At 60.8% G+C, this 57,457-nt stretch carries 50 protein-coding genes and 2 pseudogenes (2 of these 52 running past the window's edge); 19 read left to right on the top strand and 33 right to left on the bottom strand.

Going from position 1 to position 57,457, the window contains the following annotated elements:
• The 4 genes in view from CKW21_RS09385 to CKW21_RS09370 are tightly spaced (at most 54 nt apart) and all read right to left on the bottom strand, a layout consistent with a single transcriptional unit that may run on beyond the window.
• Positions 1-252, bottom strand: the beginning of a protein-coding gene (locus CKW21_RS09385) for a nitronate monooxygenase family protein (RefSeq protein ID WP_095193688.1). It extends 762 nt beyond the left edge of the window; 252 of the gene's 1,014 nt are visible here — the first part of the coding sequence; its start codon is at positions 250-252; the stop codon falls past the left edge of the window.
• A gap of 3 nt (positions 253-255) precedes the next feature.
• Complete coding sequence (locus tag CKW21_RS09380) at positions 256-810, bottom strand: cytochrome b (protein ID WP_095193687.1); 555 nt, start codon at positions 808-810, stop codon at positions 256-258.
• A gap of 54 nt (positions 811-864) precedes the next feature.
• Positions 865-2,538: a cation/acetate symporter ActP gene (actP, locus tag CKW21_RS09375; protein ID WP_095193686.1), complete on the bottom strand. Its 1,674-nt coding sequence runs from the start codon at positions 2,536-2,538 to the stop codon at positions 865-867.
• The gene (locus CKW21_RS09370) at positions 2,535-2,849 is read right to left on the bottom strand and encodes a DUF485 domain-containing protein (RefSeq protein ID WP_095193685.1); all 315 of its coding nucleotides are present in this window, start codon (positions 2,847-2,849) and stop codon (positions 2,535-2,537) included. Before CKW21_RS09370 ends, actP begins: the two co-directional genes overlap by 4 nt.
• Positions 2,850-3,099: 250 nt before the next feature.
• On the opposite strand from CKW21_RS09370, the gene CKW21_RS09365 reads away from it, so the two are divergent.
• Positions 3,100-3,999, top strand: a complete 900-nt coding sequence (locus tag CKW21_RS09365) for a LysR substrate-binding domain-containing protein (protein ID WP_095193684.1) — start codon at positions 3,100-3,102, stop codon at positions 3,997-3,999.
• On the opposite strand, the gene CKW21_RS09360 is transcribed toward CKW21_RS09365, so the two are convergent.
• Together CKW21_RS09360 and CKW21_RS09355 are read right to left on the bottom strand one after the other, a co-directional pair.
• Entirely contained in the window at positions 3,983-5,218 is a 1,236-nt protein-coding gene (locus CKW21_RS09360) for an MFS transporter (protein ID WP_095193683.1), read from the bottom strand. The genes CKW21_RS09365 and CKW21_RS09360 overlap by 17 nt on opposite strands.
• Positions 5,215-6,441: a YbfB/YjiJ family MFS transporter gene (locus CKW21_RS09355; protein WP_095193682.1), complete on the bottom strand. Its 1,227-nt coding sequence runs from the start codon at positions 6,439-6,441 to the stop codon at positions 5,215-5,217. Before CKW21_RS09355 ends, CKW21_RS09360 begins: the two co-directional genes overlap by 4 nt.
• A gap of 347 nt (positions 6,442-6,788) precedes the next feature.
• Here CKW21_RS09355 and CKW21_RS09350 point away from each other — a divergent pair, with 347 nt between their 5' ends.
• Positions 6,789-7,817 carry a D-cysteine desulfhydrase family protein gene (locus CKW21_RS09350; RefSeq protein WP_095193681.1) on the top strand — a complete coding sequence of 343 codons (1,029 nt, stop codon included), beginning with the start codon at positions 6,789-6,791 and terminating at the stop codon, positions 7,815-7,817.
• A gap of 68 nt (positions 7,818-7,885) precedes the next feature.
• Here CKW21_RS09350 and CKW21_RS09345 read toward each other — a convergent pair whose 3' ends face one another.
• Both CKW21_RS09345 and CKW21_RS09340 read right to left on the bottom strand, forming a co-directional pair.
• Positions 7,886-8,407: a hypothetical protein gene (locus tag CKW21_RS09345; RefSeq protein ID WP_095193680.1), complete on the bottom strand. Its 522-nt coding sequence runs from the start codon at positions 8,405-8,407 to the stop codon at positions 7,886-7,888.
• Positions 8,408-8,689: 282 nt separating this feature from the next.
• Complete coding sequence (locus CKW21_RS09340; RefSeq protein WP_095193679.1) at positions 8,690-9,781, bottom strand: DUF3616 domain-containing protein; 1,092 nt, start codon at positions 9,779-9,781, stop codon at positions 8,690-8,692.
• Between the two features lie 268 nt (positions 9,782-10,049).
• On the opposite strand from CKW21_RS09340, the gene CKW21_RS09335 reads away from it, so the two are divergent.
• Positions 10,050-10,535, top strand: a complete 486-nt coding sequence (locus tag CKW21_RS09335) for an adenosine-specific kinase (RefSeq protein ID WP_095193678.1) — start codon at positions 10,050-10,052, stop codon at positions 10,533-10,535.
• A gap of 19 nt (positions 10,536-10,554) precedes the next feature.
• Here the strand turns inward: CKW21_RS09335 and CKW21_RS09330 are convergent, their stop codons facing one another.
• Positions 10,555-11,250 carry a tRNA (adenine(22)-N(1))-methyltransferase TrmK gene (locus CKW21_RS09330; RefSeq protein ID WP_305885262.1) on the bottom strand — a complete coding sequence of 232 codons (696 nt, stop codon included), beginning with the start codon at positions 11,248-11,250 and terminating at the stop codon, positions 10,555-10,557.
• 261 nt (positions 11,251-11,511) lie between these two features.
• On the opposite strand from CKW21_RS09330, the gene CKW21_RS09325 reads away from it, so the two are divergent.
• Complete coding sequence (locus CKW21_RS09325) at positions 11,512-12,033, top strand: cupin (protein WP_095193676.1); 522 nt, start codon at positions 11,512-11,514, stop codon at positions 12,031-12,033.
• Between the two features lie 85 nt (positions 12,034-12,118).
• On the opposite strand, the gene CKW21_RS09320 is transcribed toward CKW21_RS09325, so the two are convergent.
• Positions 12,119-13,048, bottom strand: coding sequence for an MBL fold metallo-hydrolase (locus tag CKW21_RS09320; protein WP_218274035.1), 930 nt, complete (start codon positions 13,046-13,048; stop codon positions 12,119-12,121).
• 291 nt (positions 13,049-13,339) lie between these two features.
• On the opposite strand from CKW21_RS09320, the gene CKW21_RS09315 reads away from it, so the two are divergent.
• Complete coding sequence (locus tag CKW21_RS09315) at positions 13,340-13,498, top strand: DUF2986 domain-containing protein (protein WP_095193706.1); 159 nt, start codon at positions 13,340-13,342, stop codon at positions 13,496-13,498.
• Positions 13,499-13,503: 5 nt separating this feature from the next.
• Here CKW21_RS09315 and CKW21_RS09310 read toward each other — a convergent pair whose 3' ends face one another.
• Complete coding sequence (locus tag CKW21_RS09310; RefSeq protein WP_095193675.1) at positions 13,504-14,100, bottom strand: DUF4157 domain-containing protein; 597 nt, start codon at positions 14,098-14,100, stop codon at positions 13,504-13,506.
• 210 nt (positions 14,101-14,310) lie between these two features.
• On the opposite strand from CKW21_RS09310, the gene CKW21_RS09305 reads away from it, so the two are divergent.
• Together CKW21_RS09305 and CKW21_RS09300 are read left to right on the top strand one after the other, a co-directional pair.
• Complete coding sequence (locus tag CKW21_RS09305) at positions 14,311-14,919, top strand: trimeric intracellular cation channel family protein (RefSeq protein ID WP_095193674.1); 609 nt, start codon at positions 14,311-14,313, stop codon at positions 14,917-14,919.
• An 83-nt stretch (positions 14,920-15,002) separates the two neighbouring features.
• Positions 15,003-15,623: a LysE family translocator gene (locus tag CKW21_RS09300; protein ID WP_095193673.1), complete on the top strand. Its 621-nt coding sequence runs from the start codon at positions 15,003-15,005 to the stop codon at positions 15,621-15,623.
• A gap of 355 nt (positions 15,624-15,978) precedes the next feature.
• On the opposite strand, the gene CKW21_RS09290 is transcribed toward CKW21_RS09300, so the two are convergent.
• From CKW21_RS09290 to CKW21_RS09235, 12 genes are all read right to left on the bottom strand, one after another.
• The gene (locus CKW21_RS09290; protein WP_095193671.1) at positions 15,979-17,076 is read right to left on the bottom strand and encodes an alkene reductase; all 1,098 of its coding nucleotides are present in this window, start codon (positions 17,074-17,076) and stop codon (positions 15,979-15,981) included.
• A 179-nt stretch (positions 17,077-17,255) separates the two neighbouring features.
• Positions 17,256-18,173, bottom strand: coding sequence for an alpha/beta hydrolase (locus CKW21_RS09285; protein WP_095193670.1), 918 nt, complete (start codon positions 18,171-18,173; stop codon positions 17,256-17,258).
• A 160-nt stretch (positions 18,174-18,333) separates the two neighbouring features.
• The gene (locus tag CKW21_RS09280; RefSeq protein ID WP_095193669.1) at positions 18,334-19,053 is read right to left on the bottom strand and encodes an SDR family NAD(P)-dependent oxidoreductase; all 720 of its coding nucleotides are present in this window, start codon (positions 19,051-19,053) and stop codon (positions 18,334-18,336) included.
• Between the two features lie 152 nt (positions 19,054-19,205).
• On the bottom strand, positions 19,206-20,111 hold the full coding sequence (locus tag CKW21_RS09275; protein WP_095193668.1) for a LysR family transcriptional regulator: 906 nt from the start codon (positions 20,109-20,111) through the stop codon (positions 19,206-19,208).
• Between the two features lie 22 nt (positions 20,112-20,133).
• A complete protein-coding gene (locus tag CKW21_RS09270) occupies positions 20,134-20,670 on the bottom strand; it encodes a 2,4'-dihydroxyacetophenone dioxygenase family protein (protein WP_095193667.1) in 537 nt (178 codons plus the stop codon).
• Between the two features lie 353 nt (positions 20,671-21,023).
• Positions 21,024-21,860 (bottom strand): alpha/beta fold hydrolase, encoded by an 837-nt coding sequence (locus tag CKW21_RS09265; RefSeq protein ID WP_095193666.1) that lies wholly within the window; start codon positions 21,858-21,860, stop codon positions 21,024-21,026.
• Positions 21,861-21,942: 82 nt separating this feature from the next.
• Positions 21,943-23,331: a nitrate/nitrite transporter gene (locus CKW21_RS09260; RefSeq protein WP_095193665.1), complete on the bottom strand. Its 1,389-nt coding sequence runs from the start codon at positions 23,329-23,331 to the stop codon at positions 21,943-21,945.
• 263 nt (positions 23,332-23,594) lie between these two features.
• Entirely contained in the window at positions 23,595-26,291 is a 2,697-nt protein-coding gene (locus CKW21_RS09255; RefSeq protein WP_256590165.1) for a winged helix-turn-helix domain-containing protein, read from the bottom strand.
• Between the two features lie 1,359 nt (positions 26,292-27,650).
• On the bottom strand, positions 27,651-29,069 hold the full coding sequence (locus CKW21_RS09250; protein ID WP_095193664.1) for an efflux transporter outer membrane subunit: 1,419 nt from the start codon (positions 29,067-29,069) through the stop codon (positions 27,651-27,653).
• Positions 29,066-32,245, bottom strand: coding sequence for an efflux RND transporter permease subunit (locus CKW21_RS09245; protein ID WP_095193663.1), 3,180 nt, complete (start codon positions 32,243-32,245; stop codon positions 29,066-29,068). Before CKW21_RS09245 ends, CKW21_RS09250 begins: the two co-directional genes overlap by 4 nt.
• Before the next feature lie 12 nt (positions 32,246-32,257).
• On the bottom strand, positions 32,258-33,517 hold the full coding sequence (mexE, locus tag CKW21_RS09240; protein ID WP_095193662.1) for a multidrug efflux RND transporter periplasmic adaptor subunit MexE: 1,260 nt from the start codon (positions 33,515-33,517) through the stop codon (positions 32,258-32,260).
• A 141-nt stretch (positions 33,518-33,658) separates the two neighbouring features.
• Complete coding sequence (locus CKW21_RS09235) at positions 33,659-33,937, bottom strand: LysR family transcriptional regulator (RefSeq protein WP_095193661.1); 279 nt, start codon at positions 33,935-33,937, stop codon at positions 33,659-33,661.
• 109 nt (positions 33,938-34,046) lie between these two features.
• On the opposite strand from CKW21_RS09235, the gene CKW21_RS09230 reads away from it, so the two are divergent.
• Positions 34,047-34,598, top strand: a complete 552-nt coding sequence (locus CKW21_RS09230) for a TetR/AcrR family transcriptional regulator (RefSeq protein WP_095193660.1) — start codon at positions 34,047-34,049, stop codon at positions 34,596-34,598.
• A gap of 702 nt (positions 34,599-35,300) precedes the next feature.
• Here the strand turns inward: CKW21_RS09230 and CKW21_RS09225 are convergent.
• Genes CKW21_RS09225 through CKW21_RS09215 form a run of 3 tightly spaced genes read right to left on the bottom strand, consistent with a single transcriptional unit; the run spans position 35,301 to position 38,841 of the window.
• Positions 35,301-36,536, bottom strand: coding sequence for a nucleoside permease (locus CKW21_RS09225; RefSeq protein WP_095193659.1), 1,236 nt, complete (start codon positions 36,534-36,536; stop codon positions 35,301-35,303).
• 47 nt (positions 36,537-36,583) lie between these two features.
• Positions 36,584-37,678: a sugar phosphate isomerase/epimerase family protein gene (locus tag CKW21_RS09220; RefSeq protein ID WP_095193658.1), complete on the bottom strand. Its 1,095-nt coding sequence runs from the start codon at positions 37,676-37,678 to the stop codon at positions 36,584-36,586.
• A complete protein-coding gene (locus CKW21_RS09215) occupies positions 37,675-38,841 on the bottom strand; it encodes a Gfo/Idh/MocA family protein (protein ID WP_095193657.1) in 1,167 nt (388 codons plus the stop codon). The genes CKW21_RS09220 and CKW21_RS09215 overlap by 4 nt, the downstream gene beginning before the upstream one ends.
• 175 nt (positions 38,842-39,016) lie before the next feature.
• On the opposite strand from CKW21_RS09215, the gene CKW21_RS09210 reads away from it, so the two are divergent.
• Positions 39,017-40,024, top strand: coding sequence for a LacI family DNA-binding transcriptional regulator (locus CKW21_RS09210; protein WP_095193656.1), 1,008 nt, complete (start codon positions 39,017-39,019; stop codon positions 40,022-40,024).
• 189 nt (positions 40,025-40,213) lie between these two features.
• On the opposite strand, the pseudogene CKW21_RS32260 reads toward CKW21_RS09210, so the two are convergent.
• From CKW21_RS32260 to CKW21_RS09190, 4 genes and pseudogenes are all read right to left on the bottom strand, one after another.
• Positions 40,214-40,750, bottom strand: a pseudogene (locus tag CKW21_RS32260) (methyl-accepting chemotaxis protein); the annotation flags it as partial.
• 324 nt (positions 40,751-41,074) lie between these two features.
• A pseudogene (locus CKW21_RS32255) lies at positions 41,075-41,929 on the bottom strand (cache domain-containing protein); the annotation flags it as partial.
• 589 nt (positions 41,930-42,518) lie between these two features.
• The gene (locus tag CKW21_RS09200; protein WP_095193654.1) at positions 42,519-42,857 is read right to left on the bottom strand and encodes a hypothetical protein; all 339 of its coding nucleotides are present in this window, start codon (positions 42,855-42,857) and stop codon (positions 42,519-42,521) included.
• A 240-nt stretch (positions 42,858-43,097) separates the two neighbouring features.
• On the bottom strand, positions 43,098-43,637 hold the full coding sequence (locus CKW21_RS09190; RefSeq protein ID WP_095193652.1) for a helix-turn-helix domain-containing protein: 540 nt from the start codon (positions 43,635-43,637) through the stop codon (positions 43,098-43,100).
• 99 nt (positions 43,638-43,736) lie between these two features.
• On the opposite strand from CKW21_RS09190, the gene CKW21_RS09185 reads away from it, so the two are divergent.
• Complete coding sequence (locus CKW21_RS09185; RefSeq protein ID WP_095193651.1) at positions 43,737-44,360, top strand: isochorismatase family cysteine hydrolase; 624 nt, start codon at positions 43,737-43,739, stop codon at positions 44,358-44,360.
• A gap of 8 nt (positions 44,361-44,368) precedes the next feature.
• Positions 44,369-45,934, top strand: a complete 1,566-nt coding sequence (locus CKW21_RS09180) for an aldehyde dehydrogenase (NADP(+)) (protein WP_095193650.1) — start codon at positions 44,369-44,371, stop codon at positions 45,932-45,934.
• A gap of 111 nt (positions 45,935-46,045) precedes the next feature.
• On the opposite strand, the gene CKW21_RS09175 is transcribed toward CKW21_RS09180, so the two are convergent.
• The 3 genes from CKW21_RS09175 to CKW21_RS09165 all read right to left on the bottom strand — a co-directional run bounded on the left by CKW21_RS09175 (position 46,046) and on the right by CKW21_RS09165 (position 49,247).
• Entirely contained in the window at positions 46,046-47,116 is a 1,071-nt protein-coding gene (locus tag CKW21_RS09175; protein ID WP_256590164.1) for a GGDEF domain-containing protein, read from the bottom strand.
• A 225-nt stretch (positions 47,117-47,341) separates the two neighbouring features.
• A complete protein-coding gene (locus CKW21_RS09170) occupies positions 47,342-48,238 on the bottom strand; it encodes a hypothetical protein (RefSeq protein ID WP_095193648.1) in 897 nt (298 codons plus the stop codon).
• A gap of 85 nt (positions 48,239-48,323) precedes the next feature.
• Positions 48,324-49,247, bottom strand: coding sequence for a LysR family transcriptional regulator (locus tag CKW21_RS09165; RefSeq protein ID WP_095193647.1), 924 nt, complete (start codon positions 49,245-49,247; stop codon positions 48,324-48,326).
• Positions 49,248-49,421: 174 nt separating this feature from the next.
• On the opposite strand from CKW21_RS09165, the gene CKW21_RS09160 reads away from it, so the two are divergent.
• The 8 genes from CKW21_RS09160 to CKW21_RS09125 form a co-directional block, all read left to right on the top strand.
• Positions 49,422-50,561 (top strand): iron-containing alcohol dehydrogenase, encoded by a 1,140-nt coding sequence (locus tag CKW21_RS09160; protein ID WP_095193646.1) that lies wholly within the window; start codon positions 49,422-49,424, stop codon positions 50,559-50,561.
• A 107-nt stretch (positions 50,562-50,668) separates the two neighbouring features.
• Positions 50,669-51,448 carry an enoyl-CoA hydratase-related protein gene (locus CKW21_RS09155; protein WP_095193645.1) on the top strand — a complete coding sequence of 260 codons (780 nt, stop codon included), beginning with the start codon at positions 50,669-50,671 and terminating at the stop codon, positions 51,446-51,448.
• Position 51,449: 1 nt separating this feature from the next.
• Complete coding sequence (locus CKW21_RS09150; RefSeq protein ID WP_095193644.1) at positions 51,450-52,658, top strand: CaiB/BaiF CoA-transferase family protein; 1,209 nt, start codon at positions 51,450-51,452, stop codon at positions 52,656-52,658.
• 144 nt (positions 52,659-52,802) lie between these two features.
• Positions 52,803-53,849: a TRAP transporter substrate-binding protein gene (locus CKW21_RS09145; RefSeq protein WP_095193643.1), complete on the top strand. Its 1,047-nt coding sequence runs from the start codon at positions 52,803-52,805 to the stop codon at positions 53,847-53,849.
• Positions 53,850-53,882: 33 nt separating this feature from the next.
• Positions 53,883-55,760: a TRAP transporter large permease subunit gene (locus CKW21_RS09140; protein WP_256590163.1), complete on the top strand. Its 1,878-nt coding sequence runs from the start codon at positions 53,883-53,885 to the stop codon at positions 55,758-55,760.
• A 67-nt stretch (positions 55,761-55,827) separates the two neighbouring features.
• On the top strand, positions 55,828-56,286 hold the full coding sequence (locus tag CKW21_RS09135) for a thioesterase family protein (RefSeq protein ID WP_095193641.1): 459 nt from the start codon (positions 55,828-55,830) through the stop codon (positions 56,284-56,286).
• 10 nt (positions 56,287-56,296) lie between these two features.
• A complete protein-coding gene (locus tag CKW21_RS09130) occupies positions 56,297-57,256 on the top strand; it encodes an amidohydrolase family protein (RefSeq protein WP_095193640.1) in 960 nt (319 codons plus the stop codon).
• Positions 57,249-57,457, top strand: the beginning of a protein-coding gene (locus CKW21_RS09125; RefSeq protein WP_095193639.1) for an amidohydrolase. Its footprint extends 751 nt past the window's final position; the window shows 209 of its 960 coding nt (coding positions 1-209); the start codon lies at positions 57,249-57,251; its stop codon lies off the right edge, out of view. Before CKW21_RS09130 ends, CKW21_RS09125 begins: the two co-directional genes overlap by 8 nt.

The following is a 57,457-nucleotide window of genomic DNA, read 5'->3' as shown; positions in this document are numbered from 1 at the left end:
ATCCGGGCCGCCGAACTGCGGCACCAGGTTTACACCAAAGGGCTTGTCGGTGAGTGCGCGGGTTTCCTGGATCCAGCGGCGCAAGGCCAGGGGTGGCAGGCGCAGGCCACCGATGACCCCCATGCCCCCGGCATTGGCCACGGCCCCGACCAGTTGCGGGCCGGAAATGGCCGCCATGCCGCCGAGAAAAATCGGGTACTTCACACCGCAGAGCCGGGTAATGGCGTTACCGGCAAAATCGAATTCGCTCATGACTCACAGCTCCACATGTTTGCCAAGCATCCGCTTGAGCGTGTTGTTCTTCAGGAGAAAGTGATTCTTGACCGCGCCGAAGATGTGCAGCGCCAGACCGGCGAGGAACGCCGAGGCACCGATGTTGAACAGCACATCGACCACATGCTTCAACGCATCGTTGGCTGGCAGCACGCTCGGAATCCACAAGCCGCCGGGCAGTTCCAGCACCTCGCCCGCCGCCGAGCGTGAGGCCCACACCGCGATGGGCAGCAGCACCATCGCCAGGGCCAGCGACACCGCCACCGAGCGGCTGATGATCACTTCGATGGGGTTGGGTGTGCCCACCGGCAGCGGATGGTAAGAGGTGATCCGCGCCCAGAACCGATACGTCGAGACGAGAAACAGCATCAGCCCCAGCAGGTTTTGCACCCTGCCGAGTTCCTGTTGCAGTGCCGCGCTGGACGCATAGTCGATCAGCACTTGCAGGGCGAAAATCCCCAGCAGCGAAAACGCCACGACCCAGTGCAGTGCGACGGTGATCGGTGAAAATCTCAGGCCATTGTCTCTTAGTTGCATGGCTGTCTCCTTTGGCAGAATGCGCACATCAGGAAATGGAAGGACACGAAGGTCTCAGTGATTGACGGCCTGCGCGGCGCCGAGCCCGGTCTGGGCGCGGATCAACTGGTCGTCGAAACGCTCGCGCTCAAGCCCTGCCCCGTGGCTGCGATCAGTCACCGAGCCCAGCCAGGTGAAGAAGAACGCCACGTTCATCGAGATGATCGCCGGGTAGTCATAGGGGAAGATCGCCTCGGCATTGCCCAGCACCTTGACCCACACCGCCGGTGAGAGAATGACCAGGCCGACCGCGCTGATCAGGCCGGTGACACCGCCCATCAACGCGCCGCGGGTGGTCAGGCCCTTCCAGTACATCGAGAGCACGAGGATCGGGAAGTTGACCGACGCTGCGACACCAAAAGTGAGCGCCACCAGAAAGGCGATGTTCTGATCCTTGAACAGAATGCCCAGCACCACCGCGACGATGCCGATGCCCACCGACGCCATGCGCGAGACACGACGCTCATCTTTGGCATCGGCCTTGCCCTTCTTGACCACCATTACATACAGGTCATGGGAGATCGCCGAGGTGCCGGCCATGGTCAGCCCGGACACCACCGCCAGAATCGTCGCGAACGCCACGGCGGAGATGAAGCCGAGTAACAGATCGCCGCCCACGGCTTTGGCCAGGTGCATCACCGGCATGTTGCCGCCGCCGATCAGCTTGCCGGCCAGATTGCCGGACTCGTAGAAGGCAGCGTCTTGCCCGACGATGACGATGGCGGCCAGTCCCAGCACGGCGACGATCAGGTAGAAAAAGCCGATGAAGCCTGTGGCGATGAACACCGATTTGCGCGCCTGCCTGGCGTCCGGCACGGTGAAGAAACGCATGAGGATGTGCGGCAATCCCGCCGTGCCGAACACCAGCCCGAGTGACAACGAGATCAGCGACAGCGGATCGGCCACCAGTTTGCTCGGCAGCAGAATCCGCTCGCCGTCGTGGTGCGCGGCCACCGCCTGCTCGAACAACAGATCGAAGGAAAAGCCGAACTTGCTCAGCGCCAGAAACGCCAGCAAGGTCCCGCCCAACAGCAGCAACCCGGCCTTGATGATCTGCACCCAGGTGGTGGCGACCATGCCGCCAAAGGTCACGTAGACCGCCATCAACAGACCCACGGCGATCACCGCGTAGTTGTAAGGCAGGCCGAACAACAACTGGATCAACTGCCCGGCGCCGACCATCTGCACCACCAGATAAAAACACACCACCGTCAGCGAGCCGAAGGCGGTCATGGTGCGGATGCGGTTTTGATCGAGGCGGAAAGACGCAATGTCCGAGATGGTGATGCGCCCCAGGTTGCGGATGCGCTCGGCGAACAGGAACAACAGCAACGGCCAGGCGACGAAGAAGCTGATCGAGTACAGCACGCCATCGAAACCGTTGAAGAAGATCATGCTGGTGACCCCCAGCAACGCCGCCGCCGACATGTAGTCACCGGCCAGTGCCAGACCGTTCTGGAAGCCGGTGATACCGCCACCGGCATTGTAGAAATCGTCCATGGATTTGGTCTTGGAGGCGGCCCAGTACGTGATGCCCAGGGTCGTCACGACAAAGACCAGGAACATGCTGATCGCGGTGATGTTGATCGGTTGTTTTTCGACGTTCTGCAACACGTCGCCGGCCATGGCGCGCGCCGCGAATGTGCTCAGCAGGACAGGAAGGATGAGGTTTTGCAGAATGCGTTTCATACGATGGCCCCCGCACGGATTTGCGCGGTCAGGGCATCGAACTCGCCGTTGGCACGCAGGATGTAGAGCCCGGTGAACAACCAGGCGCCGACGATAAACACCAGGCCCAGCGGCCAGCCGATGTTGATGATGCTGGTGGCGCAAAGCTTCGTCGCTAGCAGGTGGGGGGCGAAAGCGGCGACGAGGATAAACGTGAAGTACGGGACAAGGGTGGCGGCGGTAAGGCCGGCGACAAATCGTCGCTGCCGCGAGACCAGTTCCTTGTAACGGGGATGATTGCGAATTCTGGCTGATTCGGTTGCATGGTTCACGTTGACTCCGTGTTGCAGTGGTTACGTTATTGTTGTTCCACAGCCTCAGACTCGAAGACTCGATCCGCCACTGGCTGCGGTATCTGTTGCCCCTTCAACCTATGCCCGGCATGCAATCATGTAAAATGATCATTTGTGATTCAGTTGATCGTTTTTGGTGAACCTGATACTCATCAAATTTCCCTTTCAGCAATCTCGAATAAGCCGTAGATTCTTCATCAGTTATTACTTTCTGAGATAGGTGAATTCGATGGATGTAGCGGATCTCAAGGTGGTGGATGCGGTCGCGCGCCACGGCAGCATGAACAAGGCCGCCAGTGAGCTGAACACCGTGCAGTCGAACGTTTCGGCGCGGATTCGCTCGCTGGAAGACGAGCTCGGCGTGGCGCTGTTTCAACGCAGCGCCAAGGGTGTGCAGGTGACGCCCGCGGGTCGGCGCATCCTGCCTTTCGCCGCGCGGCTTTCGAAGCTGCTGCTCGATGCTTCCAGCGCCGCCCGGGATGACGGCCATCCCAGAGGCGTGCTGGAAATCGGCACATTGGAAACCACCCTGGCCCTGCGTCTGCCTCACCTGATCGCGCAGTTCGCCAAGGCTTACCCCGAGGTTCGCCCAGTGGTACGCACCGGCACCACCTGCAGCCTGATTCAGGGCGTCATCGACTGTAAGCTCGAAGGCGCGTTCGTCGCGGGACCGGTCAATCACCCGGAACTGCACAGCGAAGAAGCCTTTCGCGAAGAGCTGGTGCTGGTGACCTCACCTGCCCTGCACAGCCTGGACGATGTCGCCAGCGTCGAGAACCTCAAGACCGTGGTGTTTCGCATCGGCTGCTCCTATCGCCAGCGTCTGGATACGCTGCTGACCAGCCTCGGTGTGCTGGCGCCCGAACCGCTGGAATTCGGTTCGATCGAAGCCATCATTGCCTGCGCTTCGGCGGGGGTCGGGGTCACGCTGTTGCCCCGGGGTGTCGTGGCCAATGCCGCCCGCGAGGGACTGGTGGCGGTGCATGATCTGCCGCCGGATCTGTCGGAAGTGCAGACCGTGTTCGTGCGGCGCATCGACGGTTACTTCTCCAGCGCGCTGGCCACTTTTCTGCACAGCGTGCGCATGGATGCCGTCCCTGCCCTGCCCCCCGCTACCGTGGCACTGTAGCGGCCGTCACCTGGTAAAATCGACTTTTCACCCAGCCGTTGATACCGGCACACAGCACCAGCAGCGCGCCGGTCACCAGGAACACAGGGTGCAAACCGAAATGCGCGCCGATCTGCCCACCGATCAGCGGCCCGATCACCTGCCCGGAAAACTGCGCCGATTGCAGATAGCCCAGAATTTTTCCGGTGCTGTGCTCTTCCACCGACTGGCGGATCAGCTTGGCAATCGCCGGCAGCAACCCGGCGATGGTCATGCCCATCAGGCCGCGCAACACCGCCAGTTGCCACCACTGCGTGACGAAGGCCTGGGGCACCATGACCAGACCGGTCAGCACCAGGCAACCGATGATCACGTTCCAGCTGCCGACACGATCAGCCAGCGCACCTAATTTGGCGGCGGTCAAAATACTGCCCAGCGCCGAACAGGCCATGACCACGCCGGCGATTCGCGCCTGATCGTCAAAAGCCACGCCCAAGTGACCGATGTAGACGGTGATGATCGGCTCGATCGACATGTTGGCCAGCAGCACCATCATCGCTGTCATCAGCAGCGCGGCGATGATCGGCCAGCGGGAACCGGCACCCTCGCCCTGATTGTTCTTGTCGTGCCGCGCGCCATCCGTCCCGCGCTCGAAATCCTCGCGGATCAGCACGATGGTGGTGATCGCCGCCACCGCGATTATTGCGCCACCGACAAAAAAGGTGCCGCGAATACCAACAAGTTGCGGCAGAAATCCACCCACCAGCGGCCCGATCAGATTGCCGGACAAGGCCCCGGTCGACAGCACGCCCAGCGCCCAACCCGCTTTCTCTCGCGGGACCTGGGAGCCGATCATCACAATGGACGCAGACGCGTATCCACCAATCAACCCGGCGACCAGGCGCAGCACCACCAGATCGGTGACGTCGCGCGCCAGCCCGATCAGCGACATCACAATCGCCATGCCGATAGCGGCGCGGACCAGCATCGGTTTGCGACCATACCGATCGGCCAGCCGCCCCCACAGCGGCGCAGTAATTGCCGTGCCGAAAAACGTCGCACCGAAAGCCACGGCCGACCACTGCACCACATCGGCCTGAGCGGTGACGCCCAGTTGTTGCACATACAGCGGCAGGAACGGCAACAGCATGCTCAGGCTCACCAGCGTGGTGAACGAACCGAACACACAGACGGCCAGGTTGCGACGCCAGTAAGAAAGGTTGCGATCGGCATAGTTCACGAGGACAAGTGCTCCGCTGGCTGGGCACCGCGCAGCGCCGCCACTGCATCAATGACAAAGGCAATCAGCATGGCTGCGGTTCCAATCAGGAACAGCAGGCTGTAATTGCCACCGCTGTACGAAAACAAGAACGACAGGCCATAGGCGGCGACTGCCTGGAACAAGGCGAACCCCACCGTGGCGGTCTGCCAGGCCGAGCTCTGTTGCGCCGGATGCCGGGGGAGAATTTCCTGTATCCGCCCCAGTACCAGCGGCACGGTGCCAGTGACAAAGGCGCCGACGATCACGCTGGACGCCATCAGCCACACGCTGCCGAGCCCGAAGGCCGGCACCGCGACACTGATGGCCTCGATGATGAACGACACCCGCAACGCACGACCGAAGCCGACCCGGTCTGCCAACACGCCCGCCAGCAGCGGCCCGACGGTGGCGCCAATGCCGAACAGCACCCAGTACTGCGCGCCGGTTTGCAGGCCCTGGCCCAGGCCCCGGGCGACGAAATCCACCAGGAAAATCATGTGCGGCACCCAGCCGGCGGCGTTGAGCGCGTACTCGACATACAGTGCCTTGAGGGTGCCATTGGGAGGTGGACGGCGGTGATGGGCGATGCTGGACGCCTGGGTGTTTTCGCTCGGCCATCCGCGCCACGCAATCGCGGTCAGCAACAGAGCAATCACGCCCAGCCCCAGCCAGGTTTGCGCCAGCCCCTGTTGCAGCAGCAACGGCACCAGGGTGCCGGACGCCGCAATCCCTACCCCGACTCCCATGAAAATCACCCCGCCCGCCAGCCCTCGGCGAGAGGCTGGTACATGGGCGAGCACCGTCGGCGCAGCCAATACCATCAGCGCCCCGCCGGCTACCCCCGAGAGAAATCGCCAGGCGAAGAACCAGGCGAAGGAGACGGGATATGCGCAGGCGAAAAACGCGATGCTGGCCAGCAGCATCATGGCCCTGAGGGTGAACCGCGTTGAGGTTTTGCCCGCCAGTGAACGCCCGAAAAGCGCCCCGGCCAGATACCCCGCCAGGTTGGCCGCGCCGAGGTAGGCCGCCCTGGAAGCGTCAAACCAATGAGCGCTGACAATCGCCGGTAACAGCGGTGTATAGGCAAATCGCGCCAGGCCGATGCCTACAAGGCTCGCGGAAAAACCGGCCACGGTGCCGCGCCATGGGTTGGCGGGTTGTAGCGCGGTGGCGGGGATTGCTGGCTTCACGCTGTTCATCATCGGCCCTTCCATTCTTCAGTCGGGCTGACTCTACGCGCGAAGGCGATATCTCAAGAAACGAATTAAATAGGCAAGCACTATCTGTAAAAAAGATATGCGTACCCCAATCCAATGGGGGAGCGAGCCTGCTCGCGAAGACGGCAGTCCAACCACAGAGACTGTGGAGGATGTACCGGCCTCTTCGCGAGCAGGCTCACTCCCACAAGGGTATTGGGTACACCACGCCATCTGCGTCATTTGATTACACGGTGTATCAACAGAAATTCCGGGCGAGCGGTATATCTTCGCGCCACAGCTTTTTACAGTGATCGATCCACTCCGTTCCCTCACGCCAAGAGTGATCCTTCATGCCCCACGACTTGACCCATCTTGATGCCGCACTGGCCGCCTACCCCCGGGCGACACTGCTCGAAGGCCCGACACCGATCCAGAAACTCTCCCGACTCAGCCAGCTGCCGGAAATGAACGGCTGCAACCTCTACGTCAAACGCGACGACCTGACCGGTCTCGGCGGCGGCGGCAACAAACTGCGCAAGCTGGAGTTCCTGCTGGGCGAAGCACTGGCCGAGGGCGCCGATACCCTGGTGACCTGGGGCGGTCTGCAATCGAACCACGCCCGCCTGACCGCCGCCGTCGCGGCTCGCCAGGGCCTGGCTTGCGAGCTGATCCTGACCCCATCCGCCGTACGCGGCGATGACGACTTTTGCTACAACGGCAACGTCATACTGGACGCGCTGTTCGGTGCGAATATCCATCGACTTGCCTTGGGCGCCGCGCCTGACGCATACGCCGCCGAGTTGGTGGAAAAGCTCAAGGCTCAAGGAAAAAAACCCTTCGTCATGCCATTGGGCGGCTCCAGCCCCCGGGGCAGTCTGGGCTATACCGCCTGCGCCGGCGAAATCCTGCGCCAGGCAGATGATCTCGGCATCCGGTTCGATCAGATCATCGTTCCCAACGGTAGCGCCGGTACCCACTCAGGCCTGCTGGCCGGTATCACGCTGGCCCAGGCCTCCACGAAAATCGTCGGCTATTCGGTGCTGGCCACCGAAGAACAGGCATCGGCGGTAACCCTGGAAAAAACCCGGCAGGTGTTGCAACTCCTCGCCCCCTCCACCTCGCTGGCCGACAGCGCGATCAACGTCGATGGCAGCCAACGCGGCGAAGCCTACGGCGCGCCCACCGAAGCGATGCTTGAAGCGGTGCGCCTGCTGGCTTCCCATGAGGGTCTGCTTACCGACCCAGTCTACGGCGGCAAGGCGTTCGCCGGTCTACTGGCCGCCGTGCGCCGGGGCGACTACCCGGCGGGCAGCCATGTGTTGTTTGTGATGACGGGTGGGTTGCCTGGGCTTTTTGCCTATCGCAGTGCTTTCGACTGACCGTTTTTTCAGGCATAAAAAAACCTCCCCGGTTACAAACCTGGGGAGGTTGGATTGACGCAAGACAATCAGTTCTTGGCTTTGGCCATGTTGGTGAACAGTTCGGTCGGTACTTTCTTGCCGTTGGAGGTGAACTGGTTGGTGCGGAATTTGTAGACCTCGCCTTCGGAGAGGAAACCGTCTTTGTTGGTGTCCATCGCCTTGAACTCTTCACCGCCCTTCGGCGCCACGGTCAGCAGTTCTTTCAGGGAAACGCGGCCGTCGTGGTCGGTATCGGTACGGGCGAAGGAAGCATCGCCGCATTTGCCTTCACCGCACTTGCCTTCACCGGCCTTGGTCACTTTGGCGCCGGCTTCATCGGCCCCGCATTTGCCTTCGCCACACTTGCCTTCACCGGCCTTGGTCGCCTTGGCTTCATCGGCGCCGCACTTGCCTTCGCCACACTTGCCTTCGCTGGTCTTTTCCGCAGCGGCGAGTTGGTAGCCTTGTGGCAGTGCGTCAGCGGCGAAGGCGGTCGAAGCGAGGTTCATGCTGCCGGCCAGTGCAACTGCGATCAGGCCAATGCGGGATTTATTCGACATACGAGACATGGTTGTTACTCCGGATACAGTGTGCGGCCAGGCCGCTAAGGGTCATGCCACAAGGGCAATAAGCCGTGGTGCGAGGGCGTTTGCTTTCTCGCTGAGGCAGGGCTATTTGACTGCACACGTGTATCCCGGATGTATCCGGATCGAGGGGCATTTGTAAGCCAGTCTCCGAACACGGGGTTGGGATACACAGCGATACATATGCCCTGCTTTTTAATCCTGGCGAGCTGATTGCGAACGTTGCGCAGCTTGAAATGCAGTACCCTATGTCGTCGAGGCAGGGGGCTATTTCAGGATGAACAGATCCCCTTCCACGTCCGTATCGCCATGTTTACGACTCTGCGCCGCGGCGTCGTAGAGGATCAGGAGAACCTCCCCACGCTGTTTCCCCGACTCGAACAGACACATGCCCTCGGCATGATCGTTGCCTTGTCCAAAAGGCACCTCCAGCACTGTTTCCAATTGATCGGCAAAGACCACGCTTTCCTCATCGGGCACGAAACCACCGTGCCAGCGAAAGACCGTCACCGGACCGTCCAGCTCCATGGTGGGACCCGCCATGATCAACAGATCGTCGCCGCTCATGCATAGGTCACGCACCCCCAGGCCGTTTAGCGCAAAGAAGTGCTTACGGTAGCGGCGCCCACCTGGGCCAATCTTCTTGAGGACTAGCGTGTCAGTCGAGCCATCATCCAGTTCGGGCTCGATCTCCAATAGCACAGCCCAGCCGCGAAGGACCGGCCCTCGCAGCCCCAGCAAAAGGCGCGAGCCGATCACCACCAATCCTTCGATATCGAAACCGTTGTCTTTACCCGGAATACTCAGGAAATGGCGTAGCTGATCATCTTCAGCAATTTCCGCGGTCAGGTCGTTACCGACCTTATCGCCATGTAGCTGCGCCGCCGAACGCCCGTCGGCGTCCACCTTCCCGGCGAGCGTACAACCATCGTTCTGCTGTACCACCGGGATGCGGGCCAGTAAAAAGCGGTTGCCGTCCGCCTCTACCGTCGATAGCCGCTGGATATTCTTCTGCGCCGGCCTGTCGGCCTCAGCCTTCTTTCGTTTCAGGCTATGGGAACCCACCACCCAGAGGTAACCACTGGCATGGTCATACGCCAATCCCTCGATATCGATTTCAGCGTCTTGCTTCGGTATGGGCAGGTCGAGGTAATCCATGAGCGGGAATGATTGGTGCTCATTGCACGTCACCCCTTCGCCGGGTGCAGCGTCCTGGATTTTCAGACGTTCCAGGTTTGTGGTTTCGTCGTTGGCCACCCACAGTGTGTCGCCAATCTGCTGAGCGACCGAAAGGCCATCGCGCAACGGCCCGGACGCAGGATCAAATTTCAGCAACGCAGCATTGCTTCGCTCGCTCATGAACGCTCTCCTGTCATCATGGCGTAGTGCGCCGATTATTCAGAGCCGGATTTCCCGCAACTTATTCGTCCATTGCTTGCGATCGAGGCTAGTGGCTGGCCGACGATAATCAACGCCTTTCGCTAGTCTGTTTTCTCACAGTTGATAGAGCGCAGGGGAATAACCTGGGCGTGCCGGGTGGTTGCTGCTCTGTTGTGCGGGGCATGACTGGCTATGCTTGATCTGTTGCCAGACGCTGGCAGCCACATCGTGAACGGAGGTGTTTGAAATGCAACTCATCACGTTGAAAATCGATAAGCCGCAAGTGACGAACTTCATTTTGGGTCAGACGCATTTCATCAAGTCCGTCGAGGACATCCATGAAGCGCTGGTCAATGCGGTGCCAGGTATCCAGTTCGGCGTGGCGTTCTGTGAAGCTTCCGGTAAATGCCTGGTGCGATGGTCCGGCACCGACACCTCAATGATCGAACTGGCACAGAAGAATGCGCAAGCCATCGCCGCCGGCCATAGTTTCATCATTTTCCTGGGCGACGGCTTTTACCCGCTGAACGTGCTGAACACCATCAAAGCGGTTCCAGAGGTATGCCGTATTTTTTGTGCCACCGCCAATCCCACTGAAGTGATTCTGGCGGAGACGGAGCAAGGGCGAGCCATCCTGGGCGTCGTGGATGGCTTCTGTGCCAAAGACATTGAAGGCGACGAAGACATCCTCTGGCGCAAGAACCTGCTGCGGCAGATCGGCTACAAGTTGTGAATGGCAGAACGGACCGGGTTCACGCCAGCAGCTCGGTAATCCACCGGGCCTGGCGGGCAACGTCCTGTACCTTCTCTTCGGGAACGGCCTGCCGTGCCTTGGCGAAGCTGGTCAGGGTCTTCTGTTTCTGACGCAACCTGCGCTGCCATTTGAGCAGGAACGCCGGGCTGCGGGCCTGCATCTGCAACGGGCCGAAGTACAGTTCCTCGTCGGTGTAGATCACCGGCCCGTCGCGCTCGGCGACGATGATTTCGTAGTCGAAGCGGTCTTCGCGCAGCACGTCCTCGCAGAGGATACGGTAGTCATTTTCCATCAGCCATTGGCGCAGTGGCTGCTCGCCGCCGTTGGGCTGCAGAATCAGGCGCTCGTGGCCGCTCAGGCGTGCCTTGCCGCTGTCGAGGATGTCGCGGATCGTCTCGCCGCCCATGCCGCAGATACTGATCGCCGTGATCCCGTCTCCCGGCTCGATGGCCGCCAGGCCATTGGCCAGGCGCACGGTGATCCGCTGGTCCAGACCGTTCTCGCACACAGTGCGTTCAGCCGCGTGAAACGGAGTTAATGCCACCTCGCCGGCCACCGCCGCCTCAATGACGCCACGACGCATCAACGCCACCGGCAGGTAGCCGTGATCCGAGCCGATATCGGCCAGGCGCGACCCTGATGGCACATGTGCCGCCACACGCTCCAGGCGCATGGACAATGTCTGTTGGTTCAACTGTTGCCCCTTTTCACCACGAACGTCCGGCACCTTTGGTCGGATAGGGGCGTGATTCTGTCGAGCATCGCCGGGCATTTCAAATTTATGCGACCAGAGCCACAGGGCCTCCCGTGCTCGCAGAGCATTTAGCCACTATTGGCCACCCAAAAACTTCCCGACATTCTCATGAACAACCGAGGAATATCGAATGTCCCACTCGTTAGTGGCGCTTTCAAAAAGCTGATGTCAAGGCTATGCCCAATAGGGGGAGGACTTCTGATGGTTAGGTCGCAGGCTGTGGATGCTCCCGTACAAACCTTGTTGCTCGAGCGCAATGACTGGGTGCCCAACAACCCTCGCTTACCGGTGCTCATTTACATCAAGGCCATTGCCGTTCAACAAAGTGATCCGGCGGCTTTGTTCGAAAATATCTTCAGCGCCAATGGCTGGCCACCGCAATGGCGGTATGGCGTTCACGACTACCACCACTATCACACCCAGGGCCATGAAGTGCTGGGCATCGCCAGCGGCTTCGCGCGCCTGATGCTGGGGGGCCCGCAGGGTCGGGTGCTGGAAGTCAGCGCCGGCGATGTCTTGCTGTTACCTGCGGGCACCGCTCACTGCAATACCGAATCCAGCGATGACTTTCTGGTGGTGGGTGCTTACCCGCCGGGCCAGCACGCTGACATCTGTCGCGATGCGCCGACGCAGGAACAACTGGCGAGTATTCTCGAACTGCCGTTTCCCGAGCGGGATCCGGTTCAGGGTGTGCACGGGGCGGTCAGTCGACATTGGCTTTGAGTGTTGCGCGCAGGTGCGCTCTGTCCAGCCTCTTCTTCCCACATAAGCGGGCGGGTCAGGACAGAGACGCAAAACCATCAAGCGGTCAGTAGTCCCAGAAGGCCGCGACCCAGCGAAAGGCCTCACCATCGACCTTCACCCGGCCGACCGAAGGAAACGGCAGGTGCGTGGCGACAAACAGCTCACCGCTCGCCGCCGCTTCTTGCATAAGGCGGACCCGAACGCGAACCGATTCCTCAGGGTCATGTTCAAAGCCGTTGTGCCAGTCGGGGTGTTCGAAAGCAACCGGGAACAGCGCATCGCCGGCGAACGTCAGTCGTTCGCCGCCGGAGGTCACATAGACCACGCTGTGCCCCGGGGTATGGCCGCCGGTGAGCTTGACGACCACACCCGGCGCCACCTCGTATTCATCATCGAATGTGCGCACCTGGCTGCGATAGTCGGTCATGAACTGATTGGCGGTCGCGCGCAGGACGTCCGGTACTGGCGACGGCATGTCGGTGAGCGCGAAATCGGGCGACTCCCAGAACGCGACTTCGGTGGCCGACACGTGGATCCGCACATCCGGTCGAAGCCGGTTCTTCACTTCATCGACGAGCAACCCGCCAATGTGGTCCATGTGCATATGGGTGATCACCACGTCGGTCACCGACTCGAGATCGATACCGGCACCCGCCAGCCGCTTGGGAAACTGCCCGGCCCGTGGAAAGCCGGGGAACTGCCCTCCCAGTCCGGCGTCGACGAGGATGGTCTGGTCGCCGCTGCGCACCACCAGCACGTTCAGTGCCCAATCGAATGCGTCCGGCCCCAGGAACATGTCCTTGAACCAGGCCGCGCGGGCGGCGGGGTCGGCATTGGTGGACATGGTCGCGGTCGGCAGCGGCAGCACCCCGTCGCTGACCACCAGCACGTCAATTTCGCCGACACGCAGCGCATAGCGCGAAGGCACCAGCTCCTCGAAACCCGCCCCTTCGGGGTGTGAGGTGTTGCGCAAGCTCATGTTTTGCAGGGTCATGGTCGCTCTCCGATTGCCTGGGTCAAAAACCTGATGCGAAGCCGCTCCCTCTGCGCGAGAGCGACGAATCGCGTTGGGAACCAGTCTGCATCGCGATGCACAACGGCCGATACCATACGGGGGTATAGCGAGCTTGCGCTTTAGGGTGATCACTCCCAGCAAAAGGTATGAGCGTTCGGTGAGGCGAATAACCGGTGTTATCCAGCGCGTGAAAGCCCAAAGAAGCGGAAGGGGATCTGGTTTATGATGCAATCCGAAACATTCAAGCATGTACTAGCCGGGCAGGAAATCATGAATCGTCAAAAGAAAATCAAGCAGTTACTAAAAGCGAACGCCAAAAAGGCCAGTGCCAAACTGGCACCGAAGAAGCCTAAATACATCAGCAAAGCCGACCGATTGAAATTGGCGGCTGAAGCCGGTCCCGACTCGACCGTTCCCTCTGAGAGCTGATCCTTTCAATAAATCCTGTCCCGCAGCGCCCGTCTGACCTCAGCCTGTATGGCATAGGCCGGCGCCTCCACGGCATCGAAATCCTGTGTATAGCGCTGGGCAAATCCTTCTACTCCCCACTCCTGAAACTGCTGCACATGCTTGAGTTCGTGAGCCCAGAGCGCGATGTCCTGTTCTGCGCTTTGAGCATCCCGGAACAGGATAATGTCGATCAGCGTCACGGCACCGACATCGGGGTTTTGCAGCATGGCGGTGGCGGCGCTGAATTGGCCGTTATCGCTGACTTTATAGTGCGCGGCATCGAGGACGCTGGGGGCGTACCAATGCAGCAGTTGTTCCCGGACATGCGGTGGAATGGGTTGCAGGCCGACGGGGGCGGCTTCGGCACGAGCCTGGGTCAGCCACAACGCCAGGGCAGGCGCCGCGATCTGGTAAATGCCATCCGGCACGGTGCCCAGCAGCGGTCCCAGGTCTGGCAGGCAAATGCAGCTATCCAGGCACACCTCTTTCTCGCCAGCCGGACAGCCGCTGGCCTGGGCCGGCACTTCAAGCGTCAGGCAAAGAACAGACAGCGCCACCAGGCGCGTGGTGATAGGCAGCATTGGGCGCTCCAGGGATGGATGCAGTGCATGGCGGGTCGGAATTGATGGGCGACCTGCATCGATTCAGCGTAGTCCCGAAGTGCAAATGGAAGTAAAAGCCATCGGGTTGAATCGTGCAGCGGTCACCTGATTCCCGAAAAGCGATTTCTCCATCTTGGGCTACTGTCACAACAGAGTAGGGCGACAGGTCACCCGAGGCAGGAAGACAGCATGATTTATTTTCAGGAAATGCTAGGCATAGCCGTGTTCTCGATAACCGGTGTACTGGCTATCCAAAAGGCCGATGTTGATTTGTTTGGGGCTGTGGTGCTTGGCATCATCACCGCTATCGGTGGCGGCACCTTGCGAGATCTGTTGTTGGATCTACCGATCTTCTGGATCGCTGACTTCAATTACATCTGGGCTGCGTTGGTTGCCGCACTGCTGGCGTTTTTCCTGACCCAACGCTTGCAAAAACGTTACCGCCTGCTGCTCTATCTCGATGGTCTGGCCGCTGCGCTGTTTGGGCTGGCGGCTACGGAGAAAGTACTGGCATTGCACCAATCCGCGCCTTTGGCAGTGATGATGGGAGTGCTCACCAGCATTGGAGGCGGTATAGCACGCGATGTCCTGGCGGGAAGAGTTTCGCTGTTGATGTCGCGTGAGATCTACGCCACGCCGATCTTGTTGGGATGCACCCTCTACGTCGCGCTACGTGACCTGTTCCCGTCGATCTGGGTCGCCGGTTGGATCGCTTTGATTTTCACCTTTGGTCTGAGGTTTTTGGCCATCTACCTGCATCTTCAAATGCCAGCGATGTTCTCGACGAAGCAGGGATAATTCTTTCAATTACAGCCCTCAGTGAAACGGCGACCTGGCCATGTGCTAACGTTCGCGCGTCATCACCTGAAAGTCATACGCCGATGTCCATTGCTGACAACCTCCTCGCCTTTACCCTCGCCGCCACTCTGCTGACGCTCACACCCGGGCTTGATACCGCTTTGGTATTGAGAACTGCGACGGTAGAAGGCAAGCAACAGGCGTTCCGCGCCGCACTGGGTATCAATGCCGGCTGCCTGCTGTGGGGGGCGGCGGTCGCGTTTGGCCTGGGTGCCTTGATTGCGGTATCGGAGTTGGCGTACAGCCTGTTGAAGTACTGCGGCGCCGCTTACCTGGCATGGCTCGGATTGAACATGCTGCTGCGTCCACGCCGCTCATTGTCGCCCCTTGAGACAGATGGAACGCCAAAGGCAAACTGGTTCTTGAAGGGCATGATGGGGAACGTCCTCAATCCCAAGATCGGGATTTTCTATGTTTCGTTTCTACCGCAGTTCATCCCCCAGGGACACAACCTGATTGCCTGGACATTTGGCCTGGTCAGTATTCACGTAGTGCTCGGCCTGATGTGGTCTTCGACGTTGATTGGCGCCACTCAACCACTTGCCGGCGTTCTGCGGCGCGGGAAGGTGATCAAGTGGATGGATCGCACGACAGGCCTGGTATTTGTTCTGTTCGCGGCTCGGTTGGCCTTTAGCAAGCGTTAGGTTTGGCTACAAAAGCGACGACGATAAAGGTCGTCAAAGCGAACGCAGCGCCGAGGCTGAAAGGCAATAGAAAAGCACGGGCCGCAGTCGGGACGGGGCTGCGCATTTCTTCGGCCAGAGCAGCTACATCACGGTGCAACTGTTCGATGCTGGCTTGATTCGTAGATTGTGTGGGCATGCGGCTTTCTTCCTTTGCGCGTCACGGTTCAATCCTGATGCGTGAAGCTATGTTTGGCAATGTGGGTCTCGCAGCGGCCCTAAAAATGGGCCTGCTGCGCAGTCCAGCGGGACGGTGCGGCGATCCGACAAGCTCCCTCGCCACAAAGCAAGCCCGCTCCCACAGGTACAGCCTTAATCAGCCGAGGGTCGGGTAGTCGGTGTAGCCTGCCGCGCCGCCACCGTAATAGGTGCCCCGATCCGACTCTGCGAGCGGCGCATCAAGCTTGAGCCGTTCCACCAGGTCTGGATTGCTGATGAAATGGCGCCCGAAAGCCACCATGTCGGCATGGCCCGAGGCGACAGCGTCAAGCGCCATTTGGCGGTCATAACTGTTATTGGCGATGTAACGACCACCGTACGTTGCATGCAACGCTTTGAAGTCAAAACCGTTGGCCTCGTTTTCGCCCTGGGTCTGGCCTTCGACACAGTGAAGATAGGCCAGACCCAGTCGCCCGAGCTGTTCGGCAAAATAGCCATAAGTCGCCTGCGGATCACTGTCCAGCGGCGTATCGCCTACTGCACGTGTGATGGGCGAGAGGCGCACGCCAACACGATCCGCCCCCCAGACCTGCGATACCGCCTGCACAACTTCCAAGGGGAACCGAATGCGGTTTTCCACCGAACCGCCGTACTGGTCGGTGCGCAAGTTAGTGCTGTCGCGAATGAACTGCTCCAGCAGATAACAGTTGGCCGAGTGCACCTCGACGCCATCAAAACCGGCTTCCAGGGCACAGCGCGCGGCGTGCTTGTAGTCCTCCAGAATCAACGGGATTTCCTCGGTCCGCAGGGCACGGGGCATCGACGGTGCGCCCAGGGTCTGCGACTCGAGGAACACCACCTCCCCGGCCTGAATGGCTGAAGGTGCCACGGGAGCGGCACCGTTTTCTTGCAAACTCACATGGGACATTCGGCCGACATGCCAAAGCTGGCATACGATCTTGCCTCCCGCCTCATGCACCGCATCGGTGACTTTACGCCAGGCTGCCACGTGCTCCGGTGTGTAGATACTCGGCGTAAAGGCATAGCCGCGGCCCTGCCGTGAGATATTGGTGGCTTCCGAGATGATGAGACCTGCGCTCGCACGCTGGCGGTAATACTCAACGGCCAGCGGCGTGTGCACGCCATCCATCGTCGCCCGAGAGCGCGTCAGCGGGGCCATGGCGACCCGATTGGCGACCTCGATTGCACCGATCGACAGAGATGAGAAAAAATCGGATCGTTGGTTATCAGACATACGTTTTGACTCCAAATGTTCGGGTAACGGGCTGTGCTGCACCGACGGCATACGCCAGGCATAAAGCCCAAACGCCACTCGCCAACAGGTGCAGGAAGCGGCATCCACCAAGTTACAGGGGCAATAAAAACAGCGGGGTCAAACCCGGTTAAACGTTGTTAACCGACGGCTGTTGACCCTCATGCCTTGCAGGCTTCATCGATGAAGGCCACCGCACCTTTGAGGGCCTTCATTCCCTCTGGAAGAATCGTCGCGAACAGATGCCAGACGTGGAACATGTCGGGCCACACCTCCAGTGTCACGCGCACGCGATTCTCAGCCAGGTGCGTAGCCAATCGCATCGCATCGCTCAACATGACTTCACGCTCGCCGATCTGCACCAGTATCGGCGGCAACCCACGCACATCCGCGAAGACCGGGGAGGCAGCCGGGTCGTTCTTCAACGCATCCTGCAAAAATGCTCTGGCCATCAAGTTGAGGCCCGTCAGATTCACCGTGGGATCGACGCCGTCACGGGTCTGCATCGACGAGCCGGTATGCTCAAGATTAGCCCAAGGCGAAAGAGCCACCCCGGCGACCGGAAGCGGCAGCCCCGCGTTGCGCGCCGCCACCATCACCGTGACCACCATGGCCCCGCCCGCAGAGTCACCTGAAAATGCGATGTTTCTCGGCGATATGCCCTGCTCCAGCAGCCAGCGGTAGGAGGCCAACGTGTCTTCAATCGCAGCGGGAAACGGGTGTTCGGGCGCCAGACGATAGTCAGGCATGTAAACCTTGGCCCTCAACAGCCTGGCGTAATGCCCTGCCAGGCCGTGATAACCCGCAGGGCTGCCCGCGACATACCCACCGCCGTGAATGTAAAGCAGCACTCTGCCGTTCTCGACTTCCTGCGGCGAGACGACCGTCGCGGCAACGCCGCCCATGTCAATCTGTTCGACCGTCACGCCTTCAGGCGTGGGATGAGCCGCGAGCACCTGCACATAGTTACGCCGGGCGGTCTCCCAACACCCGTCCTCGCCGCGCAACAAGGGGCCGAAGGCCAATGACGCCGTATTCCAGGCATCGATGCGTTCCTGAACGTTTGGACTGAAAATCATAGGTATTCCCGAAGTTCGTTTTCACGGTTGTCGATCCGGCTGCGAAGGACTGCTTAGCCCCCGGAGCGGATCGCACGAAGGTGGAGTGACGGGCCTTGAACTGATCGAGCGACACCTGCACGCCACGGCGATCAGGTCGCGGCCGTCCAATCAATCCCTGCTATTGGGCAAGGTAGCCGCCGTCGATAACCAATTCCGCGCCTGTGACGTAGCTCGACTCGTCGCTGGCCAGATACAGGCAGCCGTAGGCGATCTCGATCGGTTTACCCGCTCGTTTCATCGGCGTCGAATCGATGACCTGGTCGTTAAGATCCGCTGCTTGCGCCTGGGTAAGCGGCGTGTCGATAAAACCGGGATGCACCGAGTTGACCCGGATCCCTTGGGTGGCATAAGTCATCGCAGCGTTTTTCGACATGTTTCGTACCGCACCTTTGACGGCGTGGTAGGCGTGGGCACCGGCAACGGCCGCGCTGCCCCAGATCGACGAGATATTGACGATTGACCCCGCTCCCTGCTGGCGCATCACCCGAACTGCCTCGCGCATTCCGAGGAAGACGCCCGTCTGGTCAACCGCGATCATCTGCAGCCATTCTTTCATTTCCAGCTCATCCAGGGATTCGTAGGCAATGATCCCGGCATTGTTGATCAGCACATCCAGACGACCCTGCTTGTCGATGATCGCAGCGACTGCTGACGACCAGTCCTCTTCGCTCGTGACGTCGAGCTTCAGGGCCTCGACACCCTCGCTATAGGCGGTTTCAGGATCGGCAATATCACTGGCAAACACCGTCGCCCCTTCCTTGGCGAACAGTTGCGTGACGGCGTAACCGATACCGCTCGCCGCTCCAGTGACCAACACCACTTTGTTTTTCAATCTCATGACGTGAAACCTTCTGTTTATCTCGCGTTGTGGGAAATCCCGGGGGCTCGATGTGCAGGAAAGGTTCGATGCACATCAGCACCGGCACAGTAGCGCCGGCGGGGTCCTGCAGACGGTTAAACGTGGTCAATCGCGGTAAAGATGGCGGTGCTTCACGTGACCTTCCAGGGGTTCTGCTGCCACTTGTCCTGGAAGAACTCAATGAACACCCGAATGCGTGGGCTGAGATGTCTTCTGTCCGAGTACAACAAATAGACCGGCTCAACGATCCCCGACTTGAAGTCCTCCAACAGGGGTACCAATGTTCCTGCTCTGACGTCCGGTCCGATATGGAAGTCGGCCAGCTTGACCACCCCCGCCCCCGATAGCGCCATATCCCGTAGCAGATCGCCTTGAGTGAACGATGCACTGGGCGTTACCGGCACCGAAACCCCTTCGCCGTCCTGGACGAATACCCATTTGCTCCAGGGGCTCACGAAACTGAAGTTGAAACAGCGGTGGTTCAAAAGGTCAGCCGGAACCGCGGGCGTACCATGCTCAGCCAGGTAAGCGGGCGAGGCGCAAATCAACCACTCACACTCGCCGATTCGCTTGGCGATGCGTGAAGAACTCGGCAGCACGCCACTGTGGATTGCTATATCGAGCCCCTGTTCAAAGTGGTCCACAAACTGCGCCCCTAACTGAATTTCCACATCCATCGACGGGTACAAATCCAGGAACTCCGCCAGCCAAGGGACAATCTGGTGCTTGGCAAAGGTGGTCATGGTATGGATGCGAAGGGTACCGCTGACTCTTGAGGGCAGACCTTCAGCCAAAGAATCAGCCTCGTTCATCGCTTCGACAACGGCCTTGGCACTGCGCAGGTAAGCGGCCCCCTCCTCGGTCAGCGTCAGAACGCGCGAGCCCCTCTGGAAAAGCCTGACCTGCAGCCGATCCTCCAATCGGCTGATCAACTTGCTCACGGCCGACGGGGTGATGTTGTGGACCCGGGCAGCCGCCGAGAAACTGCCACACTCGGTCGACCATATGAACGCGAGAAGCTGTGAGTAGTTGTCCATTCCCTATCCTGGCGTCGAGTGGTCAGCGGATGAACTGCTCAATGTAATCGTCCGGCAACCCCAGGGACTTGTAATGAGCACGGGCACTTTCAAGCTTGGTAAAAACGTCTTCGTAACCTACCGCAACGCCTTGAGGGTCGACGTAGGTGTAGCCACCTTGAACGTGAAACCAGGTAATCATTTCCTCAACGTCTTCAGGTACGAACAGCGTGTGTGTCTCACCTGGAGGCTCGTACGCAAAAGAGCCTTCTTCAGCGATCCAGTCATGCTCCAGGTAATACCAACGGCCCTTGAGCACGATCGCATGAACACCACCGGTGTGGCGGTGACGAGAAAGAACACCGGCCTGGCGCACACGCAGAAGGTTAATGTAGTACCCGCCACTGGTATTGAGTAGAAGCGGCTTGAACGAAACCGTTTTGGTTACCGGAACCCATAATTCGTCATCTTCCAGCCATTGGGTCATTACGCCGGGGTGAACCATGTCCGGGGTCATGAATGGGACTTGCGGCAACTGGTAGGCAATCGCCAGTTCATCAGGTTTTACGGGACTATTCATTTCTTGGCCTCTCGGTTTTTTTCCAGAATCAACAGCGCAACAATCACGCCCATGCTTCGCTTGAATGAAAGGTTATGGGAGTGATCCCACGGTGAATACAGCTGCCTGTGCACACCAGATGTGACGCCCGGTCACAGGAAACGAAGCGCCGTCAGGCGAGATGACAAATAAAAACGCCCGCAAAGTGCGGGCGCCTGAGTTGAGGCTCGCTCCCACAATGGACGGTGGTGAGACACAAATGCCATGAGCCACACAGATCCCCTGTGGGAGCGAGCCTGCTCGCGAAGGACGTCCGGGCAACGCGGGGTATCAGGCACTACGCGTCTTCGTTGGCGCCCATCGCGAGCAGGCGCCTACACGCGGGGATCTGAAAAGAAGTCGATAATCGCCGGAAGCACCTGCTCGGGCGCCTCCAGGGTCGGACTGTGCCCTATCTTGCTGAGTCGGATCAGTTTCGAATTCGGCAATTCTCGCTTCATCTCATCGGACCACGCAGGCGGTCGCGGCATGTCCTCTTCGCCATTGATGATCAGCACCGGAATGGTGATCGATGCCAACAGCGCCACTGAGCTTTCACGATGCATGACCCCTTTCATCGCCGGGCGCAGCGTTTTTGGCAACGCCTGGATTCGATCGCGCCAGTAGGCCACCAGTTCTTGTTTTTCAGGGTTGTGGCGAGTGGTCTTGCCAAACATCACTTCCATTGTCATGTCGAGGATTTCACCGACGAAACCCTGCTCCCCCGCGTCGACCACCCATTGCGCAAATCGCGCGCCTTGCTCGGGCGGCTCGCCGCAGGCCGAAGAGCCTGCCACCACCAATGAGCGGAAAAGCGCCTGGCGTCTGGCAATGAGCCTGAACGCCACATCTCCACCCATGGATTGAGCCATGACATTGATCGAGCTGAGCTCCATCTTTTCGATCAGGGCTTCCATGTCGTCCGCGCACTGATCCATGGTGATGATGTCGACATCGTCCAGGGCGCTTCCCCCCTGGCCTCTGAAATCGGGCCGTATGACCCGGAACTTGCCCTCGGCGGCCTGGACCAGGCCGTCAAACATGGACCCATCGAGAAAGCAGGAATGAAGGCAAAGCACGACGGGCAGGTCAGCTTCGCCCGTGTCTTCAACCCATAGCGTCGTGCCATTGACCTGAATGTGCTTACCGTAAGAATTGGCAACTTGTAGCATGTTGGTTCTCCTGACATTGAACATCCCCGCAAGGGAATTTTTTATAGGTTGCAGGTGTGGCATCTGCAGTCGGTACGACGACTCAACCCGCCATGTTGCAGGACGCTTTTGAAACCAACGCCCTATCGTGTTTGAGGAACCATCCCGTGGTCTCGCGTGTAAAAAAGGCTGTTACAAACGCAGCTACCACCATCAATCCGGAGATGAAATACAGCGCGTAGTTGTAGCCCGCCACCTGATCAAAACCGCCGCCGGCACCGATGAACAGGCCGATCACGAAAGGACCGAAGCCACCGGCATAGATACCGACGTTGACGATCGAGCCGGCGATTCCCGACGTGCCGGGCTTGGCTGAATCGAAGGCGATCGCATACAGCAGCGTATAGGGCGCATTCATTGCGAACCCGGCAAACAGTTGAATGCCGATGAGCCAGGTCAGGCTCAAGGATGTGAACTGAAACAGGTACATGCCTACCGCCAGCCAGGCGAATACGATCATCAGGCAAAGCTTGCGGCCCATGCGGTCAGAGATCCAACCCCAGACGATTTGCCCGATACCCCCGGTGATGGTGAACAAAACGGAATACGCCGCGGCCTCGGCGAAGTTGTAATGAGCCACGAATGCCAGGTACTGAGGCAACCAGAAGCTGATACCGAAATAACCCACAATGGCCAGCATCGAGACCAGCGCGATAGCGCTGATGTTCGGATTGCGCATCGCGGAGCGAAAAGCGCCCTCAGGTGCCACCACCGCCCCTTGGGCAGCGCTCAACGCCGGGACGGTTTCCCCAACGTCACGCACGTGATCGACAAACGACTCGTAGCGCTTTTTGGTGCAAAACCACCAGTAGATCGAAAAGATAATGATCATGGGGACCGGGAACAGCAGAAAGGCCAGGCGCCAGTTCTCAGGACCGTAAGCGTTCAACAAGGCACTGATCGCCAGACCACCGATCAACGTGCCCCATGGATAGCCCGTGTGATGCAACCCCAACGCAAAACCGCGCCTTTCACGAGACCACCACTCGGACAAAGACGTGACTTCGATCGCCTCGCCGGCCCCGCCAAAGGCGTGGGAAATCACCTGCAACGCCACGAGCATGCCCAATGAGGCGGTGAGGAAATTCAGCCCTGTCAAAAAGGTAAACAATGTGTAGGCAATCACGATGGGCAGGTGACGATACTTCCTCATCCAGCCTTGCCCGCCCTTGTCAGCCCAAATCATGCAAGGCACAGCGATCAACGAGGTGGCGATGGTGATGAACGCTGCGAGAAAACCGGTCATTTCTGCACTGGTTTTGAATTCGCTGGTGATCGAGGGCAACACCATGAAGAACATCTGACGTGAGTTGGCGTCCATGGCGTAGACCAGCCAGAGCAACGCCATGGCTCCCCATGAGGCGGTTCCCGCACCTTTGGAAACCCGGGTGAACGACGGAATAGCACCTGCCTTTTCTTGAGCGAGGCCCATTGGATTATCTCCCGCTGAGTTTTATTTTTATTGTTCCCCGGCAGTTGGGTGCATCGCACTGACAACGTCGGGTATGCAGGCGTCTGCAGAACACCGGAAGTGTTCGAGGCCACCGTCTAAAGATTAGAAACCCGACGGGAATTGATGGATATAGCTGGAAAAGCACACCTGCTTTGAATGTTTGGCACAGGTCGATGACGTCAGGGATGAATCAAGGCGTCATCGACGCGAGGTGATGACAGCCAACAGCCTCAACTCCCAGCTCAGCGCACCCTGCTCCCGAGCACAGTCCAGTGCTGAGCAAGCAAGTCCTCGACCTCTGCGTATTCGACCTGTTCCAGCCCCATGAGTACTTCGGCCTTGGTTTTCAGCAAATCCGCGAGGCTGAACAACCCCCCGGTCCGCCGCGCAAGATCGATCGCTTCGTTGATCGCAGCCAATGCGCCGGCCTTGTCTCCACACGCTCGTTGCGCCTCGGCCAGTGCCTGGAGTGCATCGGTCCTTAAAAATGTCAGTGTGCGGGGTGGCAGCGTGGCCACGCATTGCCGGAGGTGTTCAACCGCCGCCGGAAAACCACCTTGCTGCAGCAACATCAAGCCTTTGAGGAAATGAATCACCTGATGGCGCACCGCTACTTTGTAGTCCTGGGCGACGTTCTCCAGTTCGTGGATGAGGCACTCGGCCTGGTCCGACTCTCCATTACTGAGCAGGATCGGAAAACACAGCGTCGCACACAGGCAGAACGAATCCGGATGGCGCCTGCTCTCGTTGATGGCGCTGATCGCCAGCTGCAACGCCTGTGTCGGCATGCCGCGTATCCACTTGACCCGTGCCGTGCCGAGGCTGGCAATGGTTAGCTCCTTGCTCTCGAAGTAACGCAGTGGGCGCAGCGCGTGCCTGGCCACAATATCGGCACCTGAGAGGTAGCTTTCATCGGCTGCCATCTGGTTACCCGAGAAGTGCCAGGACGCGCCCGCCATCCACCGGGCAATCACGGCCTCGCCCGGCCCACCTTGATCGCGGGCGGCAGTGGCATAGGACTCACTGACGGACAGCGACTCCTGAATCCTGCCGTTTGCGATCAATACAAGGTGAAGACCGGCGAGCAGATGAAACATCGAGTGGCTGTCATCCAAGCGCCGTGACAATGTCAGCCCGCGCTCCAAAGTACTCGTCACTTCACCGTCATACTCACCACCGCAGTAGTAGGTGATGGCCAATGACTCAAGCAGACCAAGCTCGAATGTCGTCGCACAGAGGTGGTCGGGCAGCATCCTGAGCGCGCGTTCGCAGCAACGCTTGCACTCCATGAGCAGGCCAAGCTCCAGGAACAAGGGCGCTGCAAGGCTGCTCATTTGCGCTGCCAGTGCCGGATCTCGCCCGGCAACGAAGGACCACTCCAGCGCCGCACGTACGTTACCGATTTCCGGCAGGCGAAAAGGGATGCTGCGGGCGGCGGATTGGCCATCGGCATAAACCCGAAGTTGCTCTGCGTAATACAGGGCATGGCGCAGAGCGATGGAGTCCTTCATACGCAGTTTTGCCAATCGGGTAGCCGCGTAGGCCTTGGTCGTCTCAAGCAACCTGAAACAGGTTTCACCGTTCACCGGATGCACCGCGACCAGCGATTTATCCACCAGATCCCGAATGGCCTCTTCCACCTCGAAGGCATCGGTTTGCTCATCCGCCGCCACCGCCACCGCAGCCTCTACCGGAAATCCTCCGCAAAAAACCGACAACCTGTAGAGAATCCGCTGATCTCGTGGGGTGAGCAGATTGTGGCTCCAGTCGATCATGGCCTCGACCGTCTGATGACGTGGACTGGCATCGCGTTGACCTTTCCAGTGCAATGCGAACTGATTATCGAGCAGGTTGGCAACACCCTGTATGCCGTACGCCGCGACGCGACTGGCCACCAGGCCTATCGCGTGGGGATTGCCATCCAGACGCCGGCAAAGCGCGGCCACGAGCAGTGCATCATCATTGCTCAAGCTTTCTCTGGCCCCGCCTTCCTTTGCCCGCTCAATGAACAACCGGATGGCAGGCCAATCCATAGCCTGCCTGGCACTAAGGCGCTCTGTGTCGGGGGGAGTCGCCAAGGGGTGTAGCGGATACACGAACTCGTCTTTGACCCGCAAAGCTTCCCGGCTGGTGGCTAAAAAAGACACTGTCGGGGTGGCTGCCATGATCCGCCGACAAAGATCGACCACCGCCGCGATGACATGCTCGCAATTATCGAGAACAATCAATGTCCTCTTCGCCGAAAGCACTTCCAAAAGCTCGGCAAACAACTCCGTGCCTGTGGGGCGGTACCCCACCGCCAAGGCGAGCGCCTCCATGACCCGCTCGGCGTAATCCACCGTGTTTTGATCCACAGTGCTCAGATCCACGAAGAAGATCGCATCACCAAACACATCAAGGGCATGCGCGACTAGTACAGCCAACGTCGTCTTCCCTGCCCCGCCGGCACCGACCACTGTGACCAAGCGCCGGTCCGGGATCACCTGCGAGAGTTCGGCAACACTCTCCTGGCGCCCGACGGCGCCTCTCAACGGTGCGGGGATATGCGATAGCACCCTGGACGCTTCTGCCGCTTGCGCTATCAGTGTCTGCGACGCTGCCGATCGCAGCTGATCACTGCCTTCGATGTGTTCTACCGCTGCAACAAAGCAGTACCCACGCCCCGGCACATTGGCGATGTAACGAACGCCGTCGAGCCCGCACCCGAGCGCCTGCCGAACGTTGGCAATCTGTATACGCACATTGGATTCCGCAACGACCAGTCCGGGCCAACCGGTGGCCATCAACTCCCGCCGTGTCATGACCTTGCCATTGCCTGCAACCAACGCCGTCAGGATGTCGAACGCTCGGCTTCCCAGCGATACGTCCACGCCATCCTTGCGCAAAATACGAATGCCGGGATACAAGCAGAACGGTCCGAAGACGAACCCATCGCTCATGATCTGTTCTCTTTCGATCGTCTGCGAAACACCTGACGATCGATGGCTCTGGAAACCCACTACACATCTGTTTGGGTTTAGTGGATATCCAGTTCAGGAGCCAGCGCATTGAAGTAAAACTCGATCAATGGCGACCGGGCCGAATAGATCTGCGCGGATGTTCAGCTTCCCGGCAGGAGCAATGCTTGCTCGCGATGGAGGTCAACAATGAAGCTGCTCGCCCTGTGGGAGCGAGCCTGCTCGCGATGGTCGTGAACGATGACGCGGGAAACCAGATGCCCAGTGGCGCCCGTTGGTTTTTCGCGAGCAGGCTCGCTCCCACAGTTTGATCTGCGTCGAACACAAATTCTGTTTTCGTAAAAGATCCCCTGTGGGAGCGAGCCTGCTCGCGATGGTCGCGAACGATAACGCGGAAAATCAGTTACCCTGCGGCGTCTGTTGGTTTTTCGCGAGCAGGCTCGCTCCCACAGTTTGATCTGCGTCGAACACAAATTCTGTGTTCGTAAAAGATCCCCTGTGGGAGCGAGCCTGCTCGCGATGGTCGTGAACGATGACGCGGGAAACCAGATGCCCTGCGGCGTCTGTTGATTTTTCGCGAGCAGGCTCGCTCCCACAGTTTGATCTGCGTCGAACACAAATTCTGTGTTCGTAAAAGATCCCCTGTGGGAGCGAGCCTGCTCGCGATGGTCGTGAACGATGACGCGGGAAACCAGATGCCCAGCGGCGTCTGTTGGTTTTTCGCGAGCAGGCTCGCTCCCACAGTTTGATCTGCGTCGAACACAAATTCTGTGTTCGTAAAAGATCCCCTGTGGGAGCGAGCCTGCTCGCGATGGTCGTGAACGATGACGCGGGAAACCAGATGCCCTGCGGCGTCTGTTGATTTTTCGCGAGCAGGCTCGCTCCCACAGTTTGATCTGCGTCGAACACAAATTCTGTGTTCGTAAAAGATCCCCTGTGGGAGCGAGCCTGCTCGCGATGGTCGCGAACGATAACGCGGGAAACCAGATGCCCTGCGGCGCCTGTTGGTTCTTCGCGAGCAGGCTCGCTCCCACAGTTTGATCTGCGTCGAACACAAATTCTGTGTTCGTAAAAGATCCCCTGTGGGAGCGAGCCTGCTCGCGATGGACGTGAACGATGACGCGGGAAACCAGATGCCCAGTGGCGCCTGTTGGTTTTTCGCGAGCAGGCTCGCTCCCACAGTTTGATCTGCGTCGAACACAAATTCTGTGTTCGTAAAAGATCCCCTGTGGGAGCGAGCCTGCTCGCGATGGTCGTGAACGATGACGCGGGAAACCAGATGCCCAGTGGCGCCTGTTGGTTTTTCGCGAGCGAGCTCGCTCCTACCGAAAGCACTGAACGTCAGTTCCTCGCCGCTACCTTGTTGCCACCCGTGTCCCACCCGCCTCCCAATGCTTTATAGATGGCGACGATGGCACGGTACTGATCGGTCTCACCCAACGCCTGTGCATCCTCGGCGTTCAAGCGTTCGCGCTCGGCATCGAGCAACACCAGGTAGTCGACGGAGCCTTCCTTGTACTGGATCCCCGCCAGATCCGCCGCCGCCCTGCTCGACTCGCTTTGCTTGATCAACGACAGCAACCGCTGCTGGCGTTTGCCGTAGTCACTGAACGCGTTTTCCGATTCCTCCAGCGCCAGCAGCACTTGCTGTTCATAGGTGGCCAAGGCGCCTTCGGCGTCGGCATCCGCGCCGCGAATGCGTGCTCGCACGCTGCCCAGATCGAAGGCGGCCCAGGTGATGCTCGGGCCGAGGCTCCAGGCTCTGGCGGCGGCGGAGCCGATTTGTGAACCGCGTCCGGCGGTGAAGCCGAGGAAGCCGCTCAGGCTGACCCGGGGGAACAGGTCGGCGGTGGCCACGCCGACGTCTGCTGTTGCGGCGGCGAGCCGGCGTTCGGCCGCCAGTACATCCGGGCGGCGGCTCAGCAGTTCGGCGGGATCGCCGATGGGCAGTGACTTGGCAATGGCTGGCAAATCTTTCGGGCTCAAGGACACGCTCAACTGGTCCGGACGCTCACCGAGCAAGGTCGCGATGCGGTTTTTCTGTCGCACCTGTTCCGCTTGCAGTTGCGGCACGCTGGCTTCGACGGCGGCCAGGCGTGCGTCGGCGCGTACCACGTCGAGTTCATTACCGACGCCAGCATCGCGCAGGCTGACCGTAACGCTGCGTGAGTCGTTCTGATTCTTCAGGTTGGCCAGGGCGATTTTTTCCCGCAGTTGCGCACCGCGCAGTTGACCGTAGGCATCGACCAGTTCGGCAATCATGGTCACCCGCAGTTGATACAGGTCCGCCGCTGCCGCGTCTTCCCGGGCATCGCTCGACTCAAGCGCCCGCTGGATGCGCCCGAACAGGTCGATTTCCCAGGCCATGTCCAGGCCCAGATCGTAGCGCTCGGTGTTCACCCGGCTCTCGGTCTGGCCCGGCACTTGCGAGCGACCTTGCAGGCTGCTGACGCGGCTGGTGACCACCGGCAGGTTGTCGTTGCTGATGTCGTCGCGAATCGCCCGGGCCGCTTTCCAGCGGGCAAAGGCCACGCGCAGGTCGCGGTTGCCTTCCAGGGATTTGCTCACCAATTGGTTCAGCGTGGGGTCGTCGAACTGTTGCCACCACACCGTTTCGAATCGCGACTGATCGTAGTTGGCGGCTTTGGCATAAACGCTGTTGGCCGGCGGAGTATCAGGGGTCTTGTAGTCCGGCCCCACCGTGCAGGCGGCCAGCGCGGTCACCAGGAGGCTGGGCAGAAAAAGCTTCAGGGCATTCATGGTTGCACCTCCAGGTTCAGCGCGTGGGCTTGCTTTTTGGCTTTCTTGCGTTCGATGTAGCGGCGAATCAGGACGAAGAACACCGGCGTCAGCAGCAGGCCGAAGAAGGTCACGCCGAGCATGCCGGAGAACACCGCCACACCCATGGCACGACGAATTTCCGAACCGGCGCCGGTGGAGGTCACCAGCGGGATAACGCCCATGATGAAGGCGAACGAGGTCATCAGGATCGGCCGCAGACGCATGCGGCAAGCGTCCAGTACGGCGTCCAGCGGCGACAGGCCCTGGTCCTGCCTGTCCTTGGCAAACTCGACGATCAGGATCGCGTTCTTGCACGCCAGGCCCACCAGCACGATCAAGCCGATCTGGGTGAAGATGTTGTTGTCGCCTTGGGAAATGATCACCCCGGCAATCGCCGACAGCAGGGTCATGGGGACGATCAGGATCACCGCCAGCGGCAGGCTCCAGCTTTCGTACAACGCCGCCAGTACCAGGAAGGCCAGCAGCACGCAGAGCGGGAACACCAGCAGTGCGGTGTTGCCGGACAAAATCTGCTGGTAGGTCAGGTCGGTCCACTCGTAGGTCATGCCGTTGGGCAGTTCCTCTCTCAGCAATTTTTCGATGGCCGCCTGGGCCTGGCCGGAGCTGTAGCCGGGCGCCGCGCTGCCGTTGATTTCCGCGGTGAGGAAACCGTTGTAGTGCGAGACCCGGTCGGGACCCGAGGTCGGAGTGACCTTGACGAAGGTCGCCAGCGGAATCATCTCGCCGCGATCGTTGCGCACCTTCAACTGGCCAATCTGCTCCGGCTCCTGGCGGAACTGCTGTTCGGCCTGAACGTTGACCTGATAGGTGCGACCGAAGCGGTTGAAGTCGTTGGCATACAGCGAACCCAGGTACACCTGCAAGGTGTCGAAGATGTCGTTGATTTTCACGCCGTGGGTCTTGGCTTTTTCGCGGTCAATGGCAGCTTCGACCTGTGGCACGTTGACCGTGTAACTGGTGAACAGGTTGGCCAGCTCCGGAACGCTGCGGCTCTTGGCGATGATGTTCATGGTTTCTTTGTACAGCTCGTCATAACCGAGGTTGCCTCGATCCTCGATCTGCAGGCGGAAACCCCCGATGGTGCCCAGGCCTTGTACCGGTGGTGGCGGGAACACGGCGATGTAGGCGTCCTGAATGCCACCGAACTTGCCGTTGAGCGAGGCGGAAATCGCCTTGGCCGACAGGCTCGGGTCCTTACGCTCATCGAACGAACTCAAGCCGATGAACGCGATACCGGCGTTCGGGCTGTTGGTGAAACCGTTGATCGACAGGCCGGGGAAAGCCACGGCGCTGTCGAAACCCGGCTCGTTCATGGCGATGGTGCTCATGCGGCGAATCACCGATTCGGTACGATCCAGACTCGCGGCATCCGGCAGCTGCGCAAAGGTCACCAGGTACTTCTTGTCCTGGGTCGGCACGAAGCCGGTGGGTGTGGTGCTGAAGCCCATGTAGGTCATGGCGATCAGGCCGGCATAGACCAGCAAGGCCACGCTGCTGCCACGGATGACTTTGGCCACGGCCACCATGTAGCCGTGGCTGGCCTTTTCGAAGAACCGGTTGAACGGTTTGAACAGCCAGCCACCGAGCAGGCGATCCAGCACTCTGGAGAAACGGTCTTTCGGTGCGCCATGGGCCTTGAGCAGCACCGCCGCCAGTGCCGGCGACAAGGTCAGGGAGTTGAACGCCGAGATCACCGTGGAAATCGCGATGGTCAACGCGAACTGTTTATAGAACTGCCCTGTCAGGCCGGAGATGAAGGCCGCCGGCACGAACACCGCGCACAGCACCAGCGCCGTGGCGATGATGGGTCCGGTCACTTCGCCCATGGCTTTCTTGGTCGCCTCGACCGGTTCCAGCCCGGATTCGATGTTTCGTTCGACGTTCTCCACCACCACGATCGCGTCGTCGACCACGATGCCGATGGCCAGTACCAGGCCGAACAATGACAGCGCGTTGAGCGAGAAACCCAGCAGGTGCATCACGGCAAAGGTGCCGATCAGCGACACCGGCACCGCCACCAACGGAATGATCGAGGCGCGCCAGGTTTGCAGAAACAGGATCACCACCAGCACCACGAGGATCAGTGCTTCGAACAGCGTGTGCACCACCGCTTCAATCGAGCTGCGCACGAAGATGGTCGGGTCGTAGACGATCTCGTAGTCCATACCTTCCGGGAAGCTCTTCTTCAGCTCGGCCATCTTCGCCCGCACCTGGTCGGAGACGTCGATGGCATTGGAGCCCGGCCGCTGGAAGATCGGCATGGCCACCGCTTCCTGGTTGTTGAGCAAGGCGCGCAAGGCGTATTGGTTGGAACCCAGTTCGATGCGGGCAATGTCCTTCAAGCGAGTGATTTCGCCGTCCGGGCCACTGCGGATGATCACGTTCTCGAACTCTTCTTCAGTGACCAGCCGCCCTTGGGAATTGATCGACATCTGGAAGCTGGTGGCATTCGGCGCAGGGGGCGAACCCAGTTGCCCGGCGGCGACCTGACGGTTCTGTTCGCGCACCGCGTTGACCACGTCGGTGGCGGTGAGATTGCGCGAGGCGGTTTTGTCCGGGTCGAGCCAGATGCGCAGCGAGTAGTCGCCGATGCCGAACATCTTCACATCACCGATGCCGTTCAGACGCGACAGCTCATCCTTGACGTTGAGGATCGCGTAGTTGGACAGGTAGAGCATGTCGTAGCGTTTGTCCGGCGAAACCAGATGCACGAGCAAGGTCAGTTCCGGCGAGGCCTTGTCGACGGTGATGCCGATGCGCGTCACCTCATCCGGCAGCTTGGGCTCGGTGCGGGTCACGCGGTTCTGCACCTGGACCTGGGCGTTATCCAGATCGGTGCCCAGGGCGAAGGTCACGGTGAGGGTCAAGCGACCGTCCGCCGTGGATTGCGACGACATGTACAGCATGTTCTCGACGCCGGTGATGGCCTGTTCCAGCGGCGCGGCGACGGTTTCGCCGATCACCTTGGGATTGGCCCCCGGATAGCTGGCGTGCACCACCACGGTCGGTGGCACCACTTCGGGGTATTCGCTGATCGGCAACTGGAACAGCGAAATGGCGCCGGCAATCAGGATCAGCAACGACAGCACCGCCGCGAAGATCGGTCGCGTGATAAAGAACTGGGAGAATTTCATGTCGGTGGGCCCTTATCCGCGAGGTGAAGTCGCGGCATCTGTCTTCACCAACGTGGGTGATTTGACGGAAGCCGGGGCCGAAATGGCCGGTTGATTGCCTGCTTCAATGGCCTGGCGCTGGCGGGTCAGGGTCGCGACGGTTTCCGGGTCGGCCATGGGGGCGTCCTGTGGGGTGACCACGGCACCGGGGCGAACCCGTTGCAGACCGTTGATGACGATGCGGTCCTCTTTCTGCAAGCCACTGCGCACGATGCGCAGGCCTTCAAGCTTCGGCCCCAGATCGACGCTGCGGTACACGGCCTTGTTGTCCTGATCGATCACCAGCACGAACTTCTTGCCCAAGTCCGTTCCGACCGCTTCGTCCTTGATCAGCAGGCCGGAATAAGCTGCGCTGCCCACCAGTTTCAGGCGAGCGTACAGGCCCGGGGTGTATTGGCCGTTGGCGTTGTCGAACACCGCGCGGCCACGAATGGTGCCGGTCTTGGGATTGACCCGGTTGTCGACGAAGTTCATCTGCCCCAAGTGAGTGTTGCCCTCCTCGTTCGACAGGCCCATGTACACCGGTGTGGTCTGACTGCGCTGCCCCTGGCGGGAGAGCTGGCCGTACTTGAGGAACAGGCGCTCGTCGGCATCGAAGTAGGCGTAGACCTTGTCGGTGGACACCACGCTGGTCAGCGGCGTGGTGTCGGCGGTGACGATGTTGCCGGCGGTGATTTCGGCACGGCTGACGCGGCCGGTGATCGGTGCGGTGACACGGGTAAAGCTCAGGTTCAGGCGTGCCAGGTCGAGTTGCGCCTGGATGGCATCGACGCCGGCCTTGGCCTCTTGCGCGGTGGTGGTGCGGGTATCGGCCAGTTCGGCGGAAATCGCGTTGCTGCCCAGCAGTCGCTGGCCGCGCTGCGCTTCATTGGCGGTGCGAACCAGCGTGGCCCGGGCTTGTTGCAACTGGGCTTCGAAACGATGCACTTCGTGTTCGAACGGCCGTGGATCGATCTGGAACAGCAGGTCGCCCTTCTTCACCAGCGCGCCGTCAGTAAAGGCCACCCGTTCGATCTGCCCCGACACCCGTGGACGGACCTCGACGGTTTCCGGCGCTTCCAAGCGCGCGGTCACCTCATCCCACTCGGTGATGGGCTGCTCGATAACCTTGGCGACGGTGACATGGGGCGCCCCCGGTGCATTGGCGGCGACAGGCGCGCGGTCGCACGCGGTGAGCATCGTGAGGGCCAATGCGGCAAACGGATAACGAAAAGCTTTGAGTGACTGTTCCATGGGGGTGTCCGCCAGACGGTTAAGGGATTTACGGAGTCTCGGCCTCGCGCGAGGCCTCGACGAATCGAACAAAGTGAACTTGGGTATCAGTATTAATGATGATCGTCATGTATAAGGGCAAAAAAAAACCAATCGCCCTGCTCAAGCCTTGGTATTGGCGATTGCACTGCACACGCAATCCAATGCCGGGCCCAGCGTCTGCGCGACCGAAATGGCGCGGGGCGTGGGCCGCATTTCCCGGCCCATGCGCTTGAACAAAGGGTCGTTGAACAAAGCCCGCAAACGCCTCAGCGCCCCGCTGACCGCCGGTTGGCCCATCGAGAGCCTTGATGCCGCCCGGGTGACGTTGCGCTCCTGGATGAGGGCTTCGAACACCACCAGTAGATTCAGGTCTATTTCGCGCAGATCATTACGTTTCATAACGTGTCCACCTGGTATTTGCGCTGACGATATATTACGACCATAATCATTACAAGCCTCTCGGCGACGACTTGCACAAGGCAAGCGCACCTGGCCACAGGAGCAGCTGATGAAAGTCACGAAAGACAAAGCCGCAGCGAACAAAGAAGCGATCCTCACGGCCGCGTCCCGGCTGTACCGCGAAAAAGGTATCGACGGCATCGGCATCGGCGAGCTCTCACGCTCAGTCGGGCTGACCCACGGCGGGTTTTACGGGCAATTTCCCGGCGGCAAGGAACAGCTGGCATCGGAAGCCGTGACCCGGACGTTCGAGACCAACATCCGCAATTGGCAGAACGCCAAATCGATTCCGGAACTGGTGAAGGGTTATCTGACCCAGAAACACCTGGATAACTGGACCGAAGGCTGCGCGATCCCCGCGCTGGCAGCCGATGTGGCCCGCACCGGCGGCACCGTCAGCCAGTCATTCACCCAAGGCATCGAGCAGTTTATTGAAATATTGATGCCTTTGGTTGAAGGCGAAAGCCAGGAGGAAAAACTTCAGCAGGCGCAGCAGGTCATTGCCTCGATCGCTGGCGCCATGCTCATTGCCCGGGCGGTGGACAAGCCTGAGTTGGCGAAGCAGTTTTTGAGGTCGGTGATCGATGGTTGGTCGTCTTGAAGGGGCACACTGGCGTTGGGTGTATATCCATTATTTGGGTGATGGCGACTTAAGGTTCCGCCCTTACGGCGGGTCACTTGGAAAAGCCCCAAGTAACCAAGGGCTCTTACCCCACCACTCGGTGCCTCGCTTAGGCTCGGCATGCCCTCACTCCGGCCATCGTGGTTTAACGGGGCGCCTGCAATCAAAAGCCAAAGCGAGGCGGCCTGACAGCCGACCTGGCTTTGGCAGATGTGCTCATTCCACTGTGGGAGCGAGCCTGCTCGCGAAGGTCGTCAACGATAACGCGCCCTGTCTGGAGGATCGCGTTGTATGGGCGTCTTTCGCGAGCAGGCTCGCTCCCACATTTGGATCGCGGATAGCTTTGCAATCAGGTCGGCTTTAAGGCCGCCTCGCTTTGGCTTTGGCTTTTGATCTTCTTGCCACCTCGAGAGGCCGAGAGGAGGTTCTGCGCAGTGGGTACCGCGGCAAGGATGCCGCGGTAGCCGCCCCCGGCCATGGATGGCCGATGGCGGCGGGCCCACGGAGCAGGACCGGAGCGAGGGCATGCCGAGCCTTAGCGAGGCACCGAACGAAAGGGGCAAAAGCCCTTTGGTTACTTTGGGGCTCTTCCAAAGTGACTCGCCGTAAGGGCGAAACCCTAAGTGGCCGTTACCGCAGAATCGGATATGTACACCATCCAAATCCGACAACCCTATGAACTCAGACCGACGTCTGTACCACCGCCGCCTGCCGCCCCTTGAACGCCAGGGAAAAACAGAAAAAGATCGCCAGGGCAAACCCGGCCGGGAACAGCCAGATGCTTTTCCAGTCATGCTCGCCCGCCGTCGTGGCGTAGTGATCCGTCACCTGCCCCGCCACCCAGAAACCGATCAGCATGCCCAGGCCGTAGGTCGCCAGGGTAATCAAACCCTGGGCGGAACTGCGGAAGCGTTCCGATGCCTTGGCGTCGGTGTAGATCTGCCCGGACACGAAAAAGAAGTCATAGCAGATGCCGTGCAAGGCGATACCGGTGAAGAGCATGAAAGCCAGGTCGCCATTGTTGCCGTAGGCGAACAACAGGTAGCGCAATGCCCACGCCAGCATGCCCACCAGCAGCGCAATCTTGATCCCGAAGCGGTGGATGAACAGCGGCAGCAGCAGCATGAACAGCACTTCGGAGACCTGCCCGATGGCCATTTTCGCCGTGGGGTTGGTCACGCCGATTTCCGCCAGGAACGGGTTGGCATTCTGGTAATAAAACGCCAGGGGAATGCAGATCAGGATAGAAGCGATGAAGAACACCAGATAGCTGCGATCCTTGAGCAACCCCAGGGCGTCCAGCCCGAGCATCTGCTTGAGGCCGCCATTGCCGGTCTCGTCTTTGAGTGGCGCGGTGCGTGGCAAGGTGAAGCTGTAGAGGCCCAGCAGCAAGGATGCAATGGCCGACATCAGGAAGGTGTTGCGCAACCCGCCCGCCGCAATCGCGGCCTGGGAGTCCCAGGCAAACACAAAGCTGATCACCAGACCGGCGACGATCCAGCCGAGGGTGCCCCACACGCGGATACGGGAAAACTCCAGCGCCGGATCGCTCATCTGCCGGAACGCCACGGAATTGACCAGGGCCAAGGTGGGCATGTAGATCATCATGTACGCCAGCACGTAGGGATAAAACGTGCTGAAGTCCGGCGCCCGATACAGTTGATAGAGCAACACCGCGCCCACCAGGTGCAGCACCGCGAGGATGCGTTCGGCATTGAAAAAGCGGTCGGCGATCAGACCGATCACGAACGGCGCGATGATCGCGCCCCAGGACTGGGTCGAGAACGCCATGCCGATCTGCCCGCCACTGGCGCCCAGGGTGCTGGCGAGAAAGGTGCCGAGGGTCACGAACCAGCCACCCCAGATAAAGAACTGCAGGAACATCATTGCGCTTAATCGCGCGGTCATCGTCGTCATGAGAGTCACCGTCTTATTGTTGTTTTTTCTGTGAGAGAGGATCGGTTTCAGGCGTCCGGCAGCCCCAACAGGCGTCGATTGAACGCTGCGTCGGCGGACACGCTGGCGAAATCATCGAACGCCTTGCCGGTCTTGCGGATCATGTGCCGCTCGATGAACGCCGCGCCTTCTGCGGCGCCTTGCGCGGAGTCCTTCAGGCAGCACTCCCACTCCAGCACGGCCCAGCCGCTGTAGTCGTATTGCGTCAGCTTGCTGAAGATTGATTTGAAGTCGATCTGGCCATCACCCAGGGAACGGAAGCGCCCCGGCCGCTCCACCCAGCCTTGATACCCGCCGTACACACCGGAACGGGCATCCGGACGGAACTCGGCGTCCTTGACGTGGAACATGCGGATGCGCGCGTGGTAGCGATCAATGAAGCCGAGGTAGTCCATTTGCTGCAGCAGCAGGTGGCTCGGGTCATACAGAATCGCAGCCCGTGGATGGTGATCGACCGCCTCCAGAAACCGCTCGAACGAGGCGCCGTCGTGCAGATCTTCGCCGGGGTGGATCTCGTAGCACAGGTCGACACCGGCCTCTTCGAAACAATCGAGAATCGGCAGCCAGCGCCGCGCCAGTTCGGCGAAACCTTGCTCGACCAACCCGCTCGGCCGCTGCGGCCAAGGGTAGATGTAGGGCCAGAGCAAAGCGCCGGAGAAGGTCGCATGGGCTTTCAAACCCAGGCGCTGACTGGCGCGGGCGGCCAGTTTCAACTGGTCGATGGCCCAGGCGGTGCGCGCCTCGGGCTGGCCGCGCAAATGAGCGGGTGCGAAGTCATCGAACAGCGTGTCGAACGCCGGGTGCACCGCCACTAATTGGCCTTGCAGATGCGTCGACAATTCACTGATCTCGACACCGGCCTGGGCACAGACGGCTTTCAATTCGTCGCAGTAGCTCTGGCTTTCGGCCGCCCGTGCAAGGTCGATGAACTGCGTGCCCAGGGTCGGCAACTGAATGGCTTTGTAGCCTTGGGATGCCGCCCACCGGGCGATGTTGGCCAGGGTGTCGAAAGGCGCTTGGGCGGACATGAACTGCGCGAGAAAAATCCCCGGACCGCGCAGGCCGGTTGAGGTTTGAGAGGTCACAGTCGTCTCCGGATTCATGGGTTGCACACCAGTTCGGTCCACTTGGCGTCGCCGCGATGGTTGGCGATGGCGGTCTCGATGAACGCCATGCCGCGCAGGCCGACGTCGATTCCGGGCACGCCCGGAGCATCGTGCCCGGCGACCTCGCCACGGATGGCATTGGCGAGATCGCCGTACAGGTTGGCCATGGCTTCGAGGTAGCCCTCGGGATGCCCGGCGGGCAAGCGCATACGCCGGCTCGCGGCTTCGCACAACCACGGCTGGCCGACGCCGGAACGCAAGATGCGCAAGGGTTGATCGAGGGCGCGATGGATCAGGCTGGCGGGTTCTTCCTGACGCCACTCCAACCCACCCTTGTCGCCGTAGACACGGATTTTCAGCGGGTTCTCTTCGCCGGCGCAGACTTGACTGGCGATCAGCACCCCACTGGCACCGTCGGCCATCTTGAACAACATCGAGGCGTCATCGTCCAGCTGCCGACCCTCGATGTGCACGCCCAGCATCGCGCTCAATTGCTGGATAGGCTGGTCCGCGACAAACTCGGCCAGGGAAAAGGCATGGGTGCCGATGTCCCCGATGCAGCCGCCCAACCCGGACTGTTCGGGCAAGTCGCGCCACGCTGCCTGCTTGTTGCCCTGCCCGGCCACATCCTGGCTGAGCCAGCCTTGCGGGTATTCGACGATCACCTTGCGCACCGCGCCGATCACGCCGCCGCGCACCATGTCGCGCGCCTGCCAGACCATCGGATACCCCAGATAGGTATGGGCCAGGCCATATAGGCGGTTGCTGCGTTCGACCACGGTTTTGAGTGCGATTAACTCGGCCAGATTCAGCGCCGCCGGTTTTTCGCTGAACACATGAAATCCGGCGCTCAAAGCCTGGCTGGCGACTGGCGCGTGCAGGTGATTGGGGGTGACGATCACCACCAACTCCAGGCGTTGTTCGGCGGGCAATGCACGTTCGGCCTCGAGCATCTGCCGCCAGTCGCTGTAGCAGCGTGAAGCCGGCAAGCCCAGCGCCACGCCGGTGTTCTGATTGTTTACGGCATCGCGGCTGAACGCACCGCACACCAGTTCAAAACGGCCATCGAGCCCGGCGGCCTGACGGTGGGCTTTCGCGATGAAGGCACCTTCGCCGCCTCCGACAAAGCCCATTCTTATTTTTGGCACTGCAGCGTTCATCGCAAAAGCTCTCTGTTGGCTGGAAACCGGTCATGATGTAACCGGTTACATCGTGCCCGAAATTTAGGCGCAGTCGGGCGAAGTGTCAAACTGCGGATTAACATCCACGGACATTTCAGTGCACCGGCGACCTGCGGTAAGCTCGCCGGCCGTGTGATCCGCAAACGAGGTGGTCTTGTCCAATATCCGTGAAGTAGCCCGGCTGGCCGGCGTCTCGGTGGCCACGGTGTCGAGGACACTGAAGTCACCCGAACGTGTGCTCCCCGAAACCCGGGACAAGGTCAACGCCGCCGTGGAACAAGCCGGTTACCGACCGAACCTGATGGCGGTGCAGTTTCGTTCGCGTCGCACCGGCAACCTGGTGATTCTGGTGCCAGCCATCGCCAACACCTTTTTCGCCCGGGTCATCAGCGGTGCGCAACAGGCTGCACAGGCCGCCCACTATCGGCTGCTGCTGTGCGACACCCAGGGCCGCGAAGACATCGAACGGGAATTCGCCGAGCTGGTGTACAACCATCAGGCCGACGGCGTGATCCAGTTGCGTGCGTTCGATCCGTTTTCAGAGCCCTTCCCCAACGCCGAACTCGCGCCCATCGTCAATGCCTGCGAAGTGATTCAGGGCGGGCGTCATCCCACGATCAGCCTCGACAATCGCGCCGCCGCCAAGGCCATGACCGAACATTTGATCGAACTCGGCCACCGGCGGATCGGCCTGATCAAGGGTCCGAAAAGCAGCCCGCTGACCCGCGACCGCGTGACCGGTTATCAGGATGCTTTAAGCGAGGCCGGAATCGATTGCGACCCGACGCTGATCTGTCACGGTGACTTCAGCCTGAAGGCCGGTCATGACGGCGCCACCGCAATGCTGGCATTGCCCGAACGCCCTACCGCGCTGTTCTGTGAAAACGATGAAATGGCCATCGGTGCGTTGAGACGCATCAAGCAACAGGGCTTGCGTGTCCCCGAGGATATTTCGCTGGTGGGGTTCGACGACATTCCCTTCGCGGCCTATTGCGACCCACCGCTGACCACCATCGCCCAGCCTGCTGAAGTGTTCGGCCAGAAGGCCGTCGAGATGCTGATCGCGTTGATCGAGAAAAAACCGCTGGCGCAGCGGCATGTGGTCCTGCCGTTCGAGTTGACGTTGCGCGGCAGCACGGCGGCGGTGCGACCGGCAAACTAGTGTCGCCTGACACACCGCCTTCGCGAGCAGGCTCGCTCCCACAGGGGCTCCGCCGTATCTGGTTTTTGTGTGCACTGAAGATCAAGTGTGGGAGCGAGCCTGCTCGCGAAGGCGGTGTGTCAGTCACATCAAATACTGAATGTGCCGACACCTTGCGAGCAGGCTGGCTCCCCAAAGGGAAAATCAGTTTCAATCCCTGAATTGCGTCAGTTGCTGGCTCAGCGAGCCGGCCTGATCGCGCAGTCGCACCGATTGCTCGAGCAGGCTACGGATCGCATGATCGTTCTGTTCGGAGATGCGGCTGACGCCCTGGATCGCCACAGACAGTTGCTCACCGGTGGCCGCCTGGCTTTGGGTCTGACGCGCCACTTCGCTGATGCGCGTCAGGATATCCTGGGCATGCTGGCGGATCTGATCCACACCTTGGGCCGAAGTGGTCAGTTGCACCACGCCCTGACGCACCGCTTCGCCGACCTGCTGGACGTTGGCCACGGTGTTGCGCACGTCCGAACCGATGGCGCCGATCATCTCGCCGATTTCACCGGTCGAGCGACTGGTGCGTTCGGCCAGTTGCCGGACTTCATCGGCCACCACGGCAAAACCACGCCCCTGCTCCCCTGCCCGCGCCGCTTCGATGGCCGCGTTGAGGGCCAACAGATTGGTCTGGTCGGCGATGCTGCGAATCACCGCGATGATCCCTGCTATCTGCTGCGAGCGTTTTTCCAGGTCGCCCACCGCGCCGGCAACCACGTCCATGGTCTGGTCGATGTGCGTGATGCCGGCCAGGGTCTGGCTCATGTCGGTGGAAATGTTGGTGGTCAGCACCTCGGTGTTGCGCGCCAGTTGCTCCACGTCTTCAGCCTGCTGGGACATCTCGGTCACCGAATGCGCCAGCGCGGTGACGCCGCTGGCCATCTCTTCGGTGGCGGTGTGCTGTGAAGTCGCCCGTTCGGCCACGGCCTGAGTGGTATCGCCCAGGTGATTGGAGATCTGCATCAGTGCCGTGCTGCTGTGGCGAATCGAACCCACCAGATCGCCCAGGCGCTGGATGAATTGGTTGAACGCGCCGGCCAACTTGCCGGTTTCATCGCCACTGCGTTGTTCGAAACGCAGCCCCAACTCGCCACCCCAGGCCTGAATGCCGACCGTCAGCCCCGACAGTGGACGAATCTGCCACGCCAGCAGGTGCCACAGCACAATGGCCAACACCAGCAACGCCACCAGGCCGATGACCACGGCGGTATAGAGGAAATGATTGATGCCCGCCATGGCCTCGGCCAGCGGGTAAGCCACCATCAACGCCCAGTTGTTCGGCGCCTTGCCGATACGCACCGGTTGCAGCACATAGCCCCAGCCATCGTGTTCGAAACTGTAGGGCTTGCCCGCCTTGATCGCATCCTTGGCGGCGGCCGGCAATTCATCGGCCGGCTGGCTCAGGCGCTTGGCATCAGGATGACTGGCGTACAGGCCGTCGCTGGAAACCAGCGCGCCGTAGCCTTTGTAGGCATCGATGGTCGAGAGCTGACGGTTGATGCTTTCCAGCGGGATATCGACCCCTGCCACGCCCACCGCCTTGCCACCCTGCAACAGCGGCACCATGATCGACACCAGCATGATCTGCTGACCACTGCCAATGCTGTAGACATAGGGTTCGGACGCCCATGGCTGGCGTGTATGCAGTGGCCGGTAGTAATACTGGTTGTCGGCATTTTCCGGGGTGTAACCGCTCAACGCCTCGGACTTCACTGTGCCACTGGCACGGTTCCAGTAGGTCAGATAACGGCCCGTGGCGTCATGATTGGGCTGGTTGACGAACTCACTGTCCTTGCCATCGAATGCGTTTGGCTCCCAGTACTGCCCAAGGCCCAGCAGCTTGGAATTGGCTTCGAACAGCTGGCGGGTCATGGCATCGGCGGTCTTGCGATCGACCTGCTGTTGCTGCATCGCCGTGGCGACACTGGCCAGGGATTCGGCCACGGTGTAACCGGTACCGAGTTCGACTTCTACTTCCTTGGCATTGGCCTTGACGATGGTATCGACCAGCGCAAAGGTTTCTTTGACGGAGGAGCCATAGGCGATGTAGGCGATGGAACCCAGCAGCAGCGCCATGACGACGACAGTTCCAGTCAGCGCTGTCCAGAACAGCTTGAAGTGCAGTGAGCGATTAGGCATGAGCATTCTCGAATGAGCGATACGTCAGCCAGCACAGCCCGCGCAAAAATGTGAGTGCAGCCGCCCTGCTGGCAAGTGATTTATAGTTGATATTATTTTGCCACTATATCGATGGGCAAGGCCTCGATGCAACCGAAATGAACAGGTGTTCAATCAAGAAAATGGCTGGAGAAAATGGGGTATCAAACGCTGCGTAGACACTTCTGACACGGCCCTTGTGGCGAGGGAGCTTGCTCCCGCAGGACTGCGCAGCAGACCCGTTTTTCAGGTCGCTTCGCGCCCAACGGGAGCAAGCTCCCTCGCCACAGGTTTATTGTCGCTCTCAAAGGCATGCCTGCGCAGCACGCTCCAGTGAGGAAGCCCCGAACGTCGATGCCAGCAGCGCGCGTTCATACAAGTACACCTTGCCGCCCTCTGACGTTTTGTAAGCCTCGAGCACATCGTTCGCCGTGACCTTGCTCGCCACTACAATGCGATAGCTGCGCTGGGTTTCCGAGACCGTCGCGTGCAGCGAATCTTCCTGCAGTTTCGGCAACACGCATTGCGCGTAATCCGCAGGCGCCTTTTTCGTCTGCAAGGTCAGGGTCGGGTCGTTAGGGGTAGAAGCACAGCCCGACAACAGCAAGGAGGCGGCAATAGCCAGTCGGGAAATCATGTTCATCGCGCCAATTCCTGGAGAAGCGTTTTAGGTAGGCGCGATTTTCCTTGTTTGTCGCAGACAACAGAACTTGTGATGGGTGATGGTCACTATTATTCGAACGAATAGTTGATACCTTCCTCTCTGTGGGAGCGAGCCTGCTCGCGAAAAACCACAGGACACCGCGATCATTCAGGCTGGACGCGTTATCGTTGGCGTCCTTCGCGAGCAGGCTCGCTCCCACAGGGGGAACGCGTTCGATCGTTAATTCGCGAGTTTTTCACCTGCAGCCACAGACTCCGCCCCACGATGCCCCTTGAACGCTTCACGCCGTGCCTGTCGCTCCTGGACATAGGCCGCCGAAGGCTCGCTGATCAGTTCTTCACGGCGTAGCAACTCTCCACAATGCTCGCAAAGCGGCCCCAAACCGGCGAGATGACCACAGCGGCGGTGGGTATAACGCACCGCCAACTCTTCATTCTCTGATTTGCACCAGGTTTCTCCCCAGGCACGCAGGGCCAGCACCACCGAGTAAAACGCCTCGCCCTTGGCGCTCAGGTGATATTCGTAACGCAGCGGCCGTTCATTGTAGGGGCGACGCTCGACCATCCCGTCCGACTCCAGACTTTTCAAGCGCGCAGCGACCATCTGCGGCGTACCTCCGGTCTGCGCCTGGATCTCGTCGTATCGATGGTTGCGCATGAACAACTCGCGCAACACCAACACCGTCCATCGATCTCCGACGATGTCCTCGGCCCGTGCAATCGGGCACAAAGTTTCAGGACTACTCTTTTTTACGGCCATGCAGGCTTGCCTCTTTCACAGTAACTATGATTATCATATCTACACCATGCCGGGGCAAGCCCTTGGCACAGGTCAGCCAACCTCTCTGGAGAATTCGTCATGTCGAACGCTGCCTACCCGCTGGATCGCACCGCCTACCTGCTGGTCGATCCCTACAACGATTTCCTGTCCGAAGGTGGCCGGGTCTTTCCCTTGATCAAGCCGATCGCAGAGCAGGTCGACCTGCTCGATAACCTGCGAGCCCTGGACCGGACTGTTCGCGCCCTGGACATTCAGGTGGTCATCGTACCGCACCGTCGCTGGGAAAAAGGCGACTACGAAAACTGGGATCACCCAAGTCCTTCCCAATGCAAGATCCAACACATGCACCACTTCGCCCGTGGCGAATGGGGTGGCGAATGGCACCCCGATTTCGCACCGAAGGAAGGCGACATCATCGCCTCGGAGCATTGGGGCTCGAGCGGTTTTGCCAACACCGACCTGGATTTTCGCCTCAAGCAAAAAGGCATCACCCACGTGATCATCGTCGGTCTGCTGGCCAATACCTGCATCGAAGCCACCGCCCGTTACGCCCAGGAACTGGGCTATCACGTCACCCTGGTGCGCGACGCCACCGCCGCGTTCAAGCCGGAAATGATGCACGCCGCCCATGAGTTGAACGGTCCTACTTTCGCCCATTCGATTGTGACGAGCGAGCAACTCATCGCCACCCTGAAGCAGTGAGTTCAAACATGAAATTGACTGGAAACCTCCTGATCGGCAACCGTGAAGTCCCTGCCAGCGAAGGCACCATGAAGGCGCTCAACCCCGCCTCCAACCAGTGTATCGAACCGGATTTCGCCTTCGGCGGCATCGCCGATGTCGACCTGGCGGCGTACCTTGCCGACGAGGCATTCGACCATTACAGCCATACCTCGCTCGCCGAGCGTTCGGCGTTCCTTGAGCGCATCGCCGACAATCTCGAGGCCGTGAGCCAGGAACTGGCGGCACGCACGGCGCTGGAAACCGGTTTGCCCGAGGCCCAGTTTTTGGGCGAAGTCGCCAGGGCCGCCACCCAGTTCCGTCAGTTCGCCGATGTCGTTCGCAAAGGACGTTTTCTGCATCTGGCCATCGATCCCGCCCAGCCCGATCGCCAGCCACGCCCGCGCATGGATCACCGCCTGCAGAAAATCGCCATTGGCCCGGTGGCCGTTTTCGGGGCGAGCAACTTCCCCATCAGCTACTCGGTGGCCGGGGGCGATACCGCCTCGGCACTGGCAGCGGGCGCAACGGTCATCGTCAAGGCCCATAACGCTCACCCGGGTTCCTCGGAAATCCAGGCCCGCGCCATCCTCAAGGCCGTGCAGGAAAGCGGCTTGCCGGAAGGCGTGTTCTCGATGGTGCGTGGCGGCGGCAACGCCATTGGCGAAGCCCTGGTCGACCATCCGTTGATCAAGTCCGTGACCTTCACCGGTTCCGAACAGGGCGGCATGGCGCTTTATCGCCGCGCGCAACTGCGCCCTGACCCGATCCCGGTGTTTACCGAGATGACCAGCGTCAACCCGACGTTCATCCTGCCTCAGGCACTCGCCGCACGAGGCGCGCAGATCGGTGACGGCTTTGTCGAGCGCATGCTGGTCAATGTTGGCCAGGCCTGCCTCAAGCCGGCGATCCTGATCGCGGTCGAAGGCCCGGGCTTCGAGGCATTGCGCACCGCCATGGTCAAGCGGGTGACCGATGCACCGGCGCGGCCGATGCTGACGCCCGGGATTCACGGGGCTTACCTCAGTGGCCTCGACCAGTTGCAAAGCGCCGGTGCAACCCTGGTTGCCATCGGCTCGGTGGCCCATGCCGACCTTGATGGGCGATCAGCATTGCTTGAAGTCGACGGCCAGCGTTTCCTGGCCGAGAAAGCATTGGCCCATGAAGTCTTCGGGCCGGCGGCATTGCTGGTGAAGGTCAAGGATGAAGCCGAGATGTTTGCGGTCGCCCGCTCGCTTCGCGGTCAGCTCAGCGCGACGCTGCATCTGGAGGAAGGAGACATGGAACTGGCCCGGCGCTTGTTGCCGGTGCTGGAGCGGCGCACCGGACGGATCGTGGTCAACGCCTTCGCCCATCCACAGGAGGTTTCTTTCGCGACTATCCATGGCGGACCGTTCCCGGCTTCGTCGGACAGCCGCTTCACCTCGGTGGGCATGACCTCCATCGAACGCTTCCTGCGCCCGGTGACGTACCAGGGCTTCCCGGATGCGTTGCTGCCGCAAGCACTGCGTGAGCTCAATCCCCTGGGATTGCCGCGTAGCGTGGAGGGTCAGTAACCGATATGTGGGAGCGAGCCTGCTCGCGAAGGGGTCGTATCAGTCACCAACGATGGCGGATGCCAGGCCGCTTTCGCGAGCAGGCTCGCTCCCACAGGTAATCGGGTCAGGTCAGGAGAACGCGGTTGCCGGGGTGTTCTGCATGGCACACACCCGGTTCCGCCCATCACGCTTGGCCTGGTACAACCCGTCATCAGCACGGGTCAGCAGGCTTTCCAGGTTGTCGCCGGGTCGCACGAAGGCCACGCCGAAGGACGCAGTGATGGTGTCCAGTACGGTGTCGGTGCCCCGCGCCTTGATCCGCAACGACTGGACCTTCAGGCGCAACAGCTCGGCGAAGGCACAGGCGTGGTCAAGATCAGCGCAGTCTTCGAGCACCACGCAGAACTCTTCGCCGCCGTAACGCGCGGCAAAGGCGTTGGGCGCCAGCGCACCGCGCAACACCTGACCGACATGCTGCAATACCCGGTCGCCCAACGGGTGGCCGTATTGATCGTTGAATTGCTTGAAGTGATCGATGTCCAGCATCACCAGCGCCACACGTGCGGTGCCCCTGGCCAACGCCTGCTCCAGCATGCGGGTGAATGCCGTCCGGTTCAGCAGCTCGGTCAAGCCATCCAGCGTCGCCGCTTGTTGCGCACGCTCGAGTTTGTCGCGCAACGTCTTGATCTCGTTTTGCGCCGAGTGCAGTTGGGAAAGGAACTGCTCCTGCTGACGCTGCATCAGCCGGGTGCTCTGCTGCAGTTCGTTCAAGATGCCCGGCAAGCGATCGCTGACCGGTTCCTCAAGCATCTCCAGGCACTCCCCGAGTCGATTCTGGAAATTGACACTGCCCCTGACGCTGCGCGACACATCGCGCTCCATGCCATCGACCAGCGTGATGACCTGTTGCTGCTCCGCGCGGGCATCTTCCAGCTCGTCACGGATGATGTACTCGCGAAACAACCGGGTCGCGGACTCCGGCGGGCAACCGTCGAAGTCTCTGACGACCCGGTCCAGATGGCGATTGAGTTCCGGTTCCTGGCCTTTGCTGTAGGTGTACCACAGCGCGTAATGCACCGGATTGGGCGGGATATTGTGGCGAACCATCAGGGGAACGGCTTGCTTGAGCAGCGCCGCCGCCTCGCGGGAGTCTTCCGGATAAAGCGCTAGAACATTCGCACGCGATTCAGATTGGCTCATAACATCACTGTGGTTGTTAATCATTGGCATTAAAGCAGCGCGCTGAGCATACCGATACGCCTGACAAACGGCTATCCCGGTTTGAATTGAACAGGCGATTTGATGCCTCGCCAGACCCATTGTGGGAGCGAGCCTGCTCGCTAATGCGATGTATCAGACAACATTGATGTCGACTGAAACGCCCTCTTCGCGAGCAGGCTCGCTCCCACAAGGGATCCAACGGCTTCAGGGCCGGATATAAGGCTCGATAAATCCGCAACCGAGGATTTCGTTCAGGCGCCTGGCATCGCTCAAACGCCGAAACAGCCCCGGCGTCATCCACGGCGCACGGCCGTCGACATTGGGCGCCCCCAACCCGGTCCGCAGATCGTCGATCAGAATCGAGCGGGTTTCGAAGGAGATCCGCGTCAATCCAGTGCTGTTGCCGACGCCGACATGGGCATGTGCGCCGGAAAAGGCAATCAGGCTGCCCGGTGCGATATCGACGGCAATGCCCTGCTGCGGATCGATCGCCTCCAGCAGATGCGGGATGGCCTCGTCGGCATCCACCGCGTTGCGACCGTCGCGATGGGAGCGTTGCAAAATCGCCCGCATGTCGAAATCCGCACTGGAATTGAGCAGCGGTCGCTGCCACAACGCCGGATACAAGGCGAAGGTGCGCCCCGTGGTGATCGGATAAATCGGTGCCCACCAATTGGTCTGGGCATACAGATTCGAGCCCCAGGTGTCGCGGTGAAAGGCGATGGTGGCCGTGGTGCGGGCGCGTGGCACGACGTGCTGCGGCTCACGGTGCGGCTGAAAACGCAGGTGCAAGCGATCGCAAGCCAGGGCATCCAGGTCAATCCCGATGCTCTGGACGACAGCCTGCCAGCGCCGCTGGACTTCGGCAGAGCTGGCGAAAGCGTTCTGGCACCGGGAAAAACGTACGGTCTGCTCGCTGTGGCTCAGGTGACGATGAATCGCTGGCGGCGACCACGGATGCAGCGCCTCTTCGAGCAACTCACGGGCGACCGCCACCAGCGCCGCCATGGTCGGCAAGTCAGTGACGCGAATGATCTCGGCGGCATAGATCCGGTCGTGAAACTGCCGAGCGCCGCCCGGTATGTCCAGCGCGCTGTACATGGCCTGAAGTCCCCTGGAATGCGCGTCTGACTCTAGCGCCGCACTCTCGCTGAGCAAAGGCTCAGCAGAAGCAAAAAGCAGCGGATCAGGTTGGGTTCAACAACGCCTGGCGCAGCAGCCTGGCCGCCGGTGAATCCGGTACGCCTTTGCGCGAAACCAGCTCATACGGCTCGCTGCGCGAGGTAATGGCCAGCGGCAGCGTGGTGGTGAAGCCGTTGCCGGAACAGAAATTCGCCACGTCGGTGGAGACCAGCGCCACCAGCGTCGGGTTCTCCTGCAACAACGACAGCGTGGCAAAGGCCGACGTGGTTTCCAGCAAGTGCACCGGAAAGCGCAGGTTGGCTTCGTGGAATTCCCGTTCCAGCAGCAGGCGCATGGGCATGTTGGCGCGGTAGACCACCCAGCGATAATCCACCAGATCCTTCAAGGTCAGCCTCCTGGCATAGGCGAATGGATGCTGGGTGCTGGCGATCACCGCCAGGGTTTCCTCGACGAAAGTCGCGCTCTCATACAGATAGGGTGTGGTGCTGATGGTGGTGCGACAGATCGCCAGGTCCAGTCGTCCGGCATCGAGCTGGCCCAGCAGTGCGGCGCTGGTGTCTTCGACGATCTCCACGGACATTTTCGGGTTGTCGGCGATCACCCGGCTGATCGCCGTGGTCAGCAGCGGCACGGCGCCCATGATGGTGCCCACCGACACCCGCCCGCCCTCGCCGCTCATGATGCCGATGATCTCTTCGCGCAGGTGCGCAAGATCGGTCTGGATCAACCGCGCGTAACGAATCACCGAGCGCCCGGCATCGTTTGGCTCAAGCCCGCGGTTAGTGCGGGTGAACAGCGAAGTGCCGAAGGTGGTTTCGATTTCCTGCAGCGCCTTGCTCGCGCCGGGCTGGGTCAGGGCCACCTGCTTGGCCGCGCCCAGCAAGGATCCGTGCTCATCAAGGGCTATCAACAAGCGCAATTGCTTGATGTGCAAACGGGACATGATCGAGTTGAGTGAGGGCGTCATCAGGGTTAACTAAAAGTTATAGAGGTATCGAAAGTTGTCAGTATCGGGGTCACCACGACGGCCCTATAGTCCACTCCACAGTCAGGCAATGCAATGGGTTTGACCATAGCGCCACGGCGCTGGCGCCGCGAACCGATTGCGACAATAACAATCCTGTATAACTTGTGGTGAATCATGTCCCTCATCAATTACGTCACCAAAATCCAGTTCGGCTACGACAGCCTGGCGCACCTGGCCGCCGAAGCCGAGCGTGCCGGCATTACCCGTGCACTGATTGTCACCGATCCGGGCGTGCGCAATGCCGGCATCGTCGACAAGGTCATCGCCGCTCTCGGTGCCGACCGCCCTTACACGATCTTCGACGCGACCCCACCCAACCCGAACGAACACGCCGTGCGTGAAGCGGTCGCGCAATACCGCCAGGGCGAGTGCGACGGCATCATCGCGGTTGGCGGTGGTTCCTCCATCGACCTGGCCAAGGGTGTGGCGGTGTGTGCCACCCATGACGGCCCGCTGCAAAGCTTTGCGGTGATCGAGGGCGGACTGGAACGCATCACCTCGGCCACCGCGCCGTTGATCGCGATCCCGACCACCGCCGGTACCGGCAGCGAAGTCGGCCGAGGGGCCATTCTGATTCTCGACGACGGTCGCAAGGTCGGCGTGATCTCCCCCTATGTCGTACCCCGCGTGGCCATCTGCGATCCCGAACTGACCCTCGGCCTTCCCCCGATGCTCACGGCCGCCACCGGCATGGACGCTATCGCCCATTGCATCGAGACCTTCATGGCGCCGGCCTTCAACCCGGCCGCGGACGGCATCGCCCTCGACGGTCTGTGGCGCGCTTGGGGCCACATCGAGCGCGCCACCGCCGAGCCCGGTGATCGCCAGGCGCGGTTGAACATGATGAGTGCGTCGATGCAGGGCGCACTGGCGTTCCAAAAAGGCCTGGGCTGCGTGCACAGCCTGTCCCATGCCTTGGGTGGCATCAATCCGAAACTGCACCACGGCACCTTGAACGCGATATTCCTGCCGGCGGTGGTGCACTTCAACGCTGACTCCCCCACCGTGCGCAACGAGCAAAAGCTCGAACGCCTGCGCCATGCCATGGGTCTGGCAGCGGACGCCAACATCGGCTCGGCCATCGAGGCCATGACCCGGCGCCTGGGCCTGCCGACCCGCCTGAGCGAAATCGGCGTCGACGAAAGCCTGTTCGAGCACATCATCGAGGGCGCGCTGCACGATCACAGCCACAAGACCAACCCGCGCGAGGCATCCAGCGCGGACTACCTGACGATGCTCCGGCAATCGCTGTAAGCACCGCCGCACCCTGCTTTCCAACAATAAAAATTCAGGAGGCCAACCCATCGCCGCAATCACGCTTACGTTCTCGTGAAACGTGAAGCAGCGATGGCAGAACAACCATGAAGCCCACTGTCCTTTTCGAACGGCAAGACAACCTTGCCATCGTCACCCTCAGCAACCCGGGAAAAATGAACGCCCTCAACCTGTCCATGTGGCAGGACCTTGGGGACGTCATGAGCACACTGTCCGCCGACCCGAGTGTGCGCTGCGTGGTGTTGCGCGGCGAAGGCGAACAGGCCTTTGCCGCCGGTGCCGACGTTGGTGAGTTTCCAAACGTACGCGCCAATCCTTCCCAAGCCCGCGTGTATGCCGAAGTCACCTCGGCGGCGATGCGCGCGGTTGCCGACTGCCGGCACCCGGTGATCGCGATGATCCACGGCGTGTGCGTCGGCGGCGGCCTGGAGATCGCGGCGCTGTGCGACTTGCGCATCTGCAGCACGTCCAGCCGCTTCGGCGCGCCGGTCGGCAAGCTCGGCCTGGTCATGTCCTATGACGAAATGGCCGGGCTGGTGGCGCTGGCCGGGCGTTCCACCACCCTGGAAATCCTCCTCGAAGGTCGCATCCTCGATGCCCAGGACGCCTACGTGAAAAACCTCGTGACCCGGGTCGTCGCCGACGCCGAAGTCGAGAGCGAAACCCTCGCCACCGCCCGGCGCATCGCCAACGGCGCGCCTCTGGTCGCCCGCTGGCACCGCCAGGCCGCACGCCAGCTCGAAGCCGGCCAGGCGCCCAGTGCGGCGCAGATCGACCACAGCTACTTCTGCTACGTCACCGACGATTTTCAGATCGGTCTCAAGGCGTTCATCGCCAAAGCCAAACCACAATTCGAGGGTAAATGACATGGGACCGCTGACAGGAATGCGCGTGGTAGAACTGGCTCACATCATGTCCGGGCCGGTGTGCGGCATGATGCTGGCCGACATGGGTGCCGACGTGGTCAAGGTCGAGAAAGTGCCCGACGGCGATGACTCCCGGCGCTTCTCGCCGATCATGGCCAGCGGCGAGTCCGCCTCGTTCATGGTGGTCAACCGCAACAAGCGCGGCATCGGCCTGAACCTCAAGACCGACGGCGGCCGCGACGTGCTGCGTCGCCTGCTGATGGACGCCGACGTGGTCACGGAAAACTACCGCGCCGGCACCATGGAGAAATTCGGCCTGGGCTACGACACGCTGAAAACCCTGAACCCGGGGCTGATCTACTGCGCGATCTCCGGTTACGGCCGCAGCGGCCCGTTCGGCGACAAGGGCGGTTTCGACCTGATCGCCCAAGGCATGAGCGGCATGATGAGCATGACCGGTGAAGCCGGGCGTGAGCCGGTCAAGGCCGGTTCGCCGGTGGCCGACATCAACTCCGGCATCCTCGCCGCGCTCGGTATCTGCGCCGCTTACGCCGCCAAACAAAGAACCGGGCTGGGGCAAATGGTCGACACCTCGCTGTTCGAGGCCGGCCTGCAACAGATGTTCTGGCCGGCGGCGGCCTACTTCGCCGATGGCACCATCCTGCCGAAAATGGGCTCGGCCAACTCCACCAGCGCACCGTACCAAGTGTTCCGCACCGCCGACGGCTGGATCAACATCGGCGCCGCCAACCAGGCCAACTACGAACGCCTGGTCGAAGCCCTGGCCGTTCCGCAACTCAAGGCCGACCCACGTTTCGCCAGCAACGCCCTGCGCATGCAGCACCGTCTGGCACTGGTGGAAATCCTCAACGAAGTGCTGGTGGCCCGCACCACCGATGAGTGGATGGTGCTGTTCGACAGCCTCGGCCTGCCCGCCGGACCGGTCCTGGACATCGCCGCCGCCCTCGCCCACCCGCAAACCCGGGCACGGGGCATGGTGGTGGAAACCGAACACCCGACCGAAGGCCGCGTGCGCGGCATGGGCCTGCCGATTCACTTTTCCGACATGGACAACGCTCCGCCACACACCAGCCGCCCGGCACCGTTGCTCGGCGAGCACACCCGCGAGGTGCTCAAGGAAAGCGGTTATGCCGAAGACGAAATCGATGACCTGATTCGCAGCAAGGCGGTGCTGGCGCTGGCCTCCTGAACCGCCGAATCGATACCTGTGGGAGCGAGCCTGCTCGCGAATGCGGTGTGTCATTCAGCATAAATGTTGACTGACCCGGCCCCTTCGCGAGCAGGCGCCCTCCCACAAAAAGAACAACAAGAACAAAAACAAAAGGTGAACAACATGAGCCGTATCTTGACCGAAGCCGTCAGCCGCCGATCTTTCCTGGTCGGTGCCGGCGTCACCGTTGGCGGTGCATTCGCCGCCAGCCTGCTACCCACCAGCGGCGTGTTTGCCGCGACCAAACCCATCGTGTTGCGCTACAGCAGCAGCCTGCCCGACACCCATCCGCTGAACAAACAGATGAAGGCCGCGTCCGAAGCGATCAAGGCCGAAACCAACGGCGCCGTGGACCTGCAGGTGTATGCCAACGCCTCCATGGGCGGCGACACCGACATGCTGTCCCAGGTACGCGCCGGTGCGGTGGATTTCATTCCCCTGCCCGGTGCGATTCTCTCCACCCTGGTGCCGGCGATGTCCATCGAGAGCATGCCGTTCGCCTTCAAGGACTATGAAACTGTCTGGGCCGCGCTGGACGGCAAACTGGGCGACTACGTGCGCGCCCAGACCACCAAGGTCGGGCTGGTCCCGATGGAGAAAGTCTGGAACAACGGCTTCCGCCAGATCACCAGTTCGACCCGCCCGATCAACACCCCTCAAGACCTCGCCGGCTTCAAGTTACGTGTACTGGTCAGCCCATTGTGGACCTCCATGTTCAGCGCCCTCGGTGCCGCCCCCACCGGCATCAGCATCAACGAAACCTACTCGGCGTTGCAGACCAAAGTCGTCGACGGCCAGGAAAACCCGCTGGTGGTGGTCGAGTCGGCACGTTTCTATGAAGTGCAGAAATATTGCTCGCTGACCGACCACATCTGGGGCGGTTTCTGGATCCTCGGCTCGGGCAAGACCTTCCCGAAACTGCCCAAGGACGTGCAGGAAATCGTCTCCCGGCAGATCAACGCCGCCGCTCTGGTTCAACGTCAACAAGTGATCGACCTCAACGCCAGCCTGGAACCGTCGCTGACCGCCCAGGGCATCACCTTCAACAAGGTCGACCGCTCACTGTTCCGCGCCGACCTGCAGAAGAAAGGTTTCTACACCCAGTGGAAACAGAAATACGGCGATGAAGCCTGGAACCTGCTTGAACAATACGCGGGTCAATTGTCCTGAGTCGGAGACACAGTCATGAAAAACGAGATACCTATGACGGACGTTTCTCCTGCTGAACGACTCAGCCCACGCCACACCGCACTGCGCCTTGGCCGCTCCCTCGACACCGCCCTGCGCTGGGCGACCGAGGGCAGCGCCGCGCTGCTGGTGATCCTCGAAGTCACCTTGCTGTTCTGCAACGTGTTCTCCCGCTACGTGCTCAACCAGCCGATTGTCTGGGGCGACGAAATGGCCTCGCTGCTGTTCCTGTGGCTGGCGATGCTCGGTTCGGTGGTGGCGATGCGGCGCGGCGAGCACATGCGCCTGACCTCGTTCATCACCCGCCTGCCGGCGGAAAAACGCGCCTTCGTCGACACCTTCGGCGCGGTGATCGTCATCACCTTTATCGTGATGCTGTTCTCGCCGGCCTGGGAGTTCGTCAGTGATGAATGGATCATCACCACCGCCGCCCTGGAAATTCCCAACGCGTTTCGCGTGTCGGCCATCGCCGTCGGCCTGAGCCTGATGCTGTTGACCTGCGTCGCACGGCTGTTGACCAGCGCACGGCTGATCGACTTCACCGTGTCGGTGGCGATGCTCGGCTCGCTGGCGGCGCTGCTCTGGGCCGGTGAAGGCACCCTGCTGCTGATGGGCAACTGGAACCTGATCGTGTTCTTCATGATCGGCGTGATGGGCATGATCGTCATCGGCGTACCGATCATGGTTGCGTTCGGCCTGGCCACCGTGGCGTATCTGTCGACCATGACCAGCACGCCGCTGACCCTGGTGGTCGGCCGCATGGACGAAGGCATGGCCAGCCTGATCCTGTTGGCGATTCCGTTGTTCGTGTTCCTCGGCGCACTGATCGAAGCCATGGGCATGGCGCGGGCGATGATCCGCTTCCTGTGCTCGTTGATTGGCCATGTGCGCGGCGGGCTGTCCTATGTGCTGATCGGTGCTATCTACCTGATCTCGGGGATTTCCGGCTCGAAAGCGGCCGACATGGCAGCCATCGCCCCGGCGCTGTTCCCGGAAATGAAGAAACGCGGCGAAGATGAAAACGAGCTGGTGGCGATGCTCAATGCCTCCGGTGCGATGTCGGAAACCATCCCGCCGAGCCTGGTGCTGATCACCATCGGTTCGGTCACCGGTGTGTCGATTTCCGCGCTGTTCACCGGCGGTTTCATGCCGGCGGTGGTGGGTGCGATTGCCATGGCGGTGGTGATCTGGTGGAAAAACCGCAAAGGCGAGGCTTCTACCGGCAAACGCGCCTCGGGCAAGGAAATCGGTCATTCGCTACTGCTGGCGATACCGGCCCTGGCCCTGCCCTTCGTGATCCGCACCGCAGTGGTCGAGGGCGTCGCGACTGCCACCGAAGTGGCCGCCATCGGCGTCGCCTACACCTTTATCGTCGGTTTGCTGTGCTACCGCTGCTTCGAGTGGAAGCGCCTGTACCCGATCCTGGTCAGCACTGCGTCGCTGTCCGGCGCGATCCTGATCATCATCGGCAGCGCCACCGCCATGGCCTGGGCCTTGACGCAGTCGGGCTTCTCCCACCAGCTGGCGCAGGTAATGTCGACCGTACCCGGTGGCGCCTGGGGTTTCCTGATCATCTCCGCCGTGGCCTTCATCCTGCTCGGCAGTTTCCTGGAGGGCATTCCGGCCATCGTGTTGTTCGGGCCGCTGCTGTTCCCGATTGCCAAGACCATGGGCATCAACGATGTGCACTACGCCATGGTCGCGATCTTCGCCATGGGCCTGGGTCTGTTCGCGCCGCCATTCGGCGTGGGGTTCTATGCCGCCTGCGCCATCGCCAAGGTCGACCCGAGCGGTGCCATGCGCCGGGTCTGGCCGTACCTCGGTGCGCTGGTCGTAGCCCTGGCGGTGTTGATCGCCGTGCCGTGGATCTCCATCGGTTTCCTGCCGTCCTGAATCACCTTTTGACACCCCTGCCGACGGTCGCCGCCGCGACCGTCGACACTCAAACACGAGGTTGCTTATGAATTTCTCCACCCTGGAAACCGGCTCCACCACCGAACGCCGGCTGATCGTCGATCCGCCGCGCACCATCTCGTTTCTTGGCGAGGACTTGCGCATCTACGCCACCCCGCGCCTGGTGGACGACATCGAGCAGGCTTGCCTGGACTACCTGCTGACCTTCCTCGACGACGGCGAAAATACCGTGGGCGCGGCGGTGGATATCCGCCACGTGGGCGCCACGCTGCTGGGCATGTCGGTGAGCATCGTGGCCACGGTCACCCGCATCGAAGGCCGCAGCGTCACCTTCAATGTCGAAGTGCGCGATGACGTGGAACTGGTGGCGACGGCGGCGCACACACGGGTGGTGGTCAACGTCGCCAAACTGCGCAGCCGCGTACAGGCCAAGGCGGCCGCAGCCGAAGCCGGCGAAGTCGATGATGGCGCGCTCAATCCTGCACGCCTCACTGCGTCGCGTTGAGTGCCTCGACATGATCACCCTGCATGAACGCAACGGCTTGCCCAACCTCGCGGCCAAGGATGCACTGCCGATCGTCGATGCCCACCATCACCTGTGGGACCTCGGCAACGGCCGCTACCCCTGGTTGCAAGACGACTATCACGAAGACTTTTTCCTCGGTGACTACCATTCCCTGCGCCGTGACTTCCTGCCCGGGCACTTCCTCGCGCTGACCGAAAATCAACGCTTGATCGGCACGGTGCATGTCGAGGCCGAGCGCGCCCGGGATGAGCAGGTCGCCGAAACCCGCTGGCTGGAACAGGTGAACGCCCGCTACGGTTTCCCCAACGCCATCGTCGCCCACGCCTGGTTCGATCGCGAAGACAGCGCCGAGATCCTCGCGGCCCAGGCGGCCCGGCCGCTGGTCAAAGGTATCCGTTCGAAACCGGTGACGTCGGCCTCGCCAAACGTCTCGATCGCCGGAGCGCCTGGCACCCTGCAGGACCCGAAATGGCTCGAAGGCTTTGCCCTGCTCGAGCGCTACGACTTGTCGTGGGACCTGCGCGTGCCGCCGTGGCACCTGGTGGAAGCGGCGCAAGTGGCAGCGATGTTTCCGCGGATCCGCATTGCCCTCAACCACACCGGTTTCGCCTGGGACCGCAGCCCCGAAGGCATGGCGCGCTGGCGCAAGGGCCTGGAAGCCCTGGCCTTGCAACCCAACGTGCACATCAAGCTCTCGGAATTCGGCCTCAAGGATTCGCCGTGGCGCTTCGAGGACAATCGCATCGTGGTGCTCACCGCGCTGGAGATCTTCGGCGCCGAGCGCTGCATGTTCGCCAGCAACTTCCCGGTGGCGGGGTTGCGCGCCACCTACGACACCCTCGCCGATGGCGTCGCCGCGATGCTTGCGCCCATGGGCCGCGAGGTTCAGGAAGCGGTGCTCGCCGGCAATGCCCAACGTTTCTACCGCCTGGAGACCCGCCATGAATGACCCATCGGCCATCGACTGGCGCGCGCGTTTCCTGGCCAGCGGCGATGACGCCGACTTGCCCATCGTCGATGCCCATCAGCATTACTTCGATATCGACGCCCATTACTACCCGTGGCTGAACGACCGGCCGTTGCGGCCGTTTCGCTACGGCGACTACTCGTCGATCTGCCGCAACTTCCTGCCCCGGGACTATCGCCGCCT

This window comes from Pseudomonas sp. Irchel 3A7, from assembly GCF_900187565.1.
Lineage (GTDB): Bacteria > Pseudomonadota > Gammaproteobacteria > Pseudomonadales > Pseudomonadaceae > Aquipseudomonas.
Note: the sequence above shows the minus strand (reverse complement) of the source record. Positions and strands in the feature narration are given on the sequence as shown.

What these genes read in the sequence shown, in the direction of transcription:
- CKW21_RS09155 (WP_095193645.1), top strand. Translation starts at nt 50,669, where the DNA reads ATGAAGCCCACTGTCCTTTTCGAACGGCAAGACAACCTTGCCATCGTC.
- CKW21_RS09315 (WP_095193706.1), top strand. Translation starts at nt 13,340, where the DNA reads ATGAATCGTCAAAAGAAAATCAAGCAGTTACTAAAAGCGAACGCCAAA.
- CKW21_RS09180 (WP_095193650.1), top strand. Translation starts at nt 44,369, where the DNA reads ATGAAATTGACTGGAAACCTCCTGATCGGCAACCGTGAAGTCCCTGCC.
- CKW21_RS09230 (WP_095193660.1), top strand. Translation starts at nt 34,047, where the DNA reads ATGAAAGTCACGAAAGACAAAGCCGCAGCGAACAAAGAAGCGATCCTC.
- CKW21_RS09150 (WP_095193644.1), top strand. Translation starts at nt 51,450, where the DNA reads ATGGGACCGCTGACAGGAATGCGCGTGGTAGAACTGGCTCACATCATG.
- CKW21_RS09220 (WP_095193658.1), bottom strand. Translation starts at nt 37,678, where the DNA reads ATGAATCCGGAGACGACTGTGACCTCTCAAACCTCAACCGGCCTGCGC.
- CKW21_RS09355 (WP_095193682.1), bottom strand. Translation starts at nt 6,441, where the DNA reads ATGATGAACAGCGTGAAGCCAGCAATCCCCGCCACCGCGCTACAACCC.
- CKW21_RS09185 (WP_095193651.1), top strand. Translation starts at nt 43,737, where the DNA reads ATGTCGAACGCTGCCTACCCGCTGGATCGCACCGCCTACCTGCTGGTC.
- CKW21_RS09290 (WP_095193671.1), bottom strand. Translation starts at nt 17,076, where the DNA reads ATGTCTGATAACCAACGATCCGATTTTTTCTCATCTCTGTCGATCGGT.
- mexE (WP_095193662.1), bottom strand. Translation starts at nt 33,517, where the DNA reads ATGGAACAGTCACTCAAAGCTTTTCGTTATCCGTTTGCCGCATTGGCC.
- CKW21_RS09380 (WP_095193687.1), bottom strand. Translation starts at nt 810, where the DNA reads ATGCAACTAAGAGACAATGGCCTGAGATTTTCACCGATCACCGTCGCA.
- CKW21_RS09250 (WP_095193664.1), bottom strand. Translation starts at nt 29,069, where the DNA reads ATGAATGCCCTGAAGCTTTTTCTGCCCAGCCTCCTGGTGACCGCGCTG.
- CKW21_RS09300 (WP_095193673.1), top strand. Translation starts at nt 15,003, where the DNA reads ATGTCCATTGCTGACAACCTCCTCGCCTTTACCCTCGCCGCCACTCTG.
- CKW21_RS09270 (WP_095193667.1), bottom strand. Translation starts at nt 20,670, where the DNA reads ATGAATAGTCCCGTAAAACCTGATGAACTGGCGATTGCCTACCAGTTG.
- CKW21_RS09175 (WP_256590164.1), bottom strand. Translation starts at nt 47,116, where the DNA reads ATGAGCCAATCTGAATCGCGTGCGAATGTTCTAGCGCTTTATCCGGAA.
- CKW21_RS09305 (WP_095193674.1), top strand. Translation starts at nt 14,311, where the DNA reads ATGATTTATTTTCAGGAAATGCTAGGCATAGCCGTGTTCTCGATAACC.
- CKW21_RS09235 (WP_095193661.1), bottom strand. Translation starts at nt 33,937, where the DNA reads ATGAAACGTAATGATCTGCGCGAAATAGACCTGAATCTACTGGTGGTG.
- CKW21_RS09310 (WP_095193675.1), bottom strand. Translation starts at nt 14,100, where the DNA reads ATGCTGCCTATCACCACGCGCCTGGTGGCGCTGTCTGTTCTTTGCCTG.
- CKW21_RS09165 (WP_095193647.1), bottom strand. Translation starts at nt 49,247, where the DNA reads ATGACGCCCTCACTCAACTCGATCATGTCCCGTTTGCACATCAAGCAA.
- CKW21_RS09170 (WP_095193648.1), bottom strand. Translation starts at nt 48,238, where the DNA reads ATGTACAGCGCGCTGGACATACCGGGCGGCGCTCGGCAGTTTCACGAC.
- actP (WP_095193686.1), bottom strand. Translation starts at nt 2,538, where the DNA reads ATGAAACGCATTCTGCAAAACCTCATCCTTCCTGTCCTGCTGAGCACA.
- CKW21_RS09285 (WP_095193670.1), bottom strand. Translation starts at nt 18,173, where the DNA reads ATGATTTTCAGTCCAAACGTTCAGGAACGCATCGATGCCTGGAATACG.
- CKW21_RS09320 (WP_218274035.1), bottom strand. Translation starts at nt 13,048, where the DNA reads ATGACCCTGCAAAACATGAGCTTGCGCAACACCTCACACCCCGAAGGG.
- CKW21_RS09335 (WP_095193678.1), top strand. Translation starts at nt 10,050, where the DNA reads ATGCAACTCATCACGTTGAAAATCGATAAGCCGCAAGTGACGAACTTC.
- CKW21_RS09255 (WP_256590165.1), bottom strand. Translation starts at nt 26,291, where the DNA reads ATGAGCGATGGGTTCGTCTTCGGACCGTTCTGCTTGTATCCCGGCATT.
- CKW21_RS09365 (WP_095193684.1), top strand. Translation starts at nt 3,100, where the DNA reads ATGGATGTAGCGGATCTCAAGGTGGTGGATGCGGTCGCGCGCCACGGC.
- CKW21_RS09135 (WP_095193641.1), top strand. Translation starts at nt 55,828, where the DNA reads ATGAATTTCTCCACCCTGGAAACCGGCTCCACCACCGAACGCCGGCTG.
- CKW21_RS09340 (WP_095193679.1), bottom strand. Translation starts at nt 9,781, where the DNA reads ATGAGCGAGCGAAGCAATGCTGCGTTGCTGAAATTTGATCCTGCGTCC.
- CKW21_RS09225 (WP_095193659.1), bottom strand. Translation starts at nt 36,536, where the DNA reads ATGACGACGATGACCGCGCGATTAAGCGCAATGATGTTCCTGCAGTTC.
- CKW21_RS09160 (WP_095193646.1), top strand. Translation starts at nt 49,422, where the DNA reads ATGTCCCTCATCAATTACGTCACCAAAATCCAGTTCGGCTACGACAGC.
- CKW21_RS09130 (WP_095193640.1), top strand. Translation starts at nt 56,297, where the DNA reads ATGATCACCCTGCATGAACGCAACGGCTTGCCCAACCTCGCGGCCAAG.
- CKW21_RS09280 (WP_095193669.1), bottom strand. Translation starts at nt 19,053, where the DNA reads ATGAGATTGAAAAACAAAGTGGTGTTGGTCACTGGAGCGGCGAGCGGT.
- CKW21_RS09200 (WP_095193654.1), bottom strand. Translation starts at nt 42,857, where the DNA reads ATGAACATGATTTCCCGACTGGCTATTGCCGCCTCCTTGCTGTTGTCG.
- CKW21_RS09275 (WP_095193668.1), bottom strand. Translation starts at nt 20,111, where the DNA reads ATGGACAACTACTCACAGCTTCTCGCGTTCATATGGTCGACCGAGTGT.
- CKW21_RS09215 (WP_095193657.1), bottom strand. Translation starts at nt 38,841, where the DNA reads ATGAACGCTGCAGTGCCAAAAATAAGAATGGGCTTTGTCGGAGGCGGC.
- CKW21_RS09325 (WP_095193676.1), top strand. Translation starts at nt 11,512, where the DNA reads ATGGTTAGGTCGCAGGCTGTGGATGCTCCCGTACAAACCTTGTTGCTC.
- CKW21_RS09345 (WP_095193680.1), bottom strand. Translation starts at nt 8,407, where the DNA reads ATGTCTCGTATGTCGAATAAATCCCGCATTGGCCTGATCGCAGTTGCA.
- CKW21_RS09265 (WP_095193666.1), bottom strand. Translation starts at nt 21,860, where the DNA reads ATGCTACAAGTTGCCAATTCTTACGGTAAGCACATTCAGGTCAATGGC.
- CKW21_RS09350 (WP_095193681.1), top strand. Translation starts at nt 6,789, where the DNA reads ATGCCCCACGACTTGACCCATCTTGATGCCGCACTGGCCGCCTACCCC.
- CKW21_RS09190 (WP_095193652.1), bottom strand. Translation starts at nt 43,637, where the DNA reads ATGGCCGTAAAAAAGAGTAGTCCTGAAACTTTGTGCCCGATTGCACGG.
- CKW21_RS09140 (WP_256590163.1), top strand. Translation starts at nt 53,883, where the DNA reads ATGACGGACGTTTCTCCTGCTGAACGACTCAGCCCACGCCACACCGCA.
- CKW21_RS09145 (WP_095193643.1), top strand. Translation starts at nt 52,803, where the DNA reads ATGAGCCGTATCTTGACCGAAGCCGTCAGCCGCCGATCTTTCCTGGTC.
- CKW21_RS09245 (WP_095193663.1), bottom strand. Translation starts at nt 32,245, where the DNA reads ATGAAATTCTCCCAGTTCTTTATCACGCGACCGATCTTCGCGGCGGTG.
- CKW21_RS09260 (WP_095193665.1), bottom strand. Translation starts at nt 23,331, where the DNA reads ATGGGCCTCGCTCAAGAAAAGGCAGGTGCTATTCCGTCGTTCACCCGG.